This is a genomic window from Weizmannia sp. FSL W8-0676 (genome assembly GCF_038593015.1).
GTDB classification, from domain to species: Bacteria; Bacillota; Bacilli; order Bacillales; family Bacillaceae_C; genus Weizmannia; species Weizmannia coagulans.
Map to the genome: position 1 here is coordinate 346029 of NZ_CP151954.1, position 57671 is coordinate 403699.

A 57671-nucleotide genomic window follows, 5' to 3' on the forward strand; every position below is an offset into this window, starting at 1 on the left:
CCCCGACGGTTGAAGCGGCATTTGGTTTTAACAAGCCTGTCCCAAGCACAATCAGCACCATAGAAACGATCAGCGCCGGGAACCCTCCCGGAAAGGACAACGCAATATGCCCGAGCATAATCAGCACCCCGCCGTAAAAAACGGTTCTGGCGGAGCCAAGCAGGCGGTCTGCAATCCAGCCGCCGATAATCCCCGACATGTAAACAAGCGCGCCGTAAATCGAAGCAATCGATGCGGCTGTTGTCGGATCCAATCCCAACCCGCCGTTTGACAGGCGGTCATACATGTAGTAAATCAGAATCCCTTTCATCCCATAGTAGGAGAATCTCTCCCAAAACTCTAAGAAAAATAAAGTCGACAATCCTTTTGGATGACCGAAAAATCCGGTCTGTGGAACAGTTTCCAGAACTTTTTTCTTGTCGATTGTTGACATGCCATTGCCTCCTTGTAAACATCACATATTGGCACAATTTGTGAAATTAACTGAAAAATAAGTGCTGGTTTTTTCGGGGAATAAATGCGATAGATAAAATATTAACGTAAAATGGGAAAAAAATAAAGATTAATTTTTTGGCAAATTTGTGTGCGCTATTGTTTAAGCCCTGAAACCCGCGTGAAATAAAGGATTTTGTGCTGGGAAAATATTTAAAAAGAATTTTTTCCTAGGAGCCCTTGCCAAAATGCTATATCCCCTGAAACTGTAAGCAGTCAGACAATTAAAGGTCGTTGATTTATTCCACTAAAGAAAAAAGACGTTTGTAGGAACATTATGACAAATGTAAAAAGAAATTGTGAGTTTTTGATTTTAATGGGGTAAATTTATTTGTTATAAGTGTCTAAATTTTTCCACTTTTGTCGGTTTTGGGCGGGTTTCAATAGATTAGGCTACTCATTCCTGTGGTAAATATTGTAAAACGGAAAAGGATGATTTTTTTTGAAAAAAAAGAGCCATGAAAGCCACTCCTTTGCTAAGATATAAGTACGATCAAATATCCAGGGAGTGATTTCATGACTATTTCTATTCTAACACAAACCAGAGACTTTTCAATACAACAAAATTTGATTCCCCACAATTGGCAAGACTATGCCGATATACCATTTGTCATTCCAGCCATGTGTTTCCCATGGGAGATTTTTAAGCCGATTGAACGAGAATACTACACCCTTTTATATTTGCACCTAAAAAATGAAAGAGCACATGATCCTTCTAATGAAATACAACCGGCACTATTTTCAATAACGGAGGAAGAAGACAAGTCTGCGTCTTCATTATTTCATCTCCCTTCCACTGGGAGAAAACCGCATCCTTTCATGCCCTTTTTTCGTGCTTTTGAACTGGCCTCTTTACAGTATATTGAAGTGATGGTGGAGAGTGTCTATTTGCAAGTGAAATCAAACCCGCTATTTGCCACCATGTGTGGATTTACGGAGAAAATTCCGAGCTACCGTTCCTTTGCTCGTTTTGATCAAATCATGACAACAAATGGTCTTTGGGAAAAAGCCCGGCTATTGGTTGTTGAATATAATAAAGGGGAAGGCGTGGTTGAAACGAATGAGGAAGCAGCCGCCGTGGATACATCGCATATAGAGGCAGAAGCAACCTTGAATAAAACAAGGAAGACGTGTTCTTGTGAGGGTGATTGCGATTGCCCCAAAGTCCTTACGGACGACAATGTAGGGGTAATGCGTAAAAGTAATGCAGTCTCCTATATTGCGCATAAATTATCAATGGTATGCGGGGTGAGATCCGGTTTGCCTTTGACGCGGGAAGTATTTAAAGGAAATACACCCGATGGGAAAACATTAGAACCGACATTGGAAACGTTTAAGACAGAGCACCCCGAGATGGCTGAGCAGTTGAGCTTTATCCTGGCAGATGGAATCTACCAAACGCCGGAAAATCAAAAAGTGACAAAGGATGTATTACAGGCGAAATTGGTGGCACCGATCAATCCACGGAACCGTAAAGATAAACCAACTACCGCCCGGGGGATTGAAAAAATCAACCGGTACGGCACTCCCATCTGTATCAGTGGACATAAAATGGAACTTAGAGGATCTGATCGGGAAAAGGGGCAATATATTTACACTTGTCCTGTATTTCATCCAAATGCCAAGCAAGAAGGTCTCACCTGCCCGCTAGCGAATCACGCGGAATGTTGTAATGGGGCAGCACAAGGAAGAGTATTTAGGATGGACTTTGATCAAACGCCTCAAGTAGATGTCGAGTTGCCGCAACATGGTCGCACATTTGAAGTGTTATATAGTGCCAGGACGATCATCGAAAGAATCTTTGGCATTTTAAAAGACGGATACAGTCTCCGTCGTGTTCACAAGCGTGGGAAACAGGCAGTTGAAGCTCATGTAGATCGATGCATGATATCTATGCACATCATGGCAAATATGGCGTACCATCAGACAGGAAAGGCCAATTGTGGATGGACACGCAATCGGCTGCAAAGAGCAAATTAAGTTATTCACAGGTGGATATGTGAATAACTCAAATGAACGTTTTCTTTCCACAAAGGGTAGTGAAAAAAACCATTTTGTGAAGGCGGGATACGTATGCCCTTTTTTTGAAGAAAAATGACCGTTTTACTTCTATTGAATTGAAAATCTGGATGAAAAGGCAAAAAAATCGGGATAATTAATTTTCCAGAGCCTCGCTCAAGGGTATATTTTTATTTTGGCAGAGGCTCTAGGTAAGGGAAACGTTTTCATAAATAGAAATAAAGGTAAATTTCATATAATTTATGTAAAGTGTAAGTTTCTGATAAAAGTAAAAACCCGCGGCATCCACCGCAGGTTTTTCCGTTATGGTTCCCGGTTAAAATCGCATTCCCGTAAAGAAACGACTTTTGTCTTTTTCACACATTTATAAATGAGCCATACGGCAATAAAGATGGGGAGGCCGATATACGAGACAAATACGCTTCCCCACTTAATATGGTCTCCCAAAAATGCCTGGTAGTTTTGCCCGAGAATGACGACCGTACAAACGGCAAACGCAAATAGCGGGCCGAATGGGAACCATTTTGAACGGTAAGGCAGGTCGCTCAAAGCTTTGCCTTGTGCTACATATGCACGGCGGAATCGGTAATGGCTGATGGCAATGCCGAGCCAGGCGATAAAGCCGGATAAGCCGGATGCGTTCAGGAGCCAGTTGTACACTGCCCCGTCGCCGAAGAAAGACGCAAGGAAAGCAACCGTTCCGACAAGCGCAGTGACAATCAGTGCATTCACCGGCACCCCGCGTTTATCCAGTTTCCCGAGGAATTTCGGCGCTTTGCCGTCGCGCGCAAGTTCCCAGAGCATCCGCGTTGACGCGTACATGCCCGAGTTGCCGGCAGAAAGAACAGCCGTTAAAATAATCGCATTCATGACAGAAGCCGCAAAAGCAATGCCGGCACGCTGAAATACAATTGTGAACGGGCTCATCGTAATGTCATCGGCGGTTAATCTCGAATCCGTGAACGGAATCAACAGGCCGATGACAAAAATCGCCAGAATATAGAAAAGCAAGATTCTCCAAAATACAGATTTCACAGCACGCGGAATGGTCTTTTCCGGATCTTCGCTTTCACCGGCCGCAACCCCGAGCAGTTCTGTTCCCTGGAATGAAAACCCGGCTGCCATAAAAACCCCGAGCACGGCCAGGAATCCGCCGTGGACTGGGCCGTCTGCAATCGTAAAGTTAGAAAAGCCGATTGTTTTTCCGCCCATAATCCCGAAAATCATCAGTGCGCCGACAATGATAAAGGCAATGACGGTTACGACTTTAATGATTGCAAACCAGTATTCAGCTTCCCCGAACCCTTTTACAGATAAATAATTTAATAAGAACATGATGAGAAGGCAAGCCGCACTCCACACGATCGAAGGCATGTGCGGGAACCAGAATTTCATGATAATGGTTGCTGCTGATAATTCGGCTGCGATCGTGATCGCCCAGTTGTACCAATAGTTCCAGCCAAGCGCAAATCCAAGTGCCGGATCAACAAATTTTGTTGCGTACGTGCTGAAGGTGCCTGCAACCGGCATGTAGGCGGCCATTTCTGCAAGGCTTGTCATTAAAAAGTACACCATGACGCCGATTAATGCATAAGCGAGAAGCGCACCGCCAGGCCCCGCGCTGTGGATTGCCCCGCCGCTTGCCAGAAAAAGCCCGGTTCCGATTGATCCACCGAGGGAAATCATGGTCAGGTGGCGGGATTTTAATTTCCGCTTCAGCTTCGTCAATTCACCCTTTTTTGCAACGGGAACCGCTCCGGCTGCAGTGCTTTGCCCATGATAGAAGTCATCCATCCTTGATTCACTCCTTTTTATATAGGAAGGAGCAGGGAATAAACAAAAATGCCGCAGTCGTGGAGACGCGGCATCAAAGCGTATACCCTCCATCAACCTTCCGAAGATAGCTCAACACATATGCGGAGGGGAATCGCATATGTGACAGTTCTGTTCCTGTTCGGAAACAGCCCCAACATGGCACCGCGGGATCCGGCACCACGTTTCGGCAGCTTTTCCTTTCAACCGGAGTCTTAAACTTTACCCGTGTCTCGTCCGATTTACTCATAAAAGCTGCGACCTCTACCTCACCGGATTTGATGAGGATTTTTTTATTCCATTTGATTTACATATTATTATAGTTATTTTTTTAGGGAAAATCAATAGAAAAGGAAGCAGAACGGGGTGGCAAAAATATATGGGATATAAAATGGGCTTAAGTTTTTACATCAAGCCCGGCACTAATTTGCATGATTGACTTTTTGCAGCGGGCAACAGCGCGGCAATATTTTGTCCATTTTATATACAGGCTTATTGGCAAACATCTGCCTCTCCGTGCGAAAACTGCAAACGCCTGATTGGGATGGTTCGTTGGCTGAAAAGGAGGGGCTACCGCTTTTCCGCGGGTACAAACAGGCAGGATGACAGCCTGATTCGTGTTTTTTTTCAAAAAGGCCTTTACATCTGCCTGCTTTTTTGTATAATACATATGAAAGTAAACTTAAAGTTTAACAAAACAAAACTTCCTTGCCTTTGAGTTTACAAATGCTAAACAAAATGGAAGGTTTTATGATGAAGATCGGGAAAAAAATTAAAAACTTAAGGTTAAAAAAAGGACTCACCCAAGAGGAACTTGGAGAGCGCACGGACTTAAGCAAAGGCTATATTTCCCAGCTTGAGCGGGATTTAAGCTCCCCTTCGATTGACACGTTTTTTAATATATTGGAAGTGCTCGGCTGCACGCCGAAAGAATTTTTTGACGAAGAAGAGCGTGAACAAAAAGTCGTATACGGGGAAGAAGACCAGACCGATTATCTCGATGAAGAGCGCGGTTATAAAATCCAGTGGCTCGTCCCGGAATCGAATGAAAAGGAAATGGAACCGATCCTGCTTACGCTTGAGGAAAAAGGGGAGTTTAAAACGTTTGAACCTTCTTTATCGGAAACCTTTGCCTATGTACTGGAAGGCCGGATTGCGGTGCGGCTTGGCAAACGCCTGTACCGTGCAAAAGCCGGAGAAGCCATTTATTATCATGCATCCGATGAGCATCAGATCCTGAATGACGCGGAAGGCCGGTCCAGGCTTGTACTCGTTGCTACGGAATCGTATCTGTAAGCTGAACATAGAAGAGGAGGACAGCAATGAACAGCGATATCATCATTCGTTTTGAACATGTCACAAAACAATACGACGATGATCCTGCTATTTTGGATGACGTCAGTTTTGAAATAGAACGCGGAAAATTTTACACTCTGCTCGGACCGTCGGGTTGCGGAAAAACAACGATTTTGCGCCTGATTGCGGGATTTATTGCGCCGACAAAAGGAAATATTTACATCAATGGAAAAATCGTGAATGACGTGCCAGCCAACCGGCGCCAGGTCAATACCGTTTTCCAGGATTATGCGCTATTTCCTCATTTAAATGTGTATGAAAACGTCGCATTTGGGCTGCGCATTAAAAAAATGAAGGCAGCTGTGATTGAACAAAAAGTAAAAGAAGCCTTGAAGTTTGTGAATCTGGAAGGCTATGAAAACCGGGAAATCAGCGAAATGTCAGGCGGGCAGCGGCAGCGTGTCGCGATTGCGCGCGCGATTGTCAATGAACCGGAAGTGATTTTGCTGGACGAACCGCTTTCCGCGCTGGATTTGAAGCTAAGGACAGAGATGCAGTATGAACTGCGTGAACTGCAGCGCCGCCTTGGCATTACGTTTATTTTTGTCACGCACGACCAGGAAGAAGCGCTTGCGATGAGCGATGAAATTTTTGTCATCAATAACGGGAAAATCCAGCAGAGCGGCACGCCGACCGATATTTACGATGAACCGATCAACCGCTTTGTCGCGGACTTTATCGGCGAGTCCAATATCCTTCCGGGAAAAATGATCAAGGATTTTGTTGTGGAATTTAACGGCCATGCGTTCGAATGCGTTGACCGCGGCTTTCATCCGAACGAGCCGGTTGAAATTGTCATCCGCCCGGAAGATTTAGAAATCACGACACCGGAAAAAGGGAACTTGAAAGTGCGGGTGGATACGCAGCTGTTCCGCGGCGTCCATTATGAAATTTGTTGCTACGATGAAGAGGGAAATGAATGGCTTGTCCACTCGACAAAAAAAGCAAAAGTCGGGGATACGATCGGCCTTTATTTTGAACCGGAAGCGATCCACGTGATGAGATTCGGCGAAACAGAAGAGGAATTCGACCGGCGCCTGGAAGCGTACGATGAGGTCCGGCCATGAAAGTAAATGCACGCACTTTTTATCTCGTTCCGTATTTGCTGTGGATCCTTCTTTTTGTAATCGCGCCGATTTTGCTCATTCTCTATTATTCTTTTTTTGATATTGAAGGGCATTTGTCGCTTGTCAACTATGAAAAATTTTTTACGCCCGTTTATTTGAAAATGACGCTGAGCTCTTTTTGGTATGCGTTTTTGATTACGGCGTTTACACTTTTGATTTCGTATCCGACTGCTTATCTTTTGACAAAATCGCGGCATAAGCAGCTCTGGCTCTTATTAATCATTTTGCCGACATGGATCAATTTGTTGTTAAAAGCGTATGCGTTTCTTGGGATTTTCGGCACATTCGGCCCGGCCAACTCGTTTCTTGAATGGATGGGCATCGGGCAAAAGCAGATTTTATTTACAGACTTCAGCTTTTTGTTTGTGTCTACTTATATTTTTATCCCATTTATGATTTTGCCGATTTATAACGCGCTTGAAGAACTAAACCCGGTCTTTATGGATGCGGCGCGCGATCTTGGCGCCTCGAAATGGACCACGTTCCGCTGCGTTGTGTTTCCGCTCACGCTGGACGGTGTCAAATCAGGGTGTCAGGCTGTCTTTATTCCGTCTCTGTCACTCTTTATGATTACGCGCCTGATTGCGGGAAACCGTGTCATTACGCTCGGTACGGCAATTGAGGAGCATTTCCTTGTCACACAGGATTGGGGCATGGGGTCTACGATCGCCGTCTTTTTGATCATTGCCATGGTCGTCATTATGATTGTGACCGGCAACCGGAAGTGAGGGATGAAGTTGAAAAAAAGATGGAAATGGTCAAACTTATATCTGATATTTGTGTTTATCGTCCTTTACGCACCGATCTTTTATTTAATGTATTATTCGTTCAACAAAGCAGGAAACATGCATGAATTTAGCGGTTTTACATGGGAATGGTACAAGGAAGTGTTCCAGGACACGCGCCTTATGATCATTGTCATCAATACGCTTGTGATTGCGCTACTCGCATCCGCGATTTCAACGGTGATCGGTGTGATGGGGGCGCTCGCGATCCGGTTTGTGAAAAGAAGAAGAACGAAAAATGCGCTGCTTTCGCTCAATAATGTGCTGATCGTAAGCCCTGACGTCATTATCGGTGCATCGTTCCTGATTTTATTTACGATTGCAGGGATCAAGCTCGGGTTTACATCCGTTCTCGTTTCGCACATCGCTTTTTGCATTCCGATTGTTGTGCTGATGGTGCTGCCGAAACTGCAGGAAATGAGCCCGACTTTGATTGATGCGGCGCGCGACCTTGGGGCAAGCCAGTGGGATGTGTTGTCGAAGGTGATTCTCCCGTATATTACGCCCGGTATTTTTGCCGGTTTTTTCATGGCGCTCACGTATTCGCTCGATGATTTTGCCGTCACCTTTTTTGTCACCGGGAACGGCTATTCGACGCTTTCCGTTGAAATTTATTCGCGGGCGCGCCAGGGGATTTCACTCACGATTAACGCGCTGTCAACGCTGCTCTTTTTCTTCTCTATTATCCTTGTGATCGGGTACTACCTCGTGAACCAGCGCCAAGCCCGCACGAACGGAATGGGGGTTAAAAGATGAAACAGCTGCTGCGTGTTTTTATTGCGATAATCGTTGTCGCCCTTGCCCTGCAATTTCTCGCTGGGCGCATGAACCAAACGGAAGGCTATGCAGGCGGAAATACGATCACGATTTACAATTGGGGGGATTATATCGATCCCGCCTTGATTAAGAAATTTGAAAAGCAGACCGGCATCAAAGTCATTTATCAAACTTTCGATTCGAACGAAGCCATGATGACAAAAATCTCCCAGGGCGGTACAACGTTTGATGTTGCGGTTCCATCCGAGTATATGATCGAAAAGATGAAAAAGGAGAACTTGCTGATTCCGCTTGATCATTCGAAGCTGCCGAACTTGAAATATATCGATTCGCGCTTTATGGATTTGCCGTTTGACCCGGGAAATAAATACTCGGTGCCTTATTTCTGGGGGACGGTTGGGATTGTGTATAATTCAAGCATGCTTGGCGGCAAAAAAATTACAAGCTGGGACGACCTGTGGGATCCCGATTTGAAAAATCAGATTCTGCTTGTGGACGGCGCCCGCGAAGTGATGGGGATGGGGCTCAACAGCCTGCATTACTCGCTGAATGATACGAATGAAAAACATTTGCAGCAGGCAAAAGCAAAACTTGATCGGCTGATGCCGAATGTGAAAGCGATCGTCGGCGATGAAATCAAGATGCTGCTGGCCAATGAAGAAGCTTCGCTCGGGGTTGTCTGGTCGGGGGATGCGGCTGAAATCATGTCGGAAAATAAAAAGCTGAACTACGTTGTGCCGAGCGAAGGCTCCAATCTCTGGTTCGACAACATGGTCATCCCGAAAACAGCGAAAAACGTGGATGGCGCCCTGAAGTTTATCAATTTTATGCTCGATCCGAAAAACGCCGCGCAAAACGCCGAGTACGTCGGTTATTCAACGCCGAACAAAGCGGCTCTGAAGATTTTGCCAAAATCGATTTCCGGCGACCGCCGTTTTTATCCGGATGCTGCACTCACAAAGAAACTGGAAGTATATAAAAACCTTGGCAAGAAAAAACTCGCCCGCTATAATGAGCTATTTTTGGAATTTAAAATGCATACCAAATAACGAAAGCCGTCCCGAATCCGCGGGGCGGCTTTCAAGTTGATCACGGGCGAAAATAACCGGCTGAATGTCTTTTCCAGCGGGCACGGACATCACTCGGGTGGTGATTGAGATATTTTTTGGAGGTTTCAAAAGGCCAAAAGCGGCTTGGGTAGTGTTCGAAATGTCCTTTTGAAGGCCTCAAAAAGACAAAAGGAACCCGGGTAGTGGTCAAAATGTCCTTTTGGAGGTTTCAAAAAGACAATAACGGCCCGGGCAGCGATCGAAATGTCCTTTTGGAGAGTTCAAAAGGACAAAAGTGGCTTGGTTGGTGTTCGAAATGTCCTTTTGAAGGCTTCAAAAAGACAAAAGCGGCTTGTGCAGCGATAGAAATGTCCTTTTGGAGGTTTTAAAAGGACAAAAGCGGCTTGGGTAGTGTTCGAAATGTCTTTTTGGAGAGTTCAAAAGGACAAAAGGGACCCGCCCGCCAATAGAAATGTCCTTCATCAAAGTTATGAAAGACAAAAGGGACCCCGCCCGCCCCCAGAAATGTCCTTCATCACAGGCATGAAAGACAAAAGGGGATCCGGCCGCCCGCAGAAATGTCCTTCATCGCAGCCATTGGGGGACCCGCGTGCCCGGCCGATAAAAAAAGCAGGGACCGCCCCCGCCTTACGCTCTTCGTTTTTCCATATCAATATACAAATTCCGGTATGCATTCGATTCCGCCTGCATGCCGAGTTCGTGATAAATTTTTGACAACCATTTGACCGGGGTTGGGTCGTTTTCCCGCAACTCCATTTCCCAGCTGAAACAGTCAAGCGCCTTGTCGTATTGCCCAAATTCAAAATACAATTCTCCGAGCAGCGATTGCTTGTCGGGATCGTCCGCCATTTGGTGCATTTGCTCCACTTTGCGGATGGCCGGCAAATGCCCCGCTGCTTTCTTGAACGGAAGCAGCCATTCCATTATATAGGAAGTGTCCCGGTGCTGTAACAAATATGAAATGCACTTTGCCGCAAATTTCTCTGCCTGTGCCGGGTGCCCGGAAAAAAGTGGGGCAAGCCGGTTCAGCGTTTCCACATCTGTATGGCCATCCGGGCTCCATGATTCAAGCATATTTTCCACTTTTTCCGCCTGTTTCGCACTAAGCTGAATCTGTTCCTCAAGCATCATCGGGATCATTTTTTCCAGTTGTTTTGTCTCAATATAAAACTTCAGTAAATCCTGCTGCAGCGGTTCAAACTGCCGGATGCGGGCATAAAGATTTTCCAAAATGGCCATTTTTTCCGCCTGTTCAAAAAGCGCCTCCAGCCGCTCAAGAAGGGCTTTGTAACCGGCATCGGATGGCGCCGCCTCCATCTGTTCAAGGCTTAACGCGATTTCGTCCGCCCACCGGTTTTGCGCCCGCAGCAGGCTGCAAAGTTTTGCAAAAGCATCGGTATCCGGCATTTTCTCATATAAAAGTTTTTCGGCATAAAGGGGGTCTTTCCGGATCAGTTCGGGTGAATAGGATTGAAAGAGTTTGTCGTACTTAATCAGATTTAAATCGCGGGACATTTGCTTGACCCAGCTTTGCTTCGGCGCAAAATCTTTTAAGATGCGGAGGATGCGCGCGCACTGCAATAGCTGGCCGTTGCGGCGGTATTCGTAAAAGATGGACTGGATATATTCAAAGAGCTTCCGTTTCGGGACAAACGATTCGAAAAACGTGGCAATCCAGGCGGCTTCAAGTGGCGGGAACAGTTTCTCCATTTTGCCGGTAAGCTGGGCAAAATGAACGGTTTTAAAAGAGCAACCCGGCTGGAAAAGCAAGTCAATCAGCGGATGGGGAGGCTCCAGCACAATGCAGTCACGGAAAGCCTGCGCCACTGCGGACTGCCGTTTCATTTTGGCGGCGGGTACCGCGTTCAAATAATGGTCCTTGTAAAAAATCACATACCACAGGCGGCCATCATCACCGGTTGCCTCGACAAATTTGCCCTGCAAAAAAACGGCCATCCTTTCTATATCCGCGTGAATCACGTGTTTGCGGTCTGTAATGGTCAATTGGGCTGCCATAAAATCCCCTCCTTGATAGTTTGATTATACCATACAGCAGCGGGATTGCGACCATCGGATATTCCGTAGCAGGCTCACGATTTTGAAGGATTGCGGGTTGTTCCAAGAAAGATTTTAGGCCCGTTTTTGGCGCTGAACCACCGTTGGCAGGCAAAAGATCCGTGGCAAAAGCCCGCCGCAGGGTTAAATTGCGAATTGATATGCTTACCCGGCCCCGGGTAAACGTATCAGGGGCCTTCACGAAAAAGCTTCGCGGACGTTCTTTTATTTCATATGCAAAGTTTTTACGCTGCCATGTTCTATTACGATGCAAATACAACAGTTTTTGCTGCCGGCAAACCAATACGGATATATCCGGGCAGGCTGGAAAAGCGTAATAAGGGTTACAATTTCTTACAATCAAAATTTTTTATTAATTTGTTATATTTCTATATTGATAAATTTTCAATGAAAATTATAATAGAGATATGCAATTATACAAAAATTTTGGGGAGGATGAGAGATGAGCATCTTTCAGACAAAAGCAATCGCAAACCTTGTAGAAGAGACCCAGGGCAAGCAAGGGCTGAAAAAAGCGCTTGGTGCACTCGATCTCACTTTGCTTGGGATCGGCGCCATTATCGGCACAGGCATTTTCGTGCTGACAGGTGTGGCAGCAGCAAACTATTCCGGCCCTGCACTCGTCATTTCCTTTATCCTGTCGGGCCTCGCATGCGGATTTGCTGCCTTGTGTTATGCAGAATTTGCATCAATGGTGCCGGTTGCCGGAAGTGCTTATACTTACGGGTATGCGGCGCTGGGTGAATTTTGGGCATGGATTATCGGTTGGGATTTAATTTTGGAATACGGCCTGGCGGTTGCGACCGTTGCGATCGGCTGGTCCGGATACGCCGTGAACCTGCTCGGAAATCTCGGGGTCCATCTGCCAAAAGCGCTGACGCTTGCACCGATGGACGGCGGCATTGTCAACCTGCCGGCCATTCTCATCATCGCTTTGGTTGCCTGGCTGTTGTATTCAGGGGTCCAGCAGACATCCCGCCTGAACGGCATCATCGTAGCCATTAAAGTGGCCGTTGTCCTGTTGTTTGTCGTGCTTGCTGTCGGGCATGTAAAACCGGTCAACTGGCATCCGTTCATGCCGTTCGGGTTTAAAGGCGTGCTTTCGGGCGCAGCGGTTATTTTCTTTGCTTACATCGGTTTTGATGCTGTGTCGACAGCTGCGGAAGAAACGCGCCGCCCGCAAAAAGACGTGCCGCGCGGAATTTTGTTCTCCTTGTTAATTTGTACCGTGTTGTATATCATCGTTTCCGCCATTTTGACAGGCGTTGTCAAATTCAGCATTTTCGGCAGGGCGGAAGCTGCTTCTGCTCCAGTTGCTTATGCATTGCAGCAAATCGGCATTCACTGGGGTGCGGCACTGGTTTCCGTCGGGGCCATTTGCGGGATTACTTCCGTATTGGTTGTCATGGCATACGGGCAGACGCGTGTATTGTTTGCCATGTCGCGTGATGGACTTTTGCCTAAAATTTTTTCAAAAGTCAGTGAAAGGAGAAAAACCCCGGCGACTTCAACCGTTCTGGTCGCGATCGTAACCGCGGTCACAGCCGGGTTCCTGCCGATCAATATCGTGGCTGAGATGACCAATATTGGGACGCTTGCTGCATTTGTGATTGTATGCGTGGCAGTCATCGTGCTCCGATATAAACGCCCGGATCTGGAACGCCCGTTTAAAGCGCCACTTGTGCCAGTCCTGCCAGCCCTTGGCGCGATTTGTTGCACCATCCTGATCGCAAGCCTGCAGCCGGCAACTTTGATCCGTTTCGCTGTCTGGTTCGCAATCGGCATGGTCATTTACTTCGGATACAGTATCCGCCACAGTGAGCTGCAGCAGGGAGCGAAAAAAACAGCATAAAATCCAAAAAAAATAGATGGCCTGTTTCAGCAGGCCATCTATTTTTTGAATTTTTTTACGTTTTGTTATTGATCGTTTACGACAATATAAGCTGCTTTAACTGGCCCATGGACGCCGACGATCAAGTTCATTTCAATGTCAGCGGAGTTGCTTGGGCCTGTAATAAAATTGATGCACGACGGGACGGTTTCCCCGTTTTTGATTTTTTCGCGGATCTTTAAGGCGGCCTGCGTCATACGCGGGACAATCGTGCTTTTCGGCACAATCGCGATATAGGTTTTCGGCAGCAGGCTGACCGACCGGCCGCGTTCTTTACTGCTGAATAAAACCACCGTGCCGGATTCCGCCAATGTGATATCACTGAACGTAATCCCGACATTCGCTTTCTCGCACAGCGCAATATTTTTTTCGCCGATTTCGGGATCCCAGACATGGGTTTCGATTCCCATTTTCGGCCAGCCTTCCTCAATCAGCGGGGTTAAACCGAATTCCCCAAACCGCTTGTCATTCCAAAGCGAGACAGGCCCGCCGCCGTACAGTTCCACGACTTCGTTTAATTTTCCGGGCAAAGTTTTTGCATCCGTTTCAAAAAAATCAACATGGACACTGAGCGACTGCTGGCGCAATACTTCCAGCAGTTCCTCCTGGTTTGCATTTGGCAGTACATCATATTGCGGCTTGTGCTTGTAATCCGGGCGGGCAACACCGGATACAACCGGCTTGCGGCCGAGCCTGCCGGCAATATTTTTTAAAAATGCATCCCGGTTTTGGATGGCTCCGTTCATTTTTTCTGCCCCCTGTCTTTTTCCCGCTTTTCAAACCAGTCGCGGAAAGGTTCTTTGTTCGGCGCAGGGAAATCGCGCACATCCGTCCACGGTTTCATCGGGCCAGGCCCTTTGTGGATCAAATCGTCTTTTAAAAACGGGCGGACGACTTTGGAAGCCATTTTTGCCCCTGCCCCGTAAAGCCCGGGTTTTGAAGCGCCGACACCGAATGCTTTCATCAGCAGCCGTTCTGCTACCGGCGAGCGTTTTTCTTTTTCCGCAATCACTTGGCGGTGCTTAATCAAAAGCTCATGCAGCGGAATTTTCACCGGGCAGGCTTCCGTGCAGGCGCCGCAAAGCGAAGAGGCGTACGGGAGTTCTTTGTATTTGTCGTATCCGCCTAAAAGCGGGCTTAATACCGCGCCGATCGGTCCCGGGTAAATGGAGCCATACGAATGGCCGCCGATATTCCGGTAAACCGGGCAAACATTGATGCAGGCTGCACAGCGGATGCACTGCAGCACCTGTTGGAATTCCGTCCCGAGAATATCGGAACGCCCGTTGTCGACGATCACGAGGTGGAATTCTTCCGGCCCGTCGACTTCTCCTGCTTCTTTCGGGCCGGTCACGGTTGTAATATAACTCGTCAGCCGCTGACCGACCGCGCTCCTCGTTAATAGGCTCACCAAAACTTCAAACTCTTCGTAAGTCGGGACAAGCCGTTCCATCCCCATCACAGCGATCTGTGTTTTCGGAAGGGTTGTGACCATGTCGGCATTCCCTTCATTTGTGACAAGGCCGACCGATCCGCTTTCGGCAATGGCAAAGTTGCAGCCGGTAATCCCGATTTCCGCTGATAAAAATTCTTCGCGCAAAACTTTACGTGCAAACGCGGCCAGCTCCTCCGGTTTTTCTGTGCCGGTATAGCCGAGGCGGTCGCGGAACACGTCGCGGATTTGATCTTTGTTTTTGTGCAAAGCCGGCGCGACGATATGGGAAGGATGGTCGCCGGCCACCTGTAAAATGTACTCGCCGAGGTCGGATTCGACAACAGTGCTGCCCGCTTCCATCAGGGCTTCGTTCATGCCGATTTCTTCCGTCACCATCGATTTCGATTTAATCACTTTTTTCGCGTTTTTTTTCTGCACGACTTCTTTAATATACCGGCTCGCTTCTTCAGCGGTCTGGGCAAAGAAGACATGGCCGCCGCGTTTCGATACATTTTCGCTTAATTGATATAGATAATAGTCCAGATTGTTTAAAACATGCTGGCGGATTTCTTCACCGAGCGAACGCCATTCTTCCCAGTTTCCGAGTTCATTGGCCGCCGCCAGCCGGTTGGTTTGTAGCCGTTCCTGGGCACTTCGGACGGCACCGCGCATAAAATCATCGTTGATGCCTTCTTCGACCCTGCCTTTAAATTTTTCATCACTAATCGATAAACCCATTTTTTTCACCCCTTTGCCGTTTTTTAATCCCTGCTGTTCAAAACTTCAGCAATATGCATAATTTTTATCGGTTTTCCTTTACGCGTCATCCGGCCGCCAATATTCATTAAACAGCCGCAGTCGCCGCCGATTAAAACGTCGGCGCCGGTTTCTTCGACGTGCTCCACTTTTTCGTCCACCATTTGCTCGGAGATTTCGCTCATTTTCACGGAAAATGTGCCGCCGAATCCGCAGCATGACAATGCATTAGGCAGCGGCATAAATTCAAGGCCGTCCACATGTTTTAACAGTTTCATAGGCGCGTCTTTTACCCCGAGCAGGCGCGTCATATGGCATGATGGATGGTAGGTGGCCTTTGCGTGCAGGCTTGCCCCGACATCTTCCACTTTTAATACATCCACGAGAAATTGTGTAAATTCGTATGTTTTTGCAGCGAGCGCTTTTGCTTTTGGTTCCCACACCGGGTCGCCCGCAAAAATTTCCGGGTATTCTTTAAACATGTATGCGCATGAGCCGGAAGGAGATACGACGTAATCTGCGTTTTCAAACGCTTTCATCATTTGTTTCATCGCAGGCTTTGTATCTTCCAGATAACCGCTGTTATAGGACGGCTGCCCGCAGCAGATCTGGCCTTTTGGAAGATCAACTTCACAGCCCTGCCGCTCCAGTACTTCCACCATTGCTTTCCCGACGTCCGCTTTGAACATATCGACAAGGCAAGTGATGAACAAACTCACTCTCACAATATTCACCTTCTTATAGTATTAGGCCAATCATCAGATGACCGGATTACTGTTATTATACTCCTTATAGTGAAAACTTGGCAATGAAAGAAATATAGGATTTAAAACTTTTGCCGTATAAAACGGCAAGCCTGATTGATTCCCGTTTCGGAATTGAAAAGTTAAGTCCATTCTATATATTCATTTTAATGGAAAAATACAAATAAAACACCTGATTTGCCGCTTTTTTTTTTGGCCCGGCCGCAAGCTTGGGCATCAGGTTTTTTCCGGGATCGGTTTGCGTTTCCTTTTCTCTTCATCCCGCAGCATTGCCAATTGATCTTGGCCTGGCATCTTGCCGGTTTTGGTTTGTGCGCTTCCAGGCTTCCTGTCAAATTCCTTTTCTTACCAGACTATAATTTCACCACATTAGTAATTTATCACTTTACCAAACTAAAGAAATACGTTAAAATAATGACATGAAATGGAGCGAAACCAAACCAACACAGAGGGTGAATATACATGAATAAAAAATGGGGACTTTGGACTTTAACCACGTTCGTTGTTGGCAATATGGTAGGCGGCGGGGTCTTCATGCTGCCGGCCAATCTCGCAAATAAGGCCGGGGCGCTCGGTTCAACACTTGCATGGGTTCTGACCGGCTTTGGCGTTTTGATGATTGCGCTCGTGTTCGGAAACCTGGCCATCCGGAAACCGGAACTGAAAGCAGGGCCGCAAAGCTACGCACAGTCGCTTTTTAAATCGAAGCAGGCCGGCCGGGTCGCCGGCTACAGCATGGCATGGGGCTACTGGGCAGCCAACTGGGCGGCAACGGCTTCCGTCATTATTTCGTTTGCGGGTTATTTAACGACATTTTTCCCGATTATGCAAAGCACGAAAATCTTGTTTTCGCTCGGATCTTTCCAAATGGAGGACGGGAAATTTTTGACATTTGCCGTGTGTACAGTGATGCTATGGGGGATTCAATGGATCCTGTCGCATAGCTTTAACAGCGGCGGAAAAATGAATCTTGTGGCGACGGTCACAAAAGTGCTCGGCTTTATGATGTTTATCGTCATTACCGTTTTTGCATTCGATGCCGCGAACTTCGGCAATGCGAAAGCTTTTACCGATGCGGACGGCCACGCCGTTTCTCTCTTCGGGCAAATTAACGGCGGCGCCATCTCCACATTGTGGGCGTTTATCGGGATAGAATCGGCGGTGATGCTGTCAAACCGCGCCAAATCACAAAAAGATGTGAAAAAGGCAACACTTCTGGGCCTTTTGATCTCGATCTTGATTTATGTCGGCATTACCCTGCTGACAATGGGCGCTTTGTCCCAGGCTGAACTGCGCGTCTCGCATAAGCCGCTTGTCGATGCGCTCGGCCAGGTGCTCGGTGCAAACGGCCAGTATATTTTAGCCGCACTGGCGCTCATTTCCTTGTTCGGTTCCACGGTAGGCTGGATTATTGTCAGCTCCGAAGTGCCGTACCAGGCGGCAAAGGCCGGCCTTTTTCCGGCATTTTTCGGGAAAACGAACAGAAAAGGATCGCCGTCCCGTTCGTTATTGGTAACGAATATGATGACGCAAATCTTTTTATTTTCCACTGTATCGGACACCATTTCGGAAGCATATGATTTTGCCATTGTTGTGGCAACACTGGCGTATTTGATCCCGTATCTTGTATCGGTTATTTACCAGTTGAAGCTGGTGGCAGCCGGGGAAACTTATACGTCTCTTGGCGCGCGCACAACGGACGGCATCATTACCGGCATTGCGCTGGTTTATTCGATATGGGTCATCATCACCGGCACTGCCAATTTAAAAACATTCTTCCTCGGCATCGGGCTGTTTGTTATCGGCTTGGTTTTGTACCCGGTTTTGATGCGGGAAAATAAAGTATATAAAGAAGTGCTGGAGTAACTGCAACCAGTTGGGAAGGCTGCTTCCTGACTGGGCTCCTTTGCTTGGTCGGTTTCTAACGGGCCGCCGCTTTGTCCGGAATTTCTGCTGATTCGGAAGTGGGGTGCGAGTATTTTAAAGATGATAACCCCTCATTTCGCAGGCCCCGTCAATAAGAAAAGGATGTCCCTATATAGGACATCCTTTTCTTATTACAAGCTCATTCTCAAAATCTCCCGCACATCTTCTTTGCCCAGTTTTCGAAAGTTGCCGATTGGGCCGAATGGGAGAGCTTTTTCCGCCAAGACGCCGAGCTTGTCATCGCCGATATTGTAATCTGCAAGCCGGCTTGGCGCGCCGATTTCGTTAAAGAAAGCACGGACTGCATCAATGCCGGCGAGAGCCGTTTCTTCGTCCGTTTTTCCTTCAGGATCCACACCCCATACTTCAACGGCAAACCGTTTGAAACGTGGGATATTTTCTTTATATACATACTTCATCCAGTTCGGGAAGATGATCGCAAGCCCGCCGCCGTGCGGGATATCGTAAACAGCGCTGACGGCATGTTCAATCGAGTGCGTTGCCCAGTCGGTTTCCACGCCGGCCGCAAGCAGGCCGTTAAGCGCAAAAGTGGAACTCAGCATTAAGTTTGCGCGTGCATCATAGTCCTCAAGGTTTTGCAGCACTTTGCGCGCATTTTCGATCACGGTTTTCATAATCGTTTCCGCAAAGCCGGTTTGCAACGGAATTTCTGTTGTATGCGAAAAATATTGCTCAAATACGTGCGAGAGCGTATCTGAAATGCCGTAAACAGTCTGGTTGCGCGGCACGGTAAACGTATTTTCTGGGTCTAAAATCGAGAACGCCGGGAAAGTCATGCTCGCTCCGTGTTTTTGCTGTGTTTCCCAGTTCGTAATAACGGAGCCTTTGTTCATCTCTGAACCCGTCGCAGCCAGCGTCAGCACAGTGCCAAGCGGAAGCGCTTTTTCCACTTTTGCCTTTCTTTCGTAAAAATCCCATACATCGCCGTCATACAGGGCGCCGCCTGCGATTGCTTTCGAGCAGTCGATGACGCTGCCGCCGCCGACAGCAAGAATCCAGTCGAGTTCATTTTCGCGGATCAGGGAGATGCCTTTTTTAACAGTGGACAGGCGCGGATTCGGTTCAACACCCGCAAGTTCGCGCACATGGCAGGCTTTTTTCTCAAAAATCGCCTGCAATTTATCGTACAAGCCGGAACGTTTGATGCTGCCGCCGCCATATACAAGCAAAATCCGTTTGCCAAGCTGGTCAATTTTTTCATTAAGCTTTTCGAGCTGCCCTTTTCCGAAAATCAGTTCAGTCGGGTTATAAAACGTAAACGGGTTCATTCAATTCCCTTCTTTCTTTGGAGTTTTACAGACAGATTGTACCACATTTTAGGATGTACCAATCATTTTAAAAGCTTGCATGAGGAAAACAGCCCCCATCTGTAATGATTTGTACACTGAAAGCGCATTCTGACAGGTTTGTAAGAAAACCTGACAAGAAATATAAAAATTTTAAAAAAATTAACGAAAAAGTATTGAAAAAATGGCTGACATCACATATGATAATTTATATAACAAAGATACGTTATAAAATCTAACATCAGAAAGGAAGAGGCAAATGGTTCCTGCAGATTCGGTCTTTATGTTTGTATCGACGGCGCTTGTTTGGGTTATGACACCTGCGATTGCGCTGTTTTACGGGGGGATGGTGAAAAGCAAAAACGTTCTAAGCACCGCGATGTACAGCTTCGGTTCGCTTGGCATTGTATCGGTATTATGGATTCTTGTTGGTTACTCGCTGGCATTTTCAACCGGCGGCAACGCGATTCTCGGCGATTTAAGCTGGGCGGGGCTGCACGATGTCACCTTTAAACCGAATGCAGATTACAGCGCGACGATTCCGCATAACTTATTCATGATGTTCCAAATGACGTTTGCGGTTTTAACCATTGCCATTATTTCAGGCGGTTTTGTCGGGCGGATGCGGTTTTCGGCATACTTGATTTTCATTTCCTTATGGTGCGTGCTCGTATATGCGCCTGTTGCCCACTGGGTATGGGGCGTCGGCGGCTGGATCCGCAACCTTGGCGCACTTGATTTTGCAGGCGGCAATGTGGTTCATATTTCTTCCGGCGTGGCGGCCCTCATCCTCGCGCTTGTACTCGGCAAACGGAAAGAATCCGAAACCGGGCGGCATAACTTAATGCTTGTCCTGATCGGCGGCAGCCTCCTTTGGCTCGGGTGGTTCGGATTTAACGTCGGAAGTGCCTTATCGTTAAACGAAGTTGCCATGTATGCTTTCATCAATACCAATACAGCGGCGGCTTGCGGGTTAATCGGCTGGGCCGCGGTGGAATGGATTGTCAATAAAAAGCCGACATTGTCAGGTGCGATCTCGGGCGGCATTGCAGGGCTCGTAGCGATCACACCGGCAGCCGGGTTTGTAACACCAATGGCATCGATTTTGATCGGCCTGGTTGGCGGCATCGTCTGCTTCTGGGGCGTCACGTATTTGAAGTCGAAACTCGGCTATGATGATACGCTGGATGCATTCGGCATTCACGGTATCGGCGGCACATGGGGCGGCATTGCAACCGGCCTGTTCGCCTCCAAAGCGGTCAACTCCGCCGGCGCGAACGGCTTGTTCTACGGCGATCCGTCGCTCGTCTGGAAGCAGCTCGTCGCCATTGTGTCCACCTATATTTTCGTCGGCATTGCCTCCTTTATTATCATCAAAGCGATCCAATTGTTTATGCCGATCCGCGTTGATGAAGAAGCGGAAAAAAGAGGCCTTGATATCACGTTGCACGGCGAACATGCTTATGGACAGCCGTACGAAGAGGGGGTTTACGAACAGGCTGCAGCAAAATAATAGAGGGCGGGCATATCCGCCTTTTTCCAGCTGCCGGGACATTCCCGGCGGCTTTTAATTTGCCTGGGCAGGGCACCCGTTTCAGTGCATCATTCCTTTTTTGCCGCAACATTTCCAAAAATCATGTAAAATGGAGATAAATCCTGTTTGGCGGGGGATGGGGATGCGCAAAAGGAAAGTTTCATTGCAGACAAAAATACTTGGGCTTGTGCTGCTCCTGTCTTTTTTGATCATCGGCGCGCTTTCCGGTTATTTTATGATGCTGGAGCAGCGCCGAATCGAACAACAGGAAGGGCGCTTGGCGTTAAATATTGCCAAAACGGTGGCGGCAATGCCGGATGTCGTGGACGCTTTCCAAAGCAAGGATCCGTCCGACACGATCCAGCCGCTTGCGGAAAAAATCCGCAAAGAAACCGGCGCCGAGTTTATCGTTGTCGGCAACAGGGAAGGGATCCGCTACTCCCATCCGCTCCCGGGCCGGATTGGCAAAAAGATGGTTGGCGGTGACAATGAACGGGCCATTTTGAAAGGGGAATCCTATATTTCAAGCGCAAAAGGATCGCTTGGCCCGTCATTAAGAGGGAAAACACCGGTACGCGACCGGAGCGGAAACATTATTGGCATCGTATCGGTCGGATTTATGCTGAGCGATGTGAACCGGCAGACCAACATCCACATGATGAAAGTTGCCGGAGTCGCACTGCTCGCTTTTTTCGGGGCCATCATCGGAAGCGTGCTGCTTGCCCGGGATATCCGCAAAGACACAATGGGGCTTGAACCGTTCGAAATTGCCTCGCTTTACAAAGAAAAGCGGGCCATTTTACATGCGGTCAAAGAAGGGATTATTGCTGTGGACCGGGAAGGGTTTGTCACCACCATGAACCAGCCGGCGAAAAAAATGCTGCATATTGGCGGATCAGTCAGGCGTACAAAGATTGACAGGCTGATACCGGCTTCCATTTTTTACGCCGTGTTAAAATCCGGCAAGCCGCAAATGGACCGGGAAATGGTATGGAAAGACCAGACGCTCATCGTAAACAGCACTCCGATTCACGATGAACGGGGACAAGTGCAAGGAGCGGTCGCTTCTTTCCGCGACCGTTCTGAAATTGAACGAATGGCCAATACATTGAGCGAAGTCCGCAAATACTCGGAAGATTTGCGGGCCCAGTCCCATGAATACGCAAATAAGCTGCATGTTCTTTCCGGGCTGCTGCAGCTTGGGGCATATGAAGACGCAAATGAATTTATCCGGGAAGAGACAGCATCCTTGAAAAACCAGCACGCCCGTGTTTTTGAAAAGATAAAAGACATGAAAGTCCAGGCGGTTTTGCTCGGCAAACTCGGCAAAGCATCCGAAAAAAAGATTCGTTTTGATATTGATCCGAACAGTTCTTTAGAAAGGTTGCCAAAGCAAATCGATGTGATGCGGCTGATTGTCATTCTTGGCAATCTGCTCGACAATGCTTTTGAAGCAGCAGGGAAACCAGATCCTCCGGCCGTCTTGTTTTTTGCGACGGATATGGGGGATGACATTGTATTTGAAATCAGCGATAACGGGCCCGGGATGGAAGAAGCGGTCCTCAGGCATATCTTTGAAAGGGGTTTTACGACAAAAACAAAAGAAGCGAACAGAGGGTTTGGCTTATCCAATGCCGCCCATGCTGTGTCAGAACTCGGGGGTTTCATTGAAGTCCACAGCCACCCCGGGGAAGGAACGGTTTTTACAGTTTATTTGCCGAAAAGAAAGGGTGTCGACAGTTGAAAACAATAAAAGCGGTGATCGCCGAGGATGATTTCCGCGTGGCGCTTGTCCATGAAAAATTTCTGGCAGAGTTCCCTTGTTTCGAAGTGGTTGGCAAAGCCCTGAATGCAAAAGAAACGCTGGCGCTTGTGGAGGAGAAGTCCCCGGATTTTTTGCTTCTTGATGTGTATTTTCCTGACCGGCTCGGCGTTGACCTGCTTCCCGGCCTGCGGGCATTGGCGCCGCATCTTGACATTATGATGATTACAGCCGCTGCGGAAAAGGATTTTATCGAAAAGGCGCTTCATTATGGGGTGGAACACTATTTGATCAAGCCGGTTTCACTCAAGCAGTTTAAGGAGGCGGTCGAAAAGTATCTGGATAAAAAGCGCCTCCTGGAAACAGCGGGTACGGTGGACCAGGCCTGGGTCGATTCGCTGTTCGGGGCGCCGCGCCGGGAAGCGGGGGCGCAGGAAACGGAGCTGCCGAAAGGAATTGATGCGATTACGCTGAGCAAAGTAAAAGCGGTGCTGGTTCCGGACCAGGGGCAGTCCGCTGAACAGGTCGCCGAAAAAATCGGCGCCTCCCGGACAACCGCCCGCCGCTATTTGGAATACCTGGTTTCCATCCGGACGTGCAGGGCAGAAGTTGAATACGGCATCGTCGGCAGGCCGGAGCGGAAATATTACCTTGTTTCATCCGTTTGATAGGTAAGCGCCGGCCATGCCCCCCTTTTTTCGTGAACAAAATGAACAAAATCATCAAAATAGATTTTATATCATTAATTTTGAAATCGCTTACAATATTTGCTTTGTTGGGTAAACTGAAAGAAACGAACGAAGGGGTGGCTGTTGTGTTGGCATTCATGGGATTTTTGATGATTATTGTTTTCATGTTTTTGATCATGACCAAGCGGCTTTCCGCCATGATTGCGTTGATGGTGGTTCCGGTCATTTTTGCAGTAATCGGCGGGTTTTGGAAAGGAATCGGGAAGATGGCGATCGACGGGGTTACAAGCGTCGCGCCGACCGGCATTATGATTTTATTTGCGATTCTCTATTTCGGGCTCATGATCGATGCGGGGTTATTTGACCCGGTGATCTCGCAAATATTAAAACTCGTAAAAGGGGACCCGCTCAAAATTGCAATCGGGACAGCGGTCTTAGCCGTTTTGGTATCGCTAGACGGGGACGGCACAACCACCTATATGATTACCATTTCCGCGATGCTGCCGCTTTGCCAGCGGATTGGCATGAAACCGCTCGTGCTTGCGGGCATTGCCGTTTCCGGATCAGGCGTGATGAACCTGCTGCCATGGGGCGGCCCGACAGCCAGGGCAATGAGCGCGCTCGGACTCGGGACGTCAGATCTGTTCACGCCGGTGATTCCGTCTATGATCGGCGGTTTGCTATTTGTCTTTTTCCTTGCTTTTTACCTCGGGCGGAAAGAAAGAAAACGGCTGGGAATCATCCGTACAGAAAATGAGGCATTTTTGGAACAGGCTGCAGCCGTTGCAGTCGGTGAGGGGAATGAATTAAAGCGCCCGAAACTGATTTGGTTCAACGGCCTTTTGACGATTGCACTGCTTGTTGGGCTCATTATGGAAGTGCTGCCGGCAGCGGTTTTGTTTATGCTCGGTTTTGCCATTGCAGCGATGGTGAACTATCCGAATATGGATGTCCAGAAAGAAAGGGTGGCCGCCTACGCCGGAAATGCGATGTCGGTTGTGGGGATGATTTTTGCAGCCGGGATTTTTACAGGCGTTTTGTCCGGGACAAAAATGATTGACGCAATGGCAAATACATTGATCACGCACGTTCCGGCTGCATGGGGCCCGCATTTTGCCGTCATCACAGCAGTCATCAGTGCGCCGTTTACCTTTTTCATGTCCAATGATGCGTTTTATTACGGGGTTCTCCCGCTCGTTGCGAAAGCAGCTGCAGCGTACGGCATTAGCCCGGAGGCAATTGGCAGGGCATCGCTGCTCGGGCTTCCGGTCCATTTGCTAAGCCCGCTCGTCCCGTCCACCTATTTGCTGGTCGGCATGGTCGGCGCCGAGTTTGGCGATTTGCAGCGTGCTTTCTTAAAATGGGCGTGCGCATCGGCCCTCGTTATGATCATTGTGGCATTGGCGATTGGGGTGATTCCATTTTAAGCAGGAAAAGCGAAAGGATGATGTGTGCCTTTCGCTTTTTTGCACTTGAGGTAACGCCTGCGTTTGGTTCCGGTTCTTACAGGCTGGTAAGATCATGGATTGAAAAACTGCGATTTTTACGGCTGCTTTTCGTAAAATGATCTGAAAGAAAAGAAGCCCGTGTTTACGCGTTCACCGAATACCGATATAAAAGGTGCTTTGCCGCATATGAAAACACGGCTCCCCAAAAAAGCGAGATAGAAGGAAACGGCGGGGTGGAATAAGCCAACCACCGCTTCTGATACGACGTAAAAAGCGACAACAGGTTTGTCAATTAATCCTTTTTGCCGAATCCTGCTGTGTCCGCAACAATTGCTGGCTGATTGTCTCCTGCTGTGCATCCTGCGCAATCGTGTAGCGCGGACGCCTTTTTGTTTCCTGGTAAATTTTACCGATATACTCGCCGATTAACCCCATACTCATCAACATAAAGCCGCCTAAAAACCAAATGGAGATAATAATCGAAGCCCAGCCGTCATCCGCATGGCCGGAAACTTTTACAAAAAGTGCATACAAGCCGGCGATGGTGCTTGATAAAAAAGTAAACAAACCGACAAGGGTAATAAAGTGGATCGGCACCACGCTGAAAGAAGTAAGGCCGTCAAAGGCGAACGCCAGCATTTTTTTGAGCGGATACTTGCTCTCGCCGGCTGCCCGTTCTTTCCGGTCATAAAGCACTTCAGCCGTTTGCAAGCCGATTAACGGCATTACGCCGCGCAAAAATAAATTTTGCTCGGGAAAGCGGGAAAGCTCCTCCAGCGCACGCTTGCTCATCAGCCGGTAATCTGCATGATTGTATACGAGATCGACGCCGAGTTTTTTCATTGCCCGGTAATACCCCCGGGCAGTCGCTCTTTTAAAAAAGGTATCTTTCTCGCGCTTTTTTCGCACGCCGTATACAATGTCACAGCCGTCGTGGAACTTTAATAGAAATTCGCGCATAACCGAGATGTCATCCTGCAAATCGGCATCGATGGAAATGACGCAGTCGGCCGCTTCTTTTGCTTTTTCAAGTCCGGCAAGCAGTGCTTTTTGGTGCCCGAAATTGCGCGAAAGCTTCAATCCTTTGACAAGCCGGTTTTTCCTTGTGATTTCTTCAATCATCGGCCATGTTTGGTCACGGCTGCCGTCATCCACAAACAAAATGTTGCTTTTCGGGCTGATCAGGCCTTCGTTCATCAAGGAATACACCACTTCCGTCAGCTGGCGTTCCGTTTCGTATAAAACAGCCTCTTCGTTATAACAGGGAACGACAATGGTCAGTACTGGATTTTCCACGTTAGCAACCTCCAACAAACAGTATTACGGATAGGTTTTGCCAGCGTGAATCACTTTATGCTTGAAAAAGGGAAATGGAGAAAAAGAATGGCAAGATGATAGATCATGCGGTCTTCTAAGAAAAAACATGAGAACAGACCAGACATTGGAAAAACAGGCAGAAACGTGGTATACTAAAATGCGGAGTGCAATGGATGGTGCAATATACATTTTACCATCTTAATTATAGCATCTTCCAATGACGATTGTCAAATTTATTGGCTTAAGGGGCCGCGTTTTTCCCGGCTGGTTGGAATATGCTGCTTTATGCCAATGCATTTGAAGAAAGTTTTTCTATACTCTTACTTGTCAGGAAGGGGCCGGTTTTATGCCACATGATGAAGAATGGTTAAAGGAACAAAAACGCGTTGATTATACAATTGAAAAAATGAAGCAGGAAAAAGAAACACTGCTTTCCAAAGTAAGGGCTGTCCGCGGCGAGGCACAGGAAATCCGCAATACGTTCTGGGAAGACGTAACGGTGAACCTCGATGAGCCGGATGATGTCGTGGAAACATCGGCGAGCGTCCGCCAGCAGGCAGAACTGCTTGCTGAACGCGAACGGAGCTACGGGCATATGGAAAAAGACGTGAAAAAACTTGACCGTCTCATTTATTCGCCGTATTTTGCCCGCGTCGATTTTCATGAAGAAGGGGAACCTTCCGAGCCCATCTACATCGGTATTGCTTCCTACCGGGATGAGGATGAGTATCTCGTGTACGATTGGCGTGCGCCGATTTCCAGTATTTACTATGACGGGGTGCCCGGCCCGGTTTCGTATCAGGCGCCGGACGGCAGGCGCGAAGGCATCATGGATTTGAAACGGCAGTTTTTAATCCGGCGCGGCCATATTGAAGCGATGTTTGATACCGGGATCTCGATCGGCGATGAAATGCTGCAGGAAATGCTTGGGGCAAACGCAAACACCCATATGAAAAATATTGTGGCGACGATTCAGAAAGAGCAGAACCGGATTATCCGTGATGTTTCAAGCAATCTTCTGTTCGTGCAAGGGGCCGCCGGAAGCGGAAAAACATCGGTTGCCCTGCAGCGGATTGCGTATTTGCTGTACCGGTACCGCGATTCGCTCCATTCCGAGCAAATTGTTTTATTTTCGCCGAACCAGCTGTTTAATCATTATGTGTCAAAAGTGCTCCCGGAGCTCGGGGAAAACAATATGCAGCAGACGACTTTCCTGGAATTTGCCCAGGCACGTGCCGGCAAAAAGCTGAAAGTCGAAAGCCTGCTTGAGCAAATGGAAAAAGCGCTCGAAGGCAAAGCCGAAAACAGGAAAGAAGCACAAATCAAAGGCAGCCTTGCCTTTTTCCATGCCGTTCGGGATTATGCGGAAAAACTTTTAAACGGCGGCATCATTTTCCGCGATATCCGTTTTAAAGGCGAGACGATCGTGCCGAAGGAAAAAATTGCGGAGATGTTTTATGCCTATGATCAAAGCTACTCGCTGCCGAACCGGTTTCAGCTTGTCAGCAAAAAGCTGCTGAAAGAACTGCAACACATTGCAAAAGAAGAGCGGAAAAAGCCTTGGGTCGAAGAAGAAATGGAACTGCTCGGGACGGAAGCCTATCTTGCCGCCCATCAATATGCCGAGCGCAAATCGCGCAAGAACAATGATGCGTTCAGCGGGGCCGATGATGAAAAAGAATTTTTAGCGCGTAAAATCGTCAACCGGCGCTTCAGCTCGATCCGGAAACAAATCAAAGCATTTCATTATTTCCATATCCGTGCGCAGTATCTGGACTTTTTGCGGCGCGCGCCGGAGTTTGTGCCTGGCGCGGGAGAACGGCTTGATGGAAAAACGCGCGCCGCTTTCCGCGAAGGCTGGCTGCCCTATGAAGATACGGTGCCGTTTTTGTATCTCTTTGACCTTTTGACAGGCAAAGCAACGAGCAGTTCGATCAAATATGTGTTTATTGATGAAATCCAGGATTATTCGCCGATCCAGCTTGCCTATTTGCGCTATTTGTTCCCGTACAGCAAGTTTACGATGCTTGGTGACTTGAACCAGTCCATATTCGGCACAAGCGGCCGTTCGCAGATGGAGCTGATCAAGGAGATTTTCGGCGAAGAAAAAGCGCAGGTCGTATACTTGACGAAAAGCTACCGTTCGACTGCCCAGATCACCCGCTTTACGAAAGAAATTTTAGCGGGCGGGGAGAAGATTGAATGGTTTGAACGTGAAGGCGATTTGCCGGTTGTTACGGTGGCCCGCGGCAAGGAAGAAGCTTTGGCAAAAGTAGTACGGTTTGCGAAAAAATACGCAAAAGATAGCCATACAGTTGCGATCATCGGCAAGTCACAGAAACAGTGTGCCGAAGCGTATGAAACATTGCGGGAAGAACTGGATCTGACCTTTATTGAAAAAGAATACAGCGATCTTCCGGAAGGCATCATCCTGATCCCGTCTTATCTTGCGAAAGGGCTGGAATTTGACAGCGTCATCGTGCTCGATGCTTCGGCGTCTGTGTATAAAGATGAAGCAGAACGCACCCTGCTATACACCGTCGGAACGCGGGCAATGCATCACCTTGCTCTTATCAGCAACGGTCCGGTTACACCGCTTTTAGATAAAGTGCCTGAGACGCTATATGTAAAGGAATAAAAACAGGATAACAATGGCCGGCTGCTGCTAAACCCATCAGCCGGCCATGATCATATCCAGCAAGTAAAACGGCATGCTGAAATAGTTTGATCATGTTTATGATGCGGAATCAAATGGACGGGACTATTACACTTGTTTTACGGCTTTCCATGGATGGTTCTTGAGAATCTTGTTCTTGTTTTTCTTTAAATCGTTTGCGGGTATGATGGACGTCATGAAAGAGGCATTCCTGTCTAGGAAATTGAGCAGGAGTTTAAAGCTTGGGTGCAGAAACAGTAGAGAACGAATACTTTTTAGGGGGGAGCTTATGGAAAAGTTTATTAAAATATGGATGGGTACCTATATGTGGCTTTTGATTTTTCTGCTGGTTCTTTTGTTCGAAGTTTTCGATCATGCTCATGTTTCTCTTTTAATATTGGCCTTTTATTTTTTTGTTCACCTCATCATAGAAATTTACAAAAAAGCGGCAATTAGAAAAAAGTTGTTACTGTTTGTTTGATATTGATTTTTCTTTATTTAAGCTTTGTTTAGGTAAATAACCAAGGCAGTTGCCTTGGTTATTTCATGTACGAAGTTATAGCGTCATATGAACCTACCAGCTTAGTTCTCGAAGAATTTGAATACAATTTTGTACTCCATTTTACATATACTGCGGCATTATTTTCGTCAACATATTTTTTAGTAGTTTAATAATAATTTTTGCTCTTTGATACAGGCATTACAAGGTAATCTAAGATGACTGTGGCCATTCTTACATATCATGAAAATCTTGACATATACAAAATGCGTACCATCCGTATTCCGTGGTAAACTAAATTTGCAAAAACATAAGGAGGATAAAAAATGGCCTTTTCTCAAAAAATTCTTCCAGCTTCTGTTAATATGAAGGAGTTTGAAAGGTTTTTAAAAAGTGATTATGAAATCGGGATTTTCCTGGAACTGCATATCTCACAGCTCAAATATGTCGCGGCGATGGCAAAGGCGGAAGGCAAAAAAATGATTTACCATGTGGACTTGATCCAGGGCCTGAAGAGTGATGATTACGCAACAGAATATTTATGCCAGGAGTATCAACCTTTCGGGCTCATCTCCACGAAAGCCAATGTCATACAAAAAGCAAAGCAAAAGGGCGTTGTCTCGATCCAAAGAATGTTCCTGATTGATTCACACGCGCTTGAGAAAAGTTACAAATTAATTGAACGGACGAAACCTGACTATATTGAAGTTTTGCCGGGCATCGCGCCATGGATGATTACCGAAGTAAAAGAACGGCTTGGCATTCCAATTTTTGCAGGCGGGTTGATCCGTACGCGGGAAGATGTGGAAAAAGCATTGAAAGCCGGAGCAGAAGGCATCACCACCTCGGATACGGAATTGTGGGAAGCCTTTTTGGAAAAGAAATAACGACAGGTGGCTGTTCCGGGCGGCCGCAGCGTTTTTTTGCATGGGGCGGCACCCGGGTGTACAGCAGGCATATTGGCATGACTCCGGGGAAGCCCAAACCAGAAGCGGAAGCGGACTTCAGGTATGTGAAACATTCTCCCATTGGTGCCGAATGGGCACCAGCCGAATAATGGAAATGTTTTCAGAATAGAAGGGTGCCCGCTTCTTTCAACAAAATCAGGAAAATCCGCATATATTTTTTGTGAACATGGATTGACAAAATTTAAAGTAAGCGTTATCATCATACATAAGTTAATAAACTTGGCAGGAGAACAAAGAGATCCACTCCATTCGCAACAAATTTGCGGGCGTCGTGGGTCTTTTTGTTCTTTTTTGATGAAAGGGACCGGAGTGTTGCCGGATCAGCTTTTAATTCATTGGAAATGGAGGAAGGGGTATGAATCCATATTTCGCAGAATTGGTTGGCACAGCCATACTCATTATTTTTGGCGGCGGTGTCTGCGCCAATGTCAATTTGAAAAAATCATTCGCCTACCAGAGCGGCTGGATTGTCATTTCGTTCGGGTGGGGGCTTGGCGTGGCCATGGCGGCTTATGCAGTCGGAAAATACAGCGGCGCTCACTTAAATCCTGCGCTTACAGTCGGGCTTGCATTTAACGGGGATTTTCCATGGTCGAAAGTGGCCGGATATATTCTGGCGCAAATGGTCGGGGCCATGATCGGTGCTGCCGTCGTATTTTTTCATTTTTTGCCGCACTGGAAGGAGACGGACGATCCCGGCGTCAAACTTGGCGTATTTTCAACCGGGCCGGCCATTCCAAATTATTTTGCGAATCTTATCAGTGAAATCATCGGGACTTTTGTTCTCGTGCTCGGCGTACTGACAATCGGCGCGAATAAGTTTACGGAAGGGCTGAACCCGTTCATCGTCGGCATGCTGATTGTCGCGATCGGGTTATCGCTTGGCGGGACGACGGGTTATGCGATCAACCCTGCCCGCGATCTTGGCCCGAGAATTGCCCATTTTCTGCTCCCGATTGCAGGAAAAGGGCCTTCGAATTGGCGCTATGCGTGGGTGCCGGTTGCCGGTCCGCTGCTCGGGGGTTCTCTCGGGGGTGTTTTTTACCGGGCTGTATTTAAGAATGATGGGACACCCGCGTTTTGGGGTGTTTTGCTAACGAGTTTGCTTGTATTATTGATAGTATGGATGATAGAAAACAAGAAAACGAGAGCGTAAGGAGGAAAAAACGGGATGGAGAAATTTATTTTATCAATTGACCAGGGGACAACGAGTTCAAGGGCCATTCTTTTTAACCAAAAAGGGGAGATTGTGCATACGGCCCAGCAGGAGTTTCACCAGTATTTTCCACAGCCTGGCTGGGTGGAGCACAATGCAAATGAAGTGTGGGCATCGGTGCTGGCGGTTATGACGACCGTTTTGACAGAAGCGGATGTGGAGCCGAAACAGATTGCCGCGATCGGAATTACCAACCAGCGGGAGACAACGGTCGTCTGGGATAAAAACACCGGGCATCCGATTTACAATGCCATCGTCTGGCAGTCGCGGCAAACAGCGGATATTTGTGCCGACTTAAAAGAAAAAGGCTATGCTGATATGGTCCGTGAAAAAACCGGGCTCCTTATCGACCCGTATTTCAGCGGGACAAAAATCAAATGGATCCTCGACCATGTTGACGGGGCAAGAGAACGCGCTGAAAAAGGCGAGCTCCTGTTTGGAACAATCGACACTTGGCTGATCTGGAAATTTTCAGGCGGAAAAGCCCATGTTACCGACTATTCGAACGCGTCGCGGACACTTTTGTACAATATTTACGATTTGAAGTGGGACCCCGAGCTGCTTGAAATGCTGGACGTTCCTGCTGCGATGCTTCCGGAAGTCAAACCTTCCTCCCATGTTTATGCACAGACTGCGCCGTACCATTTCTTCGGCGAGGAAATTCCGATCGCAGGCGTGGCAGGTGACCAGCAAGCGGCACTGTTCGGGCAGGCCTGCTATGACGAAGGGATGGCGAAAAATACGTACGGAACCGGTTGCTTTATGCTCATGAATACCGGTGAAAAAGCTGTTTCTTCCAAGCATGGCTTGCTGACGACACTTGCATGGGGCATTGACGGTAAAGTCGAGTATGCCCTTGAAGGCAGCATCTTTGTGGCAGGGTCAGCAATTCAATGGCTGCGTGACGGGATGCGCATGATTAAAGACAGTGCCCAAAGTGAATCGTATGCAGAACGGGTCGATTCGACAGATGGTGTGTATGTCGTGCCGGCATTTGTCGGGCTTGGGACGCCGTACTGGGAAAGCGATGTCCGCGGCGCGGTGTTCGGGCTGACACGGGGTACCACGAAAGAACATTTTATCCGGGCCACGCTTGAATCGCTCGCTTACCAGACGAAAGATGTGCTTGCCGCGATGGAGGCGGATTCCGGATTGCCGCTTAAAACATTGCGTGTGGACGGCGGCGCAGTGAAAAACAATTTTCTCATGCAGTTCCAAAGCGATATGTTGGGCGTGCCGGTTGAACGCCCGGTTGTGAGCGAAACTACAGCACTTGGCGCCGCATATTTGGCGGGGCTTGCGGTCGGTTACTGGGAATCGCGTGAAGCAATTGCCCGCCAGTGGAAAGTGGAACGCAAATTTGAACCGTCACTCGCGGAAAAAGAGCGCGAAGCCTTATATAGCGGATGGAAAAAAGCAATCCACGCAACCATTGCCTTTAAATAGATTTATAGCATTTCGGCTGCCGTTCTTGCTGCAGCCGGCATGGTTTGATCCGGCTTGTCCTGCGGCAGTTTAGCTGTTGCAGGCGGCCACTGCTTTTCAATAGATTGCTATGGTTCGGTTTTCACAGCACCTTGGATTCCCGGCCATCCGGATGTGACTGCAGAAAATGCGGTATTCAGCCGGTTTTCCTTCGATGGCTTGTCTATTGGACTTTTAAACAGCTTTCGGGAATCGTGGCCGGCTATTGCTTTGTTGCCGCGCATGGTTCGGGCGCTATTGCCTTCCATGCTTTGGCCGGCGGTGCCTTATCTGCCGGGGCAACGGCATGAAACAGGTATTACTCACATTTGCCCGGTGCATAACAGCTGAAAATCAGCGGAAGGTCTGTTATAATAAAAACAAGTTCATAAAATGTCAAGAGATGCAGAGAGACCTGGCTTGTTTTATGGGAGTTTTCCATAATGCATGTTTCAGGTCTCTTTTTATTTTAAGGAGGAGATGAAAATGGAATTTTCAGGAAAACAGCGCGGGACGGTTTTACAAGGCATGAAAAATAAAACGTTCGATCTGCTTGTGATCGGCGGCGGCATTACAGGGGCCGGCATTGCGCTTGACGCAGTGACGCGCGGCATGTCGGTAGCGCTTGTCGAGATGCAGGATTTCGCGGCGGGCACGTCAAGCCGGTCAACCAAACTTGTCCATGGGGGCCTGCGGTACTTGAAGCAGTTTGAAGTAAAGATGGTGGCTGAAGTCGGAAAAGAGCGCGCCATCGTTTATGAAAACGGCCCGCATGTGACAACGCCGGAATGGATGCTGCTGCCGTTCCATAAGGGCGGCACGTTCGGCGCGTTTACAACGAATATCGGCTTACGGCTGTACGACTTTTTAGCTGGCGTGAAAAAAACGGAACGCCGGAAAATGCTGTCGGCTTCGGAAACCTTAAATAAGGAACCGCTGATCAAAAAAGACGGGCTGAAAGGCGGCGGTTATTATGTCGAATACCGGACGGACGACGCGCGGCTGACCATTGAAGTCATGAAAGCAGCTGTCGCACACGGGGCGCTGGCTGTAAACTATGCAAAAGCGGAAGAGTATTTGTATGAAAACGGCCGTATCTGCGGGGCCACTGTTCGTGACCAGATCAGCGGGGAAACCGTAAATGTGCGGGCGAAAATGGTCGTCAATGCGACCGGGCCGTGGAGTGATAAAATGCGCAATAAGGACGGGAAAGGGAGCAAAAGCCTCCGCCTCACAAAGGGCGTGCATATTGTGTTTGACCAAAGCATCTTCCCGCTCCGGCAAGCCGTGTATTTTGATACGCCGGATGGCCGCATGGTGTTTGCCATTCCGCGCGGCGGCAAAACGTATGTCGGCACAACGGATACATTTTACGACAAAGACCCGATTCACCCGAAACCGCTCCCGGAAGATATTGATTACTTATTGAAAGCGATCCGCTTTATGTTTCCGGAAGTCAAAGTGACAGCCCATGATGTCGAATCAAGCTGGGCCGGCGTCCGTCCGCTGATTTACGAAGAAGGAAAAGACGCCTCCGAAATTTCGCGTAAAGATGAAATTTGGGAATCCGAAAGCGGCCTCGTGACAATCGCAGGCGGCAAACTGACCGGCTACCGGAAAATGGCGGAAACGGTTGTAGATCTTGTGGCGCGCAGGCTTGGCGGCAATTTCCGGCCGTGCCAAACGAAGCACTTGCCGATTTCCGGCGGTGACGTAGGCGGCTCTGAAAAATTGCCGGCGTTTGTCAAAGCAAAATCAAAAGAAGGGGAAGCAAGCGGCCTGTCTGCTGAAGCAAGCCGGGCGATTGCGGAAAAATATGGCACGAACGCGGATCACGTATATGCATACGCGAAAAGCTGGAAAGACGACTATCCGCTGCCGCGGGAAGTGTACGCCGTATTGAAATACGCAGTGGAACAAGAAATGGCGGTAAAACCGGTCGATTTCTTCATTCGCCGTACCGGTGCCCTTTTCTTTGATATCAACTGGGTCCGCAAATGGAAAGAGCCGGTCATGACATGGTTGGCCGCCGAATTTTCCTGGGATGCGGAGACAGAACAGGCGTACAGGGAAGAATTGGAAGAAGCATTGCGAGAAGCGGTACCGGAAGTATAAACTTGTCCCGGAAAAAGGCACAGACCCTGGTGGCGACTATTCATATTGGGAGTATACGTTCCCAGCATTCTTTCAAAGACAGCTGGAAAAAAGCAGCGGGCACTGTTCCGCTGCTTTTTGCGTTTTGTTTAGACCATGCTTTTTTAAAAGCAAAATTTTTTTAATATAAAAATAGTGAAAACGGGAGAAACCTGTACTATAATAGAAATATAATTCGTAACACTAAAATGTAAGCGCAAACAGAGGGGATGGCAAATGAGGATCAACTTTCGGAATCTTACAGTACAAGTCGTGATTGGCATCATTCTGGGGATTATTGTAGGGCTTGTTTCACCTAAATTCGGCGCAGAACTGAATATTCTCGCGCAATGGTTTATTAAACTCATCAAAATGCTCGTCCCGCCGATTATCTTCTTTACGGTCATTATCGGGATCGGCGGCATGGGGGATTTGAAAAAAGTCGGCCGGATCGGCGGCAAGGCGCTTATCTATTTTGAAGTCGTCAGCACGGTTGCGCTCGCCATCGGTCTGGTTATCGTTAATTTGATCCAGCCTGGCCACGGCATTGATACAAGCCATGCGAAAACAAGCCAGGTTTCACAATTCGTCACGCAGGCAAAAGACAACGAACACGGTTTTATTGGTTTTATTTCCGGTATTATTCCGGAAAGCATCGCCGGGGCTTTTGTCAAGGGAGACCTTTTGCCAATATTATTCTTTGCGGTACTGTTCGGGGTCGCTGCTGCATCCCTCGGGGAGAGGGCAAAACCGGTTATCCGCTTTTTTGAAGACATAACGGAAATCTTCTTTAAAATTGTCGGCATTGTCATGAAAGTGTCGCCGATCGCTGCATTCGGGGCAATGGCCTATACAGTCGGTCAGTTTGGCGCAAGCTCGCTGATCAATCTCGGCGAATTAATGGGATCCGTCTATCTGACGATGATCATTTTTATCGTGCTTGTCCTCGGCGGGATTGCGAAAGCGTTTGGGTTTAATATTTTCAAATTCATCGCTTATATAAAGGAAGAACTTTTACTCGTGCTCGGGACTTCTTCATCGGAATCGGCGATGCCTTCCCTGATGAGAAAACTCGAAAAATTCGGCTGTTCAAAATCCGTTGTCGGCCTTGTCGTTCCAACCGGCTACTCGTTTAACCTGGACGGCACCGCCATCTACTTGTCAATGGCTTCCATTTTCATTGCGCAGGCGTACAATGTGCACCTGACGATCGGGCACCAAATCATGCTGCTGCTGATTTTAATGCTGACATCAAAAGGGGCGGCGGGCGTGACCGGTTCCGGTTTCATTACCCTTGCTGCGACTTTGTCTGCGTTCCCGGTTATCCCGGTTGCGGGGATCGCACTGTTGATCGGCGTGGACCGATTCATGTCCGAATCGCGCGCGCTCACAAACATTATTGGAAATGCCGTCGCGACGGTCGTCATCTCCAAAACAGAGAAAGAATTTGACAAAAAGGAAGCACCGGAAACGGTTGCCCATCCTACAGAATCGATTCCTTCTTAATAAGAGGCGCTCCGATTGGGACCCTCTTCTTTTTTAACATTGGCTTTGGAGAATACGCGGGGTAATTGAGAGATAGTTGCACTTTATTGAAGGAAGGATAAGAGGCGTTCCGAGGGGGGACACTCTTATTTTTTTAACATTGACTTTGACTTTGGGCGGTGTGCTTATTTTTGTGTACAATAGGGTGTGTTGAGGGATTTGTCCAGCAGGCCGCCTGCAGCTACGTAATGATATCTATGAAATTTGGAGAATACCGAGTAATTGAGGGATAATTGCACTTTATTGAAGAAGGGAAGTGAGCGCTTTGGAAAACCTGCGTAAAATGCCGCTTTTTAAAGGACTCGGGGACGCGGATCTGGCTGTGATCGCCGATATATCTGTTAAAAAGCATGCAGAAAAGGATGCGCATATTTTTTTCCAGGGGGACCCGCAGGAAGCCGTTTATTTTATTGAAAGCGGGGAAGTGAAAATTTACCGCACCGATGCGAACGGCAAAGAGCAAGTTGTCACACTGCTTCGCGATGGCGACATGTTCCCGCATGTTGGTTTTTTCCGTAAAATAAGCTACCCGGCGAATGCGATGGCGGTTGTAGACACGAATCTCGTTGCGATCCGGATTACTGATTTTGAAAACGTGTTGCTCAACAATCCGCAGCTGACCATGACTTTATACGGTGTGATGAGTGATGAAATCCTTGACTTGCAGGACCGGCTCGAAGCCCAGATTTTAAACAACGCTTACGAGCAAGTAGTCAAACTTTTTCTGCGCCTCACCCGCACACATGGCGTTCAGGAAAAAGACGGGTTTGTCCTCGTGAAAACCCCGCTCAACAACTCCGACCTCGCCAACATGATCGGCGTCACCCGTGAAACGGTCAGCCGCACGATCCGCCAGCTTAAAGAAAAAAACCTCATCCTCCCGCAGGAAAAAGGCACATACCTCATTCACCAGGAAAAACTGACGGAGGAACTGCTCAGGGTATAAAGATTTTCCCGCCGGTAAGAATTAAAGCAAAGAAAGACAAGGGGGCGTCGTGGGAGCGAAATGTCTTTCATCGGGGTGATGAAGGACAAAAGTAAAGTGCCCGTGCAGCGAAATGTCTTTCATCGAGGTGATGAAGGACAAAAGAGGAGCGCCCGGGTCAGCGAAATGTCTTTCATCGGGGTGATGAAGGACAAAAGAGAGGCGTTCGGGCAGCGAAATGTCTTTCATCGGGGTGATGAAGGACAAAAGAGAGGCGTCCAGGCAGCGAAATGTCTTTCATTGGGGTGATGAAGGACAAAAGAGGGGCGTCCGGGCAGTGAAATGTTCTTCATCAGAGCTATGAAAGACAAAAGTGAAGTGCCCGCGCAGCGAATTGTCTTTCATCAAGGTGATGAAAGACAAAAGGGGGTTGCCCACGCAGCAAAATGTCTTTCATCGGAGTTATGAAAGACAAAAGAGAGCTGGAATCCGAGCAAATTGTCCTTTTGGGGGATTCAAAAAGACAAAAGAAAGCCGGACCCGGGGTGAATTGTCCTTTTGGAGGTCTCAAAAAGACAAAAGAAAGCTGGGATCCGGGCAAATTGTCTTTTTGGGGGATTCAAAAAGACAAAAGAGAGCTGGAATCCGAGCAAATTGTCCTTTTGGAGGTCTCAAAAAGACAAAAGAAAGCCGGACCCGGGGCAAATTGTCCTTTTGAAGGTCTCAAAAAGACAAAAGAGAGCTGGGATCCGTACAAATTGTCCTTTTGAAGGTCTCAAAAAGACAAAAGAGAGCTGGAATCCGGGCAAACTGTCCTTTTGGAGGTTTCAAAAAGACAAAAGAAAGCCGGACCCGGGGCAAATTGTCCTTTTGGGGGGTTCAAAAAGACAAAAGAGAGCTGGAATCCGAGCAAACTGTTCTTTTGGAGGTCTCAAAACGACAAAAGAGGAACGCACGCGCAACGAGTTGTCTTTCCCCGGGGCCAGGAAAGAAAAATAAAAAGCAAACCGCCCCTTTTTAAAAGGCTGCCTGGGAGGACAGCCTTTTAAAAGTCAAACGGCTTCTTCGAGTAACCGCTTGAATAGAATATTATTTTCCAGGTGAATGTGCTGGAATGTATCATTTTCAAAATTTTCAAGGCGTTGGTACACGAGCTGGAATGTACGGCATGCCCCTTCCGGCAATGTATAGTCATTTGTAATTTCGCGGAGCTGGTGCAAAATTTCCCCGACAGCGGCATGTTCCGTTTCAAGATCGGCCAAACCGGCTGTCGCGGCTTTCAGGTTAGCGGCAGATGGATGGCTTTCGTATGCACGAATGGCCGGAAATTGTTCAGCATCTTCTTTTTCAGTATGCGCCAGCAGTTCTGCTTTTAATTGGTTAAACAGTTCATGCACTTCGATGAGATGCGGGTGGTTGCCGCCGTGGACGCGCATCACTTTTGTCACATACGGGCTCAAATTTGGCAGCTCCTCGCGCAAAAACGCATGGTGGGTGGCCTGAATGTGGTTGACAATTTCCGTATAGCCCGCTTCATTCCAATTTTGCCCAACGGCTTTTCCGGCATATTGGCCATAAAGGTTACAAATGGCATCAACCAGTTCATCTGCTGACAGGTTGCGCTTTTCCGCTGCTTCTTTCACAGACACATTGCCGCCGCAACAAAAATCGATACGGTTTGCTTTAAACAGATCCGCCGCTTTTGGAAATAAAGTTACAATTTCCCCGACAGTCTGGTTTGTTGTAAAACGTTCCATCGAATTCACTCCTCCATTTCATTGCTGTCTTCATCATAAACCATCAGCACCCGCTTATTTGTGATGCACATCACAGCAATTGAGAAAAGTTCTTATTTAATAGAAAAAAGTGATTGAGAGCACTGAAAAAATGATGTTTTATTTTTATTTATACAAGGATGCAAAAAATGGCGGGACACTATGAATGGTGGTGTCTCGCCATTTTTTGTTTTCTCTTAGGCTTTTTCAGTAGCTTCAACTGATCCTTGGCCTAAGCAGCATGATCTGACCAAAGAAAAAAGCGCCAATTTAAATTGACGCTTCCGCAATTATTCCGCTTTGCTTGCTTCTAATTCCACCGTAAATTTGATTTCATCGCCAACGAGGACACCGCCTGTTTCAAGGGCTGCATTCCAAGTAAGGCCGTAGTTGCTCCGTTTTACGGTCCCTTCTGCACTAAAGCCGGCGGTTTCCGCACCGCTCATCGGGTTTTTCGAAATCCCTTCAAATGTGGCTTTAAATGTTTCTTCTTTTGTCACGCCATGGATCGTCAAATCACCTGTGACGTTATATTCATTGTTTCCTGCCTTTGTAACCGACTTGGAGACAAATGTAATTTTCGGATATTGTTCGACATCTAAGAAATCTGCAGAACGAAGATGATTATCGCGGTCATCATTTTTCGTGCTAATGCTGCTGGCATCAACAATAAAAGAAATGTTTGCATCCGTTAAATCCTGGGGATCGGCTTCGAGTTCGGCTTCAAAATTTTGAAAAGACCCTTTTACTTTTGAAATCATCATATGTTTTACTGTAAAATCAATGGTGCTGTGTGCATAGTCAACTGCCCATTTTGTTTTTGCCATCATGAATTCCTCCTGTTTTTAAAACTTACTTTTCGTAACTTAGTTTAATATTGTAAGTGAAAAAAGTCAAGAAAACCGAACCCATTTTTTTAAAAGGGTTCGGTTTCTAAATCTGCAGGTAGGCAGAACCCTGCATGTTAACAGTGTTTTTGCACTTTCTTTCGCAGTATAGTGGTTCTTACACCAGGCAGAATCCTGCATGTTAACGGTGTTTGCGGGAACCAATCCGGGTACGCCGTAAGTCGCGCAAAAGCCGCGTGCTGAAAACCCGCAGCAATGCGTGCCAATCAATAACTGGAGAAGGTAGGTAATTCCAGCCCAAAAATTGCATGCCAACTTATATATAGTGATGCCCATTCCATCGCATCTATATACTCCGGCTTTAGCTCTAGGCCAGATTGGACAGGTGCAGCCATTCATTCCTTGGTCATTACGTATACTTCAATTCGGTCGTCAACCGAGCTCCGCGGCAAAGCCATTCATTTCTTGACAATTGCGTATGCTCAATTCGGTCGTCAACCGAGCTCCGCGGCAAAGCCATTCATTTCTTGACAATTGCGTATGCTCAATTCGATCGCCAACCGAGCTTCGCGGCAAAGCCATTCATTCCTTGGCCATTACGTAAACTTCAATTCGTGTATCAACCGAGCCTCGCAAGCGCAGCCATTCATTCTTTGACAATGCCGTGCAACATGCAGATGTCATTCTGCAAACGGGAACCAGCCCGGCGTTGAGATGATCATCTTCCACAGCGGTTCCGGAATAACGAGCCGTTCGCGGTCGTCTTTTTGTAACGCGGTTTGAATCGCATCCTTTTGTCCGGCTTTGATTTTTTCCACCCAATGCGGTTCCATGACAAGCTCACGGCCGAGGGCAATAAGTGGCACGCCGGTTTCCATTGCTTTCAAAACCTCGTCTCCTGTGTGCAGGGAACCGACGCCGATCAAAGGCACGCGGCCTGCAGTATGTTCCACGATCTGTTCCATGCGCGGACGGCCGGGTTCACCGCCGCGGCGGGCTTTAGACCAGAAATGCTGCAGGGAAATATGCACGTAGTCGAGCTCTTTTTCCATCAGCGCATCCAACAGCGCGAACGTGTCATCCATCGTAATTCCCGGTTCGTACGGTTCTTCCGGGGACAAGCGGTATCCGACTAAAAACGGCCGGTCTGCATATTCCGCCACCGCTTTTTTCACAGCATCAACGACAGCAAGCGGGAATGCAAGCCGTTTTTCTAGGCTGCCGCCCCACTCGTCTTCACGCCGGTTCGTATACGGGGAGAAAAATTGCTGAATCAGATAACCGTTTGCACCGTGAATTTCAACGCCGTCAAAACCGGCTTCGATCACGCGGCGCGTTGCTTCGCCGAATGCTTTCACAATTTCAGCGGTTTCTTCTCCTGTCAACGCGCGCGCATGGACACTGCCGTCTGACGAATCTGTTTCACTCGCGCTCACAACATCCCCGCCCGGCACGAGTTCAGCCGGGCATTCGCGGCCACCATGGTGGATTTGCACAACCGCTTTTGCACCGTTTTGCTGAATCGTTTGTGCTAGTTTTTTCATGCTCTCAACCATTTCATCTGTATGCGCGCCAGGTTGCCCGGTAAATGCTTTGCCGTTTTCCGTAACATTGGCACATGCCGTCACGACCATCCCCGGCCCTTTGGCACGTTCTGCATAATAACGCAGCTCGGCAGCGGAAATCGTGCCGTCATCATTCGAGGAATAATGGGTCATCGGCGCCATCACGATGCGGTTTTCCGCCCTGACGCCGCTTTTAAACGTAATGGGTTCAAACAGTTTATCGTATTTGCTCATGGTCATGCTCCTTTCCTGGTTGCTTTCGCTTTTTTATTATGTTCCAATCTGTAAAAAAACGAAAATGAAAAGCACCGATCAAACCATGCAGGCATATCATATAGGAAAGTATTTTTTACATCATGAATTGGGAGACGTGAATGATGAGTGATGTCCTTTTACTGCTTCAAATGGTGGCAAAAAGGTTGAGTATCCTTTCGTTGATTACAGCGGTATTGCTGTTGTTGTCCCATTTATGGCTGTACGCTGTATTCGCGTTCATCATAATGGGCGGCCTGATTTGCGTTGACCGGATCATCAGTGAAAAAGGCAAATCACGGGCAGCGGAAAACCGGCGCTATTATACTTTGATCGTTGTGACAGATGAAGATTGGTACGAAGAAGAGCATGTGCCGTTTCTTGAAATGGATCATGTCTCCTTGGAGCTGCATTATCAATATGAAGATATCCGCCGCATCAATCCGCTGATCCAGTTGCGGGCGTTTCCCGGATTTGTTCTCGTCGAAACGGATGATACAAAAAGAATAGAGGAATCGTTGCAAAACCCGGCGCTCGTTACGGGAAACTATGCGGAAGTCGTACGTTTTCTGAAACAGGAAACCACGGCGGAAAACTGATGGCTTGCAATGGGATACGGCAGGCAGCGGAACATAAATGAACTTTTTAAGAAAAATCGGAAAGGCTCCTTTTCACGAACATTTCCTGTGTTAAAATGTAAAAAAGTACGTTCAAGGGGAGCTTTTTCAATGGTGTTTCGAAAAGGGGAAAAGTTAGCAGAAGATTTGTATTCCAATAGCGGCGTCCTGTTGCTGCGAAAAGGGACGTTTCTTACAGAAAGGCTTGCTGCCATTTTAAATAAATATGAAGTCATCCTCGATCCGCAACTGGACGGCAGGCGCATTGCCACCGAAGCGCCCGGGATCTTCCATGACTTATTATATGAGAATATTTACCACGAAATGGAAGAGCTCCAGCACATCATTCAAGTGAAAACAACCCTTTGTGATGCAGAAGTGGAGAGTATGGAAAAAAATTTTCGCAAGCTTTACAAAGAAGTGTTTGCCACCCGGACGTCTATTTTGGAACTAATGGAGCATTTCTCCGCTGACGAATATTTGTTCAAACACTGTATCCATGTCGGGCTGATCGCTGCCAATATCGGGAAAATTTTGAAGCTGCATCCTGAAAAGCAAAGCCTGCTGGCGCAAATGGGGCTTTTCCACGATATTGGCAAGTTCACCATTGACTCGCAAATTCTCAATAAACCGGGAAGGCTAACAGACGAAGAGTTTGCCTTGATCAAGAAGCATCCGGAAGCGGGTTACCGGCTGCTTGAGAAAACATCGCTTGACCCGATGATTTTAAAAGGGGTCCTGATGCACCATGAACGGCTGGACGGCTCAGGCTATCCGGATGGCAGGAAAACCATTCCTTTTCTTGTCAGAATATTATCTGTGGCGGATACGTTTGACGCCATTTGTTCCAACCGCGCATACCGCAGGAGGCAGCCGGTGTTTTTTGCGATTGACGAATTAATGGCAGATGCTGATGCCGGCCGGCTCGATCGGGAAATTGTCCTCCCGTTTGCCAACTTCCTGATGGAAAATTACCGGAAACAACCGATTACACTCCGTAACGGGATAAAAGGGAGCATTATCCGGATCCATCCGCTTCATCCAAATCAGCCTGTCCTTAAAGTTGAAGGTTACCCGGTTTTAAACCTGATGGAACAAAAGCTGACCTTGTTTCAAATTGCTAATCCCTATTAACCGGGGCTCTTTTGTATGAAATGTAAAAAGATGGGAAACTCGAAAGACAAAGCGTGTCTTTTTGGAAACCGGAAAGGCGGACAGGAGCAGTACGCCCTCCCGGATATTCCGACAAAAATAGAAGGTTTGCAAAGCACAGCAGCCTCCGGCACAATAACACGATTACAATATTCATTCCAAAGCAAGCCGGGCATTGACTTGTCCTGCCCGGTTTTGGTATAGTATTTCTATTCAAATAGCGACGATGAAGGATCAATAGTAGCCGGAACTTTTCCTTTTCAAGCGAGCCGGGGGCGGTGGAAGCCCGGCAAGGAACCCGGTGAAACGGCAGTCCGGAGTTTTTTCATGGAAAGTGGGTGCGGAAATTCCGCATCAACTGGGGTGGAACCGCGGGAATTCAAGCTCTCGTCCCCAGGCTGTTGCCTGGAGCCGGGAGCTTTTTATATGGAAACATTCCCGTCCCCAGGGGAAACCATTTCAATGAAAAAAGGAGAGATGACAATGAGCGTCACGATGGATCAAATCGTCTCGCACGCGAAACACCGCGGGTTTATTTTCCCGGGTTCGGAAATTTACGGAGGGCTTGCCAACACTTGGGATTACGGCCCGCTCGGCGTCGAATTCAAAAACAACGTCAAAAAAGCCTGGTGGAAAAAATTCATCCAGGAGTCGCCGTACAATGTCGGCCTCGATGCTGCGATCCTGATGAACCCGCGCACATGGGAAGCAAGCGGCCACCTCGGCAATTTTAACGACCCGATGATCGACTGCAAACACTGTAAAGCCCGGCACCGTGCCGACAAACTGATCGAAAATGCCCTGCATGAGAAAGGGATCGACATGATTGTCGACGGCCTGCCGTTTGAAAAAATGGAAGAGCTGATCAAAACGCATGACATCGCCTGCCCGGATTGCGGCAGCAAAGACTGGACCGGCATCCGCCAGTTCAATCTGATGTTCAAAACGTACCAGGGCGTAACCGAAGACAGCACGAATGAATTGTATTTGCGCCCGGAAACCGCACAAGGCATTTTCGTCAATTTTAAAAATGTGCAACGGACAATGCGCAAAAAACTGCCATTCGGGATTGCTCAAATCGGAAAAAGTTTCCGGAACGAGATCACCCCGGGGAACTTCATTTTCCGCACGCGCGAATTTGAACAGATGGAACTTGAATTTTTCTGCAGGCCGGGCGAAGAGCTCAAATGGTTTGACTACTGGAAACAATATGCGCGCGAATTTTTGCTGAATCTCGGCATGAAGGAAGAAAACTTGCGGCTGCGCGACCATGAAAAAGAAGAACTGTCCCATTACTCGAACGCGACCACCGACTTTGAATACAACTTCCCGTTCGGTTGGGGCGAATTGTGGGGCATTGCCTCGCGCACCGATTACGACCTGAAACGCCATATGGAATATTCCGGCGAGGATTTCACTTATCTTGACCAGGAAACGAATGAACGCTTTGTTCCGTACTGCATTGAGCCGTCGCTCGGGGCGGACCGTGTAGCGCTGGCATTCCTGATTGACTCTTATGCAGAAGAGGAACTCGAAGACGGCACAACCCGCACGGTGATGCATCTGCATCCGGCCCTTGCGCCTTACAAAGCCGCAGTGCTGCCGTTATCGAAAAAATTATCGGATGAAGCACGCGACATTTTTGCGGATTTGTCGAAAACGTTTATGGTTGATTTTGACGAAACCGGGTCGATCGGCAAGCGCTACCGCCGCCAGGACGAAATCGGCACGCCGTTTTGCATCACATACGACTTCGATTCGCGCGATGACCACATGGTGACCGTCCGCGACCGCGACACCATGGAGCAAACCCGCGTGCCAATCACGGAACTAAAAGCCTTTTTAGAAGAAAAAATTCAGTTTTAAAAAAAGCCCGCAGCTTGCGGGTTTTTTGCCTTTTGTTACCTTTCCCGCTCGTTTATCTGCTGTTCCAATAGCCGAAAAACCTGCTTTTTGCATGCTTTGGGCACATTCGGATATTCTACAAAGAAGCATAATTGAAAATTAAAGTACCAGGAGCAAAGACAGTTTGCCCGGGGATTTGGCGGGTAAAGATGGACATACCGAAACGCAAGGGTACGTATGTGTAAAATTTTACTCGAAAGGGCAGAAGTAGAAAAAAGGGAAGCCGCGGTCTCATCTAAATGTACACGCCGAAATGAACATCTGGAGAGAAACCTTCCCATGAATATTTATATCAATAAATAGTCTTTACAAACAATGGCAACGGGAGTAAGATAGGATGTCGTATATAAAATTTGCGTTCCATAACTGAACCGCTTAATCCGGAAACGGAACGGGGGAACCAGGTTGGCGGCCGCGCGCCGCTCTGGGGTGAAGCCTTTTTTTAAAAGGCAGGGCCACTCTTATGCCCGAACCCGACAGCTAACCCCGTCAGCGTTATAAGAGAGGATGTGAAACTGTGATCGGGCAATAGACCACAGGGAAGATGAATTCTCTTTGTGGTTTTTCTTATTTTAGGGGAAGCATTTTTGAAACACTGCAGATAAAAGGAGACCATTCAAATGTTCACCACGATAAAACGATTGTTAATTGGGAGACCGCTTCGTTCAAATGAACTTGAAGGGCAGAAGCTGACCAAGTTAAAAGCATTGGCCATTCTTTCATCCGACGCGCTTTCATCTGTTGCGTACGGGCCTGAACAGGTGCTGATTGTACTTGCCACAGTGGGGGCGCTGGCATTTTGGTATTCTATTCCAATTACAGTCGGCATTTTAATTTTATTGGCTGCACTTATTTTATCTTATCGCCAGGTCATTTACTCTTATCCGCAAGGCGGCGGGGCATACCGTGTCTCGAAAGAAAATCTCGGCGTCACCCCTGGCCTTCTTGCGGGCGGATCTTTGCTGGTGGACTACATTTTAACGGTGGCCGTTTCCGTCTCAGCCGGAACAGATGCCATTACTTCCGCGTTTCAGAGCTTGCATCCGTACAGTGTGCAGATTGCGGTTTTTCTCGTTCTGATCATTACGATTCTGAATTTGCGCGGGCTGACGGAATCGGCCAATGTGCTCGCTTACCCGGTTTATCTGTTCGTATTTTCATTGTTAGTCATCATTGTTGTCGGTTTATTCAAAACAGTAACGGGGCAAATTCCGCAAAACCTGCATCCGCATATCGGTACGCCGGTCGCCGGCATTTCACTGTTTCTTTTGTTAAAAGCTTTCTCATCCGGCTGTTCGGCATTGACAGGGGTCGAAGCCATTTCCAACGCGATCCCGAACTTCCGCGACCCGGCACCGAGAAACGCAGCCCGCACGCTTGCCATGATGGGTATCATTCTGGCATCGCTTTTGGCGGGCATCAGTTTTCTCGCATACTGGCTCGGCATTGCACCGAAAGAAACAGAAACCGTTGTATCGCAAATGGCCCACCGGACACTTGGCAACGGTGTTTTGTACTATTTCGTCCAGGCAACTACGACTTTAATTCTCGTGCTTGCTGCGAACACCGGGTTCTCAGCGTTCCCGCAGCTCGCTTTTAACCTGGCAAGGGACAAATTTATGCCGCGCATGTTCACGATCCGCGGTGACCGGCTTGGTTACTCAAACGGCATTATTTTTCTCGGCGTTGCTTCCATAATTTTAATTGTGGCATTCCAGGGCAATACCGAGCGCCTCATTCCATTGTATGCAGTCGGCGTGTTTATTCCGTTTACGCTTGCGCAATGCGGCATGATTGTGAAATGGGTCACTCAAAGGCCGAGGGGCTGGGCCGGCAAAATGTCGGTCAACTTTGTCGGTGCCATTATTACATTTAGTGTCCTTGCGATTTTATTCATTACGAAATTTACGCAAGTATGGCCGGTTTTGATCTTCCTGCCGATTGTCATGTATATTTTCCGGAAAGTGAACCGGCATTACGAGGCGGTCGGCGAGCAGCTGCGGATTAAAGGCAAGTTCCAGGAAGAAATCCACTCCAATGTGATCATTGTCCCGGTGGCCGGCATTACAACGGTCGTGGAGCGGACGATTAATTATGCAAAATCGCTCTCGGATCAGGTCATTGCCGTTTATGTCGCTTTTGATCATGAAGACGAGAAGAAAATGGAAGAAAAGTGGAAAGAGTGGGGTTGTGGTGTCCGCCTTGTCACCCTGCACTCGTCTTACCGGAGCATTGTCCAGCCACTTGCAAAATTTTTGGAAATTATCCAGCGGAAAGCAAAAGAAAACGAGTACCAGGTCATGGTGCTCATTCCGCAATTCATCCCGAAAAAACGCTGGCAAAACATTTTGCACAACCAGTCTGCGCTCCTCATCCGGATGCGCCTTCTATGGGAAAAAGACGTTGTCGTTGCAACAATGCCCTACCATTTTAAAAAGTAAAAAAGCTGCCGGATCTGGCAGCTTTTTTCGTACAGCATCGAAAATATTTAGGGCAGGGGCGTGCCAGGAATGTTTAAATGGGAAGTCTAATACAGACAAAAAGGAAGAGCTGTCCCCTGCGTACTGCTAATTAGAATGCCTAATTAGACAAAACAGAGGCCCCGCCCGCCCATTTTGTCTAATTGGAAAACCCAATTAGACGCCCATGCTGCAATGAACGCGGTACCAGCAGAAGAATGAAAACCAGCCGGCGCATATTTTCAGGATAGACAAAGCAAAGGCCCCGCATTCCTGCTTCGTCCAATTAGACGCCCATGCTGCAATGAACGCGGTACCAGCAGAAGAATGAAAACCAGCCGGCGCATATTTTCAGGATAGACAAAGCAAAGGCCCCGCATTCCTGCTTCGTCCAATTAGACGCCCATGCCGCATGGGACGCGGCACCAGCAGAAGAATGAAAACCAGCCGGCGCATATTTTCAGGATAGACAAAGCAAAGGCCCCGCATTCCTGCTTCGTCCAATTAGACGCCCATGCCGCAATGAACGCGGCACCAGCAGAAGAATGAAAATCAGCGCCGCGCAATTTCCAAGATACACAGCCGGATCATCACACAGTCCCTTTCTGCCAAAGCATGCCCGGCTCCCCGGCCCAGGCAAGGCCCATCCCCGCAAAAAAAAGCCACGCAACGCTGCGCAGCCAAAATCTTATCGGTTCCAAATCAAAAGAAGCAAAATGACCGCCAAAAGGATGCGGTATACCGCAAACGGGACCAGCTTTACTTTGTTGATCAATGCGAGGAAAAACTTGATCGCGATTAAGGCGAAAATAAACGCGCTGATGAATCCGGTAATAAAAAACGGGATCGTCTCAGGCGTCACGGCGCCCCAGTGCTTTACAAGCGAAAGAAAGCTCGCGCCAAACATGATCGGCACGGCCATAATAAACGTAAAGTCCGCTGCAGCACGGTGGCTCATGCCAAGCAGGACGCCGCCTGAAATCGTAGAACCGGAACGTGAAAAACCCGGCCACAGGGCAAGACATTGAAAAAGCCCAACCACAAACGCCTGTCTATATGTAATTTGGTCGACCGTTTCCGTCTTCGGCCGGCGCGGGCGCGTGAGATCCGCCACAATCATCAAAACGGCCCCGGCCACAAGGGCAACAAGTACCGTATTCACCGAAAACAGATGGGCGTCAATATAATCTTCAAACAAAAAGCCGAGCACAGTCGCCGGAACGAGCCCGGTAATCACATGCGTCAATTTCAGCCGTTCACCGTACATCTGCTCTCTCGTAATATTTTTCTTCAGGCCGAGCAAATTTAAAAATCTGTCCCAGAATACGACCACCATCGCCATAATAGACCCGAGCTGGATCACCACTTTAAATACATTTGCCGCTTCAGTGCCATAAAGATGATTCGATTTCAAAATCAAGTCATCCACAATAATCATATGGCCCGTCGAAGAAACCGGGGCAAACTCTGTCAGCCCCTCCACAAGACCGAGAATTGCGGCCACAAACAAATTCCACAAATGCAAAAACGTCACCTCCAGACTACATTATTCTACCATGGACGCCGGCCAAAACGAATAAATTTTTTTACGAACCCCGCCCTGCTTAATCAGAAAATAAATTGAATTCCGGTAATTATAAGTTGAAAATGTTTACAATACACTATAAGATAAAGATAAAGAAGCCCGGGGAGGGGAAAAAATGCCTGGAAATCTCAGCTTTGGCGAAATTCTCATTATCCTTGTTGTTGCACTTTTAATTTTCGGCCCGTCGAAACTCCCGCAGCTTGGAAGGGCAGCCGGCCAAACATTGCGCGAATTCAAAAAAGGCGTGCGCGACGCCATTGATGAAGAAGAAAAGCCACAAGTGAAAAAAAGCAAATCATAACCATAAGCCGCTGTAAAACACAGCGGCCCGTTTTTTGCATTCCCCCGCCATTTTCCAAACGCTTTTCACGGTAAAACAGCGAAAAACATCCGCCCCTGACACCTTCAACGGGCCACGTGTAAAAATACGGCCAGCATACTATTTTTCATCTCATTGCCAGTGTTGCAAAAGATGCCTGATCCCTGCGAAAAATGCAGCGGCCCGTTTTTCATCCGTGCTGCCATCATCAAACGCTTTTCACAGTAAAACAGCGAAAAACGTCCGCCCTGACACTTTCAACGGGCCGTCGCGTAAAAATCCGCTGCCCTCCCCCTGCCCCTGGGGACGGATCGTGCTGGAAGCGGGGGCTCCCCGGGGCCGCATTCATCTGTAAGATGGATTCCTTTTATGGCAGGAAAAAATTTCACAAATTCCCCGCCAGCTAAATTACTTGAACCGGCTATAAATGTGTTAAGATAAGGGTAAACAGAAAAATGGTTCCTTTGAATCCGGAGGGGGCAATAACAATACGATGGAAGATCGGCTGTTTTCGTTATTTCAAAAACGGGGGGTAAGAAGGGTCCTTATTTTTGTGCTGATCACACTTATCCTGTATTTTCTGCGCAGCATGATGGACCTGATGCTGCTCACCTTTATTTTTTCCTATCTTGTCAACAAGCTGCAAAAAATTGTGACAAGATGGTTTCCGATCAAACGCAGACTGGCTGTTTTAATCGTGTACATTTTCATTCTCGGCAGCCTCACATTCGGCGTGATCAAATATTTTCCGATTCTGGTCAATGAAATTACCCAGCTTGTTTTGCAAATTTCCGATTTTTACACGAAACCGCAGCACAATGAAGTACTGAATTATATTGTAAAAAATATCCAGGAAAAGAAAATCGTCGACTATGCGCAAAAAGGTGTTTCCATCCTGCTCGATTATTTTACAAGCATCAGCAAAGTCAGCATCCAGGTTTTAATGGCCGTTATCCTGAGTTTGTTTTTTCTGCTTGAAAAAGAGCGGATCATCCGTTTTACAAAACAGTTTAAAACAAGCAAACTTGCAGCGTTTTACGATGAAATCGAATATTTCGGTGTCAAATTTGTAGGGACATTCGGGAAAGTGATCGAGGCCCAGTTCATCATCGCCTTTGTTAATTCTGTGCTTACCACGATCGGCCTCTGGATTCTCGGCTTCCCGCAGTTATTCGGGCTTGCCATTCTCATTTTTGCGCTCGGCCTTATCCCGGTTGCCGGCGTTTTCATCTCGCTCATTCCGCTATGTATCATCGCTTACAGCATCGGAGGCGGAATGAAAGTGCTGTATGTCCTCATTTTGATTGTCATCGTGCATGCAGTGGAAGCCTATGTGCTGAATCCGCAGCTGATGTCCTCAAAAACGAATATGCCTGTTTTTTACACTTTTCTCATTTTAATTTTTTGTGAGCATTTTTTCGGCGTGTGGGGGCTCATTCTTGGTATTCCAATTGTGATGTTCTTCCTTGACGTCCTTGAGGTTACCGGCCAAAGTACGGAGCCACAGAAAAAAACATAATCGACATAAATGTACGCCAGCCGTTCCAAAATGGATAAGCATTTGGAGCGGCTTTTTTATGGAAAAAAATGAAACAGGCTGCTTTCTTTACGGAAAATTTTATAGGCCGCTTCTTCTAAAGGGATTTCTGAAATTGTTAATATTTTAAAAAAATATCTCACCCCAAAAATACACATCAAAAAACAGAAAAATACCTCCAATAAAAATATTGATGTTATCTGAATAGATTGATATACTCTAAAATAGGGAGTAATGGAAGGTTTCTAAATTATGAAAGCGCACACCAAAAAGATGAGCAGCCGGGAGGTGAAGATGTGATTTCATTCCGTCATGTCAACAAATACTATGGTGATTTTCACGTTTTAAAAGATATTAACCTTGAAGTAAAAGAAGGGGAAGTCGTCGTTGTGATCGGCCCTTCCGGATCAGGGAAGAGCACAATGCTCCGCTGTATCAACCGCCTGGAAGAAATCACGGACGGCGAACTCTTCGTCCGCAATATGAAAGTCAATGATAAAAATACCGATATCAACGACCTTCGCAAAAATATCGGCATGGTCTTCCAGCACTTCAATTTGTATCCGCATAAAACCGTTTTGCAAAATATCACGCTGGCGCCGATCAAAGTGCTGGGCCAAAGCAAGGAAGAAGCGGAAAAAAAGGCGATGCACTACCTAGAAAGGGTGGGTATTCCGGATAAAGCAAACGCCTACCCGTCACAGTTGTCAGGCGGCCAGCAGCAACGTGTCGCCATTGCCAGGGGGCTGGCAATGGAGCCGGACATCATGCTGTTTGACGAACCGACCTCCGCCCTGGACCCCGAGATGATCGGAGAAGTGCTCGACGTTATGAAATCACTTGCAAAAGACGGCATGACCATGGTAGTCGTCACGCACGAAATGGGTTTTGCCCGCGAAGTGGCGGACCGCGTCATTTTCATGGACCAGGGAAGAATCATTGAGGACAATACGCCGGAAGCCTTTTTCAAAAACCCGCGTGAAGAACGCGCCCGCACTTTTTTAAACCGTGTACTAAACCATTAACTATAGGCCATGGTACATACACTTGTAAAACATTTGTATCCGCGCAGGATGCTAAAAATCGGGTGCAAACCATGTGCGACAATCGGGTCCATGCATGGCGGCATCAATCGCCGGGATGCCGGTTACGAATGGCAGCCAAACATCCTGCGCCACGCCCGGGCAGGATGCCAAAAATCGGGTGCAAACCATGTGCAGCTATTGGTCCATGCATGGCGGCTGTCAATCGCCGGAAAGCCGGTACCCGTCGCGGTCATAAACCATCTGCATCTGCATATACATTCGTATCCGGGGATGGCGCGTGGGAGCAGCGGCCATAAGCCCGGGAATTGCGCGTGCGTCATCCGCAGGTCCGGCCCGCGGGAATACCCGGGCTTCATCCAAAGGCAGCACCAGCACAAAATCATTCATCATTGGGGACTTCCGCAAAGCGCTTGCTTTCGCGGTGGCCATAAATAAAAAAGGGGGATTCAAATGGGAAAAGTAAAAAAATGGTTAGCAACAGGATTAATTTTCGTTTTGGCAGCAGCACTGGTCGCAGGCTGCGGCAAATCAAAAACGACAGGCGGCTCTGCAAGCGATGATCCGATCAAAAAAATCGAAGACAGAGGGAAATTGGTCGTCGGAGTCAAATATGATACATATCTATTTGGCTACAAAGACCCGAAAACCGGAAAAGTGGAAGGCTTTGATGTAGACATCGCAAAAGCAATTTCCAAGAAAATTTTCGGTGACAAAGTCAAAGTCGAACTGAAAGAAGTTACATCGAAAACCCGGATTCCGATGCTGCAAAACGGCGATGTTGACATGGTTGTCGCGACCATGACGATCACGCCGGACCGGAAAAAAGTGGTGGACTTCTCGGATGTTTACTTTGATGCCGGACAGTCGCTCCTTGTGAAAAAAGGCAGCAAGATTAAAAGCGTCAAAGATTTGACAAAAGGCACAAAAGTATTGACAGTAAAAGGTGCAACTTCCGGGGACAACGTCAAGAAAGCCGCACCGGATACAACTGTGCTCGAGTATGAAAACTATCAGGAGGCGTTCACGGCTTTGAAATCCGGCAAAGGGGATGCGCTGACAACCGACAACTCGATTCTGTTCGGCATGGCCGCCCAGGATCCGAATTACCAGGTGGTCGGCGGCACTTTCACGAAAGAGCCGTACGGCATTGCAATGAAAAAAGGCAATACAAAACTCGTAAAAGCCGTCAACAAAGCTTTGAAAGAACTGAAAGACAGCGGGGAATACGACAAAATCAAAAACAAATGGATCAAAGAATAAGGATAAGGGGTGGGCAAAATCGCCCATCCCTTTCTCCTGATTAAACCGCAAAGGAGTGAAACAGCGTGCTCGATTTTTCCATCCTCACCGACAATATCGACTTATACATGAAAGGTTTTGTCAATACGATTAAAATCAGCATCATCGGCCTTGCCGCCAGTTTCATTCTCGGCAACATCATTGCCGTGTTCAGGCTGGCCCCCGTGAAACTGCTGAATTTTATCGGCGCAGTCTACGTCGAAGTCGTCCGCAATATTCCGTTAATCCTGACCGGGTTCTTTTTCTATAACGGGCTCAGCTATTTTCATATTAATTTAAGCGGCTTTATCGCGGGCACCATTGCGCTCTCCATTTACACTGCCGCTTTTATTGCGGAAGCCGTGCGTGCCGGCATTCAATCGGTGGACAAGGGCCAGCTTGAAGCCGCACGGTCAACCGGTTTGACGTATACCCAGGCGATGCGTTACGTCGTCCTCCCGCAGGCAATCAAAATCGTCATTCCGCCGATCGGCAATCAATTCCTGAACCTGGTCAAAAACTCTTCGATCCTCGGCGTTTTTGCGGGACTCGACCTCATGTATTACGCCGATCTCATTCATGAAAAAACATGGGTCACTTTTGATACGTATATTTTCGTCGGCATGTTTTATCTCATTCTGACGATCCCGCTCAGCCTGCTTGTCAACTATCTTGAACGCCGGCTGGCCAGAAGCAGTTGAATCATATTTAAAGGAGGGAAATGTGATGGATTTTGCCGGAGCTTATTCAAGCGGAAACCTGGCTTATTTGCTAAAGGGTTTTGCGGTAACATTGGAAGTGGCTTTTGTTGCAATCGTGCTGAGCTTTCTCATCGGCTGTATCCTCGGCATCTTGCGTTACGCCAAAATCCCGGTTTTATCGCCAATCGTGGCACTTGTTGTGGAAATCACCCGGAACCTGCCGCTGATTTTGATTATTTTCTTTACATATTTTGCCTTGCCGGAAGTTGGCGTGAAAATGAGCGTCACGGCTGCAGCCATTTCGGCGCTGACGGTGTTCGAATCCGCGATGATCGCTGAAATTGTGCGCGGCGGCCTGAACGCCATCCCAAAAGGCCAGATCGAAGCTGCCCGTTCGTCAGGCCTCAGTTATATCCAAACGCTGTGGTACATTATCTTGCCGCAGGCTTTGAAAAAAATGATCCCGCCGCTCGTGAGTCAGTTCATCTCACTGTTAAAAGACACTTCGCTTGCAATCATCATCTCGCTGCCGGAACTGTTGCATAATGCAAAAGGGATTTATAACGGGGAAGGCGGATCAAAATACATCATCCCGATTCTGCTCATGGCAGCTTTTATGTATTTTGTTGTCAACTACTTGCTTTCCATTCTCGCGCGCCGGCTCGAAAAACGCCTCGACCCGGACCGCTCCGCTGCCAAACAGCTTGTGAACACAACAGAAAATCTGCTCTAGGGGAACCCGTCTTAAGGTTCCTCTTTTTAATTGAGGCGTTTGCGCCGGTTCCCGCAACCGATCGAAAAATCAAAAAACAAACCAAATATCCCTTGCTTTTTTGTGTTAACTGTTATACATTATATATAACAAATAACCCAAATAAAAGAGATGATGTTCATGCTCATTAAAATCGATCTTGAGTCTGATGTTCCCATCTACCAACAGCTGCATAACAGCATCATTGAAGGCATTGCGTCAAAAGAGCTGGCACCGGGCGATTCGCTTCCATCCGTGAGGGCGATGGCATCCGACCTCGGCGTCAACATGCACACGGTTAATAAAGCCTACCAAATCCTGAAGCAGGAAGGTTTTATCCAGATCCACCGGCAAAAGGGGGTTGTCATCCAGCCTGAACAGATGCCCCCGGCCGATGAACCGTATCTTGAAAGCCTTGCGGAAAAACTGCGCCCGCTTATCAGCGAAGCGATCTGCCGCGGCCTGGACGACAAGCATTTTTTAAAAATGTGCGAAAAGCTATACAACGATATTCAAAAGGTGGGAGAACAATGGAAACCGTAATCGTATTGATCTTTTTCGGACTGGTTGCCGCCATGATGGCAGTGACACCGTATATCACAAGAAGAACGGAAAGTTTCGGGGTCACCATCCCGGAAGAAGCCTACCCGGATCCTGAACTGAAAAAACTGAGAAAACAATACGCCGCAGCCATTATTGCCTTCAGTATCCTTCTGGCAGCCGCTTTGCTCATGGCCGTGCGCACAAGCCGGTTGCTTCAAACCGGTTTCGCTCTCGCAGTCTTTGCCGACATTGCCGGCGATTTTCTCATCTATCTTTATTTTCACCGGAAAATGAAAGCGGTCAAGGCGGCACGGAACTGGGCAACCGGGAAAAAGCAGGCGGTCATGGTCGACCCGAAATTCAGGAGCCAGAAACTCATTTTTTCCAACGCATGGTTTCTGATCCATGCAAGCGTGACAGCAGCCACTTTCCTGATGACATGGTTGTGCTACGGGCGGATTCCGGACCGGATTGCGATGCATTACGATTTTAACGGTACACCGACAGACTGGGTGGAAAAATCGTACCGGAGCGTGTTCGAACTGCCAACTGTCCAGCTGCTTTTGCTCATCTTGTTCATTTGGCTGAATACAATGATTGCCAAAAGCAAGCAGCAGCTCAATGCCGCCAATCCGGAAACTTCCCTCGAGCAAAATGTCCGTTTCCGGCGCAGATGGTCAGCATTTATGATCATCGCAGGCCTGCTTCTCATTTTACTGTTTTTTGCGATTCAGCTTTCCTTTATTGTGCCGGTCCCGATCTTCTTGCTTTCATACGGGGGCATGGGCGCGGTATTGTTGATTGTGGCCGGGGCGGTCGTGCTCTCGATTACCACCGGGCAGGGCGGCAGCCGCATCCGCGTGGGCAATGGCTCTGTTCAGGGTCGCTTCCAGTATGATGACGACGCGTATTGGAAACTCGGCGTTTTTTACTTCAACCGCAACGATCCTTCCTTGTGGGTGGAAAAAAGGTTTGGAAGCGGCTGGACCCTTAACTTTGCGCACCCGGCAGGCTGGGCCATTCTCGGGCTCGTCATTCTAATTCCGCTTTTGCTTGGTGTTTTCTTTTCTTAAAAAAACAAGGGGGCTGCTCCAGAGAATGGAAGCAGCCCCTTTTATCATTCACTTTCAAGTTCAACCCATTTGTCCGCCCAATTTTGCACTTCATCAAGGACCGGTTTGATGGCCTCGCCTTTTTCCGTCAGCCGGTATTCAATCCGGACAGGGCTTTCCGGGTACACTTCCCGCACAAGGATGCCCTGGTCTTCCAGCTCCTTCAGCCGTTCCGAAAGCACCTTCTGGCTGATATGCGGGATACGCTCCGCCATTTCGTTAAACCGCATCGGCCCATCAGACAGGACACGGATAATCACGCCAACCCAGCGTTTTCCCAATAGCTGAAACGCCTTTTCGAAACGCGGACATAAACTTTGGTTTCCCATTTTTGAAACGCACCTTTCTCATCAACCCTGCATTCCGGGGCGATAACAACAAAAGCCTTTTTAACTATTATACATGAGTTGTAAACTTACTAAAAGTAACTAGCTTACAATCCCTGGTGTAAAAATATCCAGGGGGGAAATGCTGTAT

General features: G+C 47.9%; 47 protein-coding genes and 2 riboswitches (1 of these 49 only partly in view). Of the genes, 33 read left to right on the top strand and 14 right to left on the bottom strand.

From position 1 onward, the window contains the following. Window positions 1-433, bottom strand: partial view of a peptide MFS transporter gene (locus NST20_RS01765; RefSeq protein ID WP_029142183.1) — the 5' end (the start) only. The gene continues 1061 nt to the left of window position 1, outside the view; only the first 433 of its 1494 coding nucleotides appear in the window; it begins with the start codon at window positions 431-433; its stop codon lies beyond the left edge, outside the window. A gap of 575 nt (window positions 434-1008) precedes the next feature. Between NST20_RS01765 and NST20_RS01770 the strand changes: the two genes are divergently transcribed. Then, window positions 1009-2472, top strand: coding sequence for a transposase (locus tag NST20_RS01770; protein ID WP_342399685.1), 1464 nt, complete (start codon window positions 1009-1011; stop codon window positions 2470-2472). A 342-nt stretch (window positions 2473-2814) separates the two neighbouring features. Here NST20_RS01770 and NST20_RS01775 read toward each other — a convergent pair whose 3' ends face one another. Continuing rightward, a complete protein-coding gene (locus NST20_RS01775) occupies window positions 2815-4305 on the bottom strand; it encodes an amino acid permease (RefSeq protein ID WP_029142182.1) in 1491 nt (496 codons plus the stop codon). A 99-nt stretch (window positions 4306-4404) separates the two neighbouring features. After that, window positions 4405-4598, bottom strand: a riboswitch (Lysine riboswitch). Between the two features lie 478 nt (window positions 4599-5076). Here NST20_RS01775 and NST20_RS01780 point away from each other — a divergent pair. The 5 genes from NST20_RS01780 to NST20_RS01800 are packed head-to-tail and all read left to right on the top strand — an operon-like array spanning window position 5077 to window position 9417. Further along, complete coding sequence (locus tag NST20_RS01780) at window positions 5077-5619, top strand: XRE family transcriptional regulator (RefSeq protein ID WP_026104558.1); 543 nt, start codon at window positions 5077-5079, stop codon at window positions 5617-5619. Between the two features lie 26 nt (window positions 5620-5645). Further along, window positions 5646-6746: an ABC transporter ATP-binding protein gene (locus tag NST20_RS01785; protein ID WP_014096316.1), complete on the top strand. Its 1101-nt coding sequence runs from the start codon at window positions 5646-5648 to the stop codon at window positions 6744-6746. Continuing rightward, a complete protein-coding gene (locus NST20_RS01790) occupies window positions 6743-7534 on the top strand; it encodes an ABC transporter permease (RefSeq protein ID WP_035189136.1) in 792 nt (263 codons plus the stop codon). Before NST20_RS01785 ends, NST20_RS01790 begins: the two co-directional genes overlap by 4 nt. Before the next feature lie 3 nt (window positions 7535-7537). After that, window positions 7538-8347 carry an ABC transporter permease gene (locus tag NST20_RS01795; protein WP_017550888.1) on the top strand — a complete coding sequence of 270 codons (810 nt, stop codon included), beginning with the start codon at window positions 7538-7540 and terminating at the stop codon, window positions 8345-8347. Continuing rightward, complete coding sequence (locus tag NST20_RS01800; RefSeq protein ID WP_342399937.1) at window positions 8344-9417, top strand: ABC transporter substrate-binding protein; 1074 nt, start codon at window positions 8344-8346, stop codon at window positions 9415-9417. The genes NST20_RS01795 and NST20_RS01800 overlap by 4 nt, the downstream gene beginning before the upstream one ends. Before the next feature lie 648 nt (window positions 9418-10065). Here the strand turns inward: NST20_RS01800 and NST20_RS01805 are convergent. After that, on the bottom strand, window positions 10066-11454 hold the full coding sequence (locus NST20_RS01805) for a hypothetical protein (protein WP_029142180.1): 1389 nt from the start codon (window positions 11452-11454) through the stop codon (window positions 10066-10068). Between the two features lie 502 nt (window positions 11455-11956). Between NST20_RS01805 and NST20_RS01810 the strand changes: the two genes are divergently transcribed. Then, window positions 11957-13366 carry an amino acid permease gene (locus NST20_RS01810; RefSeq protein ID WP_265114492.1) on the top strand — a complete coding sequence of 470 codons (1410 nt, stop codon included), beginning with the start codon at window positions 11957-11959 and terminating at the stop codon, window positions 13364-13366. A 65-nt stretch (window positions 13367-13431) separates the two neighbouring features. Here NST20_RS01810 and NST20_RS01815 read toward each other — a convergent pair whose 3' ends face one another. From NST20_RS01815 to NST20_RS01825, 3 genes are read right to left on the bottom strand one after another with little or no spacing between them, the layout of a single operon-like run. Next, window positions 13432-14151: a lactate utilization protein C gene (locus tag NST20_RS01815; RefSeq protein ID WP_013858240.1), complete on the bottom strand. Its 720-nt coding sequence runs from the start codon at window positions 14149-14151 to the stop codon at window positions 13432-13434. Then, complete coding sequence (locus NST20_RS01820) at window positions 14148-15578, bottom strand: LutB/LldF family L-lactate oxidation iron-sulfur protein (protein WP_013858241.1); 1431 nt, start codon at window positions 15576-15578, stop codon at window positions 14148-14150. Before NST20_RS01820 ends, NST20_RS01815 begins: the two co-directional genes overlap by 4 nt. 23 nt (window positions 15579-15601) lie before the next feature. After that, complete coding sequence (locus NST20_RS01825; protein WP_017553716.1) at window positions 15602-16321, bottom strand: (Fe-S)-binding protein; 720 nt, start codon at window positions 16319-16321, stop codon at window positions 15602-15604. A 501-nt stretch (window positions 16322-16822) separates the two neighbouring features. Between NST20_RS01825 and NST20_RS01830 the strand changes: the two genes are divergently transcribed. Continuing rightward, complete coding sequence (locus NST20_RS01830) at window positions 16823-18226, top strand: amino acid permease (RefSeq protein WP_342399938.1); 1404 nt, start codon at window positions 16823-16825, stop codon at window positions 18224-18226. Between the two features lie 191 nt (window positions 18227-18417). Here NST20_RS01830 and NST20_RS01835 read toward each other — a convergent pair whose 3' ends face one another. Continuing rightward, window positions 18418-19575 carry an iron-containing alcohol dehydrogenase gene (locus NST20_RS01835; protein WP_315957937.1) on the bottom strand — a complete coding sequence of 386 codons (1158 nt, stop codon included), beginning with the start codon at window positions 19573-19575 and terminating at the stop codon, window positions 18418-18420. Window positions 19576-19852: 277 nt separating this feature from the next. Here NST20_RS01835 and NST20_RS01840 point away from each other — a divergent pair, with 277 nt between their 5' ends. The 4 genes from NST20_RS01840 (at window position 19853) to NST20_RS01855 (ending at window position 25005) form a co-directional block, all read left to right on the top strand. Then, complete coding sequence (locus NST20_RS01840) at window positions 19853-21106, top strand: ammonium transporter (RefSeq protein ID WP_013858247.1); 1254 nt, start codon at window positions 19853-19855, stop codon at window positions 21104-21106. 163 nt (window positions 21107-21269) lie between these two features. Beyond that, on the top strand, window positions 21270-22871 hold the full coding sequence (locus tag NST20_RS01845) for a sensor histidine kinase (protein WP_342399939.1): 1602 nt from the start codon (window positions 21270-21272) through the stop codon (window positions 22869-22871). After that, window positions 22868-23557 (top strand): response regulator, encoded by a 690-nt coding sequence (locus tag NST20_RS01850; protein WP_061577727.1) that lies wholly within the window; start codon window positions 22868-22870, stop codon window positions 23555-23557. Before NST20_RS01845 ends, NST20_RS01850 begins: the two co-directional genes overlap by 4 nt. 146 nt (window positions 23558-23703) lie before the next feature. Next, complete coding sequence (locus NST20_RS01855; RefSeq protein ID WP_342399940.1) at window positions 23704-25005, top strand: CitMHS family transporter; 1302 nt, start codon at window positions 23704-23706, stop codon at window positions 25003-25005. A 309-nt stretch (window positions 25006-25314) separates the two neighbouring features. Here the strand turns inward: NST20_RS01855 and NST20_RS01860 are convergent, their stop codons facing one another. Then, window positions 25315-26322, bottom strand: coding sequence for a glycosyltransferase family 2 protein (locus tag NST20_RS01860; RefSeq protein ID WP_342399941.1), 1008 nt, complete (start codon window positions 26320-26322; stop codon window positions 25315-25317). 367 nt (window positions 26323-26689) lie between these two features. Between NST20_RS01860 and helD the strand changes: the two genes are divergently transcribed. From helD to NST20_RS01905, 9 genes are all read left to right on the top strand, one after another. Further along, window positions 26690-28981, top strand: a complete 2292-nt coding sequence (gene helD / locus NST20_RS01865) for an RNA polymerase recycling motor HelD (protein ID WP_342399942.1) — start codon at window positions 26690-26692, stop codon at window positions 28979-28981. Between the two features lie 307 nt (window positions 28982-29288). Then, a complete protein-coding gene (locus NST20_RS01870) occupies window positions 29289-29480 on the top strand; it encodes a hypothetical protein (protein ID WP_081110474.1) in 192 nt (63 codons plus the stop codon). 344 nt (window positions 29481-29824) lie between these two features. After that, window positions 29825-30385 (top strand): glycerol-3-phosphate responsive antiterminator, encoded by a 561-nt coding sequence (locus tag NST20_RS01875; protein WP_013858254.1) that lies wholly within the window; start codon window positions 29825-29827, stop codon window positions 30383-30385. 436 nt (window positions 30386-30821) lie between these two features. Next, window positions 30822-31622 (top strand): MIP/aquaporin family protein, encoded by an 801-nt coding sequence (locus tag NST20_RS01880; protein ID WP_342399943.1) that lies wholly within the window; start codon window positions 30822-30824, stop codon window positions 31620-31622. A gap of 15 nt (window positions 31623-31637) precedes the next feature. Further along, window positions 31638-33128 carry a glycerol kinase GlpK gene (gene glpK / locus NST20_RS01885; RefSeq protein ID WP_328196988.1) on the top strand — a complete coding sequence of 497 codons (1491 nt, stop codon included), beginning with the start codon at window positions 31638-31640 and terminating at the stop codon, window positions 33126-33128. Between the two features lie 504 nt (window positions 33129-33632). Continuing rightward, complete coding sequence (locus NST20_RS01890; RefSeq protein WP_013858258.1) at window positions 33633-35261, top strand: glycerol-3-phosphate dehydrogenase/oxidase; 1629 nt, start codon at window positions 33633-33635, stop codon at window positions 35259-35261. 255 nt (window positions 35262-35516) lie between these two features. Beyond that, a complete protein-coding gene (gene dctA / locus NST20_RS01895; protein WP_041818673.1) occupies window positions 35517-36785 on the top strand; it encodes a C4-dicarboxylate transporter DctA in 1269 nt (422 codons plus the stop codon). 304 nt (window positions 36786-37089) lie between these two features. Next, the gene (locus tag NST20_RS01900; protein WP_081355884.1) at window positions 37090-37770 is read left to right on the top strand and encodes a Crp/Fnr family transcriptional regulator; all 681 of its coding nucleotides are present in this window, start codon (window positions 37090-37092) and stop codon (window positions 37768-37770) included. Between the two features lie 485 nt (window positions 37771-38255). Further along, the gene (locus NST20_RS01905) at window positions 38256-38519 is read left to right on the top strand and encodes a hypothetical protein (RefSeq protein WP_342399944.1); all 264 of its coding nucleotides are present in this window, start codon (window positions 38256-38258) and stop codon (window positions 38517-38519) included. A gap of 282 nt (window positions 38520-38801) precedes the next feature. Here the strand turns inward: NST20_RS01905 and ric are convergent, their stop codons facing one another. The 3 genes from ric to NST20_RS01920 form a co-directional block, all read right to left on the bottom strand. Next, on the bottom strand, window positions 38802-39506 hold the full coding sequence (gene ric / locus NST20_RS01910) for an iron-sulfur cluster repair di-iron protein (protein ID WP_029142991.1): 705 nt from the start codon (window positions 39504-39506) through the stop codon (window positions 38802-38804). Window positions 39507-39814: 308 nt separating this feature from the next. After that, window positions 39815-40351 (bottom strand): YceI family protein, encoded by a 537-nt coding sequence (locus NST20_RS01915; protein ID WP_017554099.1) that lies wholly within the window; start codon window positions 40349-40351, stop codon window positions 39815-39817. A 701-nt stretch (window positions 40352-41052) separates the two neighbouring features. Further along, window positions 41053-42171 carry an NADH-dependent flavin oxidoreductase gene (locus NST20_RS01920; protein ID WP_342399945.1) on the bottom strand — a complete coding sequence of 373 codons (1119 nt, stop codon included), beginning with the start codon at window positions 42169-42171 and terminating at the stop codon, window positions 41053-41055. A 143-nt stretch (window positions 42172-42314) separates the two neighbouring features. Between NST20_RS01920 and NST20_RS01925 the strand changes: the two genes are divergently transcribed. The 4 genes from NST20_RS01925 to NST20_RS01940 all read left to right on the top strand — a co-directional run bounded on the left by NST20_RS01925 (window position 42315) and on the right by NST20_RS01940 (window position 48304). Then, entirely contained in the window at window positions 42315-42788 is a 474-nt protein-coding gene (locus NST20_RS01925; RefSeq protein WP_342399946.1) for a hypothetical protein, read from the top strand. Window positions 42789-42917: 129 nt separating this feature from the next. Then, window positions 42918-43940, top strand: a complete 1023-nt coding sequence (locus NST20_RS01930) for an HD-GYP domain-containing protein (protein ID WP_342399947.1) — start codon at window positions 42918-42920, stop codon at window positions 43938-43940. Window positions 43941-44441: 501 nt separating this feature from the next. Then, window positions 44442-45824 (top strand): glycine--tRNA ligase, encoded by a 1383-nt coding sequence (locus tag NST20_RS01935; protein ID WP_061574843.1) that lies wholly within the window; start codon window positions 44442-44444, stop codon window positions 45822-45824. A 401-nt stretch (window positions 45825-46225) separates the two neighbouring features. Next, a riboswitch (cyclic di-AMP (ydaO/yuaA leader) is annotated at window positions 46226-46374 on the top strand. Window positions 46375-46483: 109 nt separating this feature from the next. Beyond that, complete coding sequence (locus NST20_RS01940) at window positions 46484-48304, top strand: APC family permease (protein ID WP_342399948.1); 1821 nt, start codon at window positions 46484-46486, stop codon at window positions 48302-48304. 706 nt (window positions 48305-49010) lie between these two features. On the opposite strand, the gene NST20_RS01945 is transcribed toward NST20_RS01940, so the two are convergent. Then, window positions 49011-49847, bottom strand: coding sequence for an undecaprenyl-diphosphate phosphatase (locus tag NST20_RS01945; RefSeq protein ID WP_342399949.1), 837 nt, complete (start codon window positions 49845-49847; stop codon window positions 49011-49013). A 175-nt stretch (window positions 49848-50022) separates the two neighbouring features. Between NST20_RS01945 and NST20_RS01950 the strand changes: the two genes are divergently transcribed. From NST20_RS01950 to NST20_RS01960, 3 genes are all read left to right on the top strand, one after another. After that, the gene (locus tag NST20_RS01950) at window positions 50023-50208 is read left to right on the top strand and encodes a twin-arginine translocase TatA/TatE family subunit (RefSeq protein WP_013858271.1); all 186 of its coding nucleotides are present in this window, start codon (window positions 50023-50025) and stop codon (window positions 50206-50208) included. 511 nt (window positions 50209-50719) lie between these two features. Next, the gene (locus NST20_RS01955; RefSeq protein WP_342399950.1) at window positions 50720-51745 is read left to right on the top strand and encodes an AI-2E family transporter; all 1026 of its coding nucleotides are present in this window, start codon (window positions 50720-50722) and stop codon (window positions 51743-51745) included. A gap of 314 nt (window positions 51746-52059) precedes the next feature. Beyond that, complete coding sequence (locus NST20_RS01960) at window positions 52060-52788, top strand: amino acid ABC transporter ATP-binding protein (RefSeq protein WP_019720499.1); 729 nt, start codon at window positions 52060-52062, stop codon at window positions 52786-52788. A 219-nt stretch (window positions 52789-53007) separates the two neighbouring features. Here the strand turns inward: NST20_RS01960 and NST20_RS01965 are convergent, their stop codons facing one another. Further along, window positions 53008-53196: a hypothetical protein gene (locus NST20_RS01965; protein ID WP_133536654.1), complete on the bottom strand. Its 189-nt coding sequence runs from the start codon at window positions 53194-53196 to the stop codon at window positions 53008-53010. A 63-nt stretch (window positions 53197-53259) separates the two neighbouring features. Here NST20_RS01965 and NST20_RS01970 point away from each other — a divergent pair, with 63 nt between their 5' ends. The 5 genes from NST20_RS01970 (at window position 53260) to NST20_RS01990 (ending at window position 57155) form a co-directional block, all read left to right on the top strand. Continuing rightward, window positions 53260-54069, top strand: coding sequence for a transporter substrate-binding domain-containing protein (locus tag NST20_RS01970; RefSeq protein ID WP_342399951.1), 810 nt, complete (start codon window positions 53260-53262; stop codon window positions 54067-54069). Window positions 54070-54134: 65 nt separating this feature from the next. Next, window positions 54135-54788: an amino acid ABC transporter permease gene (locus tag NST20_RS01975; RefSeq protein ID WP_017554238.1), complete on the top strand. Its 654-nt coding sequence runs from the start codon at window positions 54135-54137 to the stop codon at window positions 54786-54788. Between the two features lie 25 nt (window positions 54789-54813). Then, on the top strand, window positions 54814-55521 hold the full coding sequence (locus NST20_RS01980; RefSeq protein WP_019720496.1) for an amino acid ABC transporter permease: 708 nt from the start codon (window positions 54814-54816) through the stop codon (window positions 55519-55521). A gap of 159 nt (window positions 55522-55680) precedes the next feature. Further along, entirely contained in the window at window positions 55681-56082 is a 402-nt protein-coding gene (locus tag NST20_RS01985; RefSeq protein ID WP_017554236.1) for a GntR family transcriptional regulator, read from the top strand. Continuing rightward, entirely contained in the window at window positions 56070-57155 is a 1086-nt protein-coding gene (locus NST20_RS01990; RefSeq protein WP_342399952.1) for a DUF5808 domain-containing protein, read from the top strand. The genes NST20_RS01985 and NST20_RS01990 overlap by 13 nt, the downstream gene beginning before the upstream one ends. Window positions 57156-57199: 44 nt before the next feature. Here the strand turns inward: NST20_RS01990 and NST20_RS01995 are convergent, their stop codons facing one another. Beyond that, window positions 57200-57523, bottom strand: a complete 324-nt coding sequence (locus NST20_RS01995; protein WP_019720495.1) for a helix-turn-helix domain-containing protein — start codon at window positions 57521-57523, stop codon at window positions 57200-57202. Window positions 57524-57671 lie beyond the last annotated feature (148 nt).

What these genes read in the sequence shown, in the direction of transcription:
- NST20_RS01810 (WP_265114492.1), top strand. Translation starts at nt 11,957, where the DNA reads ATGAGCATCTTTCAGACAAAAGCAATCGCAAACCTTGTAGAAGAGACC.
- NST20_RS01820 (WP_013858241.1), bottom strand. Translation starts at nt 15,578, where the DNA reads ATGGGTTTATCGATTAGTGATGAAAAATTTAAAGGCAGGGTCGAAGAA.
- NST20_RS01965 (WP_133536654.1), bottom strand. Translation starts at nt 53,196, where the DNA reads ATGAATGATTTTGTGCTGGTGCTGCCTTTGGATGAAGCCCGGGTATTC.
- NST20_RS01800 (WP_342399937.1), top strand. Translation starts at nt 8,344, where the DNA reads ATGAAACAGCTGCTGCGTGTTTTTATTGCGATAATCGTTGTCGCCCTT.
- NST20_RS01915 (WP_017554099.1), bottom strand. Translation starts at nt 40,351, where the DNA reads ATGGCAAAAACAAAATGGGCAGTTGACTATGCACACAGCACCATTGAT.
- NST20_RS01805 (WP_029142180.1), bottom strand. Translation starts at nt 11,454, where the DNA reads ATGGCAGCCCAATTGACCATTACAGACCGCAAACACGTGATTCACGCG.
- NST20_RS01835 (WP_315957937.1), bottom strand. Translation starts at nt 19,575, where the DNA reads ATGAACCCGTTTACGTTTTATAACCCGACTGAACTGATTTTCGGAAAA.
- NST20_RS01980 (WP_019720496.1), top strand. Translation starts at nt 54,814, where the DNA reads ATGGATTTTGCCGGAGCTTATTCAAGCGGAAACCTGGCTTATTTGCTA.
- NST20_RS01775 (WP_029142182.1), bottom strand. Translation starts at nt 4,305, where the DNA reads ATGGATGACTTCTATCATGGGCAAAGCACTGCAGCCGGAGCGGTTCCC.
- NST20_RS01830 (WP_342399938.1), top strand. Translation starts at nt 16,823, where the DNA reads ATGAATAAAAAATGGGGACTTTGGACTTTAACCACGTTCGTTGTTGGC.
- NST20_RS01920 (WP_342399945.1), bottom strand. Translation starts at nt 42,171, where the DNA reads ATGAGCAAATACGATAAACTGTTTGAACCCATTACGTTTAAAAGCGGC.
- NST20_RS01770 (WP_342399685.1), top strand. Translation starts at nt 1,009, where the DNA reads ATGACTATTTCTATTCTAACACAAACCAGAGACTTTTCAATACAACAA.
- NST20_RS01880 (WP_342399943.1), top strand. Translation starts at nt 30,822, where the DNA reads ATGAATCCATATTTCGCAGAATTGGTTGGCACAGCCATACTCATTATT.
- NST20_RS01890 (WP_013858258.1), top strand. Translation starts at nt 33,633, where the DNA reads ATGGAATTTTCAGGAAAACAGCGCGGGACGGTTTTACAAGGCATGAAA.
- NST20_RS01985 (WP_017554236.1), top strand. Translation starts at nt 55,681, where the DNA reads ATGCTCATTAAAATCGATCTTGAGTCTGATGTTCCCATCTACCAACAG.
- NST20_RS01970 (WP_342399951.1), top strand. Translation starts at nt 53,260, where the DNA reads ATGGGAAAAGTAAAAAAATGGTTAGCAACAGGATTAATTTTCGTTTTG.
- NST20_RS01875 (WP_013858254.1), top strand. Translation starts at nt 29,825, where the DNA reads ATGGCCTTTTCTCAAAAAATTCTTCCAGCTTCTGTTAATATGAAGGAG.
- NST20_RS01940 (WP_342399948.1), top strand. Translation starts at nt 46,484, where the DNA reads ATGTTCACCACGATAAAACGATTGTTAATTGGGAGACCGCTTCGTTCA.
- NST20_RS01780 (WP_026104558.1), top strand. Translation starts at nt 5,077, where the DNA reads ATGAAGATCGGGAAAAAAATTAAAAACTTAAGGTTAAAAAAAGGACTC.
- NST20_RS01790 (WP_035189136.1), top strand. Translation starts at nt 6,743, where the DNA reads ATGAAAGTAAATGCACGCACTTTTTATCTCGTTCCGTATTTGCTGTGG.
- NST20_RS01785 (WP_014096316.1), top strand. Translation starts at nt 5,646, where the DNA reads ATGAACAGCGATATCATCATTCGTTTTGAACATGTCACAAAACAATAC.
- NST20_RS01935 (WP_061574843.1), top strand. Translation starts at nt 44,442, where the DNA reads ATGAGCGTCACGATGGATCAAATCGTCTCGCACGCGAAACACCGCGGG.
- helD (WP_342399942.1), top strand. Translation starts at nt 26,690, where the DNA reads ATGCCACATGATGAAGAATGGTTAAAGGAACAAAAACGCGTTGATTAT.
- NST20_RS01930 (WP_342399947.1), top strand. Translation starts at nt 42,918, where the DNA reads ATGGTGTTTCGAAAAGGGGAAAAGTTAGCAGAAGATTTGTATTCCAAT.
- ric (WP_029142991.1), bottom strand. Translation starts at nt 39,506, where the DNA reads ATGGAACGTTTTACAACAAACCAGACTGTCGGGGAAATTGTAACTTTA.
- NST20_RS01845 (WP_342399939.1), top strand. Translation starts at nt 21,270, where the DNA reads ATGCGCAAAAGGAAAGTTTCATTGCAGACAAAAATACTTGGGCTTGTG.
- NST20_RS01870 (WP_081110474.1), top strand. Translation starts at nt 29,289, where the DNA reads ATGGAAAAGTTTATTAAAATATGGATGGGTACCTATATGTGGCTTTTG.
- NST20_RS01925 (WP_342399946.1), top strand. Translation starts at nt 42,315, where the DNA reads ATGAGTGATGTCCTTTTACTGCTTCAAATGGTGGCAAAAAGGTTGAGT.
- NST20_RS01840 (WP_013858247.1), top strand. Translation starts at nt 19,853, where the DNA reads ATGGTTCCTGCAGATTCGGTCTTTATGTTTGTATCGACGGCGCTTGTT.
- NST20_RS01990 (WP_342399952.1), top strand. Translation starts at nt 56,070, where the DNA reads ATGGAAACCGTAATCGTATTGATCTTTTTCGGACTGGTTGCCGCCATG.
- dctA (WP_041818673.1), top strand. Translation starts at nt 35,517, where the DNA reads ATGAGGATCAACTTTCGGAATCTTACAGTACAAGTCGTGATTGGCATC.
- glpK (WP_328196988.1), top strand. Translation starts at nt 31,638, where the DNA reads ATGGAGAAATTTATTTTATCAATTGACCAGGGGACAACGAGTTCAAGG.
- NST20_RS01795 (WP_017550888.1), top strand. Translation starts at nt 7,538, where the DNA reads ATGAAGTTGAAAAAAAGATGGAAATGGTCAAACTTATATCTGATATTT.
- NST20_RS01950 (WP_013858271.1), top strand. Translation starts at nt 50,023, where the DNA reads ATGCCTGGAAATCTCAGCTTTGGCGAAATTCTCATTATCCTTGTTGTT.
- NST20_RS01995 (WP_019720495.1), bottom strand. Translation starts at nt 57,523, where the DNA reads ATGGGAAACCAAAGTTTATGTCCGCGTTTCGAAAAGGCGTTTCAGCTA.
- NST20_RS01815 (WP_013858240.1), bottom strand. Translation starts at nt 14,151, where the DNA reads ATGAACGGAGCCATCCAAAACCGGGATGCATTTTTAAAAAATATTGCC.
- NST20_RS01955 (WP_342399950.1), top strand. Translation starts at nt 50,720, where the DNA reads ATGGAAGATCGGCTGTTTTCGTTATTTCAAAAACGGGGGGTAAGAAGG.